Origin of the sequence: Sandaracinus amylolyticus (assembly GCF_000737325.1) — a bacterium.
GTDB classification, from domain to species: Bacteria; Myxococcota_A; Polyangia; order Polyangiales; family Sandaracinaceae; genus Sandaracinus; species Sandaracinus amylolyticus.
Genome location: NZ_CP011125.1, coordinates 3,678,224 through 3,732,428, shown reverse-complemented (window position 1 = coordinate 3,732,428; position 54,205 = coordinate 3,678,224). Strand labels below are relative to the sequence as shown.

Below are 54,205 nucleotides of genomic sequence, written 5' to 3'. Positions count from 1 at the left end.
AGCGCGCGCGGCGACGAGCAACTCGGCCTCGCGCCCGAGCTTCATCGGGCTCGCGGCCATCCGCGCGACGTCGCCGCTCGCGAGGAAGACGCCCACGCCCCGCGGGTGCGGGACGTAGACGTCCATCGGGGAGCCGATCGGCGCCTTCATCGGCCGAGCGCGTCCCCGAGCGCCTCGCGGATCGCGGCGCGCTCCTGATGCGAGAGGGCGCCGCCGGCGACGAGGCGCTGGAGCGCGCGGGTGCTCGCGACCGAGAGGGCACGGGGCGCCGGCTGCGCGTCGGGGAGGGCGGCGCGCGCGGCCGCGAACCGCGCAGCGATCTCCGCGCTCACCGGCGCGGGCAGCGCCGCGGCGCGCATGCGCTCGAGCGCGCGCTCGGTGGCGGCCTTCTCGTCGAGGCCCTCCTCGAGCGCCGCCTTGATCTCCTCGATGAGCGGAGGCAGCAGCGCGGTTCCGAGACCGATCGCGATGTCGACGGGCGAGCTCATCGGGCACCTCCACCGCTCGCGAGCGCGAGCGCATCGAGATCGCTGGGTAGGTTCGCGCCGAGCGCGGTCGCGAGCTCGAGCGCGCGCGACCACTGCGCCGACGCGTGCGCCTTCGCGCGCGAGAGCACGACCGCGACGAGCTCCTGGTCTTCCGCCAGGTGCGCGACCTCGACGGCCTCGCGGTAGTCGGCGATCGCCATCACGGCCGCGTCGAGCGCGACGCCTGCGTCGCGGTGCTGGCGTTCCGCCTGCTCGAGGCACGCAGCGCGCTCGACCTCGGGTCGCGCCTGGCACCGAGCGATCGCTTCGTCGACGGCGCGCAGCAGCTCGACGCGCGCCGCGCTCGCGGCGTGCGTGGCGATCGTCGCGCTGGTCGCGTGGATGCGCACCGCGCTCGCGCCGCAGCCGCTCACGAGCAGCGCGAGACCGACTACGCCGAGGAACGCGACCGCGACGAGCGATGCGATCGACGAGCCGCCCGCGCGACGAGACGGCCGATCACCCGGCGGCCGATCGCGACGATCGAGTGCAGTCGGGGTCTGCGGGTTCGTCGGGTCCTCGTCGTCGTACCCCGGCTGTTCCCAGCGCCGAGCACTCGACAGCCCAGGCCCGTCTGCGGTCTCGCGCTTCCACTGCACGAGCAGCGCGACGAACGAGCCGCCGACGAGGGAGATCACGCCCGCGATGTGGCGCGGGTCGGCGCGCGCGAGCGAATCCCAGAAGTGCGGCGGCGCCCAGATCACGATCGCCGCGCACGATGCGATCAGCACCGCGAGCACGGCCCACGCGCCGGGCGTCACCCGCTGCAGGTCCAACAGTCTCTTCGTCATGGCTCTCTCACCTCTCCTCGCGCAGCGCCGCGCGCGGCATCTCGATCACCTCTGCCCCAATGCCCGGCGACGGTTCGCGCACGAGCGAGATCGCCCGCTGCTCCGCGCCGCCTCCCGCCGAGATCGCGGCGTGCGTCTCGCGCAGCTCCCGCGCGAGCGACTGCGCGCGAGCCTCGAACGGCGTGAGCCGCTCGACCTCGCCGGCGAGCCGCGCGATCTGGCCCTTGGCCGCCGCGAGCTCGCCGCGCAGCGCCGTGATCTCGCCGCGCGCCTCGTCGAGCCACGTCGCGAGTTGCCGGATGGTGCGCTGCGACGTCGAGGCGTACGAGCGCAGCAGCGCCAGCACGCCCATCACCACGCCCGCCCACGAGCCCCACTCCCGCGCGACCCCCAACACGTCGTCCATCACGCGCCCTCCGCGTCGTCGTCTTCGAACCCCGCGACGCGTGCGAGGATCCGCACGAGCCCGCCGTCGATGTGCTCCACGGGCCATTGCGCCCGGACCTGCTGCGCGAGCGTCGTCGCGTCGGCGCGCAGATCGACGAGGCTCGCCCAGGTGCGCGTCCACGACAGCGCGTCGGCCGCGACCATGTCGGCGAGGTGCTGCAGCACGAACGGGTGCCCTGTCAGCACGAACAGCGCGCGCGGGAGCGATGCGTGCGCGACCAGCAACCACGCGTGAAAGAACACGTCGCGGTGCTCGCGCAGCGCGCCGCCGATCACCGACGAGCCCTCGCGCCCGAGCGGCCACACGCTCGCGAGCGTGATCGCGCCGATGCGATCGGCGCGCTCGAGGTACCACGACGTCGGCACGAGCACCGTGGGAACCTCGGCGACGGCGTCGTCGCGCCGCACGTACGCGATCAGCGTCCCGCGGCGCGGCATCAGAGCCCCACCATGTATCGGGCGATACGCCCGTTGAGGTTGCCGCCCACGCTCGTGCGGCCGATGTCGAGCGTCCCGCTCGGCCACGCCTCGCCGGTGCCGGTGTTGAGGCCGTTCCCGGTCGTCGCGCCCGCGACGGTCAGCGTTCCGGCGGAGGGCCGCAGCGCCACCGTGACCGCCTGTCCGCGCGAGAACGTGATGTTGGCGCCGGTGATCCGGGCGACGTTGTTGACGACCATGATCGGGCGGAGGTTGCCCGCGCTGATCTGAAACAGGAGGTACGTCGTGGAGCCGATCGCCGCGAGCGCGATGTTCGACGACGTAGCGACGATCTCCGAGCTGGAGCCGTCGGGGCGGACCGTCATCTCGAAGCCGTCGGTCAGGAAGCTCGCCGGGTACTCGCCCACGGCGTACGTGAGCCGATCCGCGACGCGCGTGGTGAACGACGTTCCTGGGTTCGCGATGTACGACGACGGAAACCCGAAGGTCGTCGTCGAGTTGCCCTCAGCCTGAAAGCAGGCGACCTCGACGGTACGCGCGAGCCCGTCTGAGCCCGTGGCCAGCCCAGTCGTCGGTGCGGACGCGCCGGCGCCGACGCTCACGTCCCAACTGATGCGCGTCCACGTCGTCCCGATCACGAAGTCGGGCGAGTAGACGTAGGTCGCGGCCTTCGTGCGCATGACGAGGCGGACTGTCTGGGTTCCGCTCTGCGCGCGTACCCAGCAGCTCAGGTGCGCGAGCACGTTGTCGGCGGGCACGCTGCCCCACGCGTAGATGACCCGCGAGTCGGTGCTCGCCGTGAACGCGTAGGTCGCTGCGGTCATCGGCCCGAGCGGGCCATCGACGGCGGCGAAGGTCGGGGTCGCGAGGTTGCTCGCGAGCCCGCTCACGCTGACCGGCGTCGAGCCGCGCACGACGTTTGAGCGCGAGCCCTCCATGCTGAGCATGTCGCCGGCGCCGTCGCCCCGATTCTCGATCGCGCGCACGCCCGATGCGACCTGCACGAGCGAGTCGCCGTCGCTCTGCACGTACTTCACGCCCGCGCGCGTGACCGTTCCGCCCGAGAACAGATCGAGCACGACGCCGTCGATGGAGGCGCGCCGGCGCGCGTTCATCGCGCCCGCGCCCATGCGCAGCAGGTGCGCGGCGTTCACGGGGCGTCCTCGAGCGAGCCCGTGACGAGCAGGTAGTTGTTCGCGAGCCAGTGAGCCACGAGGAGGCAGCCCTCGGCGCGCGAGCTCGGCACGAAGTCGGGCTCTGCCGCGACGGTGACGCCGGTGTCGCCGACGACCGAGACCTTCCCGGTGCCCGCCTGCAGGAGAGCGACGGTGGTGCCGGGCTCCGCGACGAGCGCCGTGATCGTCACGGCGCCTGCGGCCGAGCAGATGATCGTTCGCCCGTGATCGCTGGTGCCGACGGATCGCGACGTGCCGATCTCCGTGGTCGGCGCGATCGGCGCGATGGCCTGCTCGATCGCCTCCTGCACGTTGGTGGCGGGGATCGTCAGCCCGGTCGGGTCGAAGGAGATCGCGGCGGCGCCGGCGGCCGGGTGCACGTGGTTCGAGTGCGCCCACTTCCCCGAATTGCCGGGCGTCGCGACGCCGTTGTCTTCGGGGTTCTGCGTGTGCTCGAAGTCGAGCGCCTCGAGGCGGGCGAACGCCGTCGCCGGCATGCCGCCCACCGTCGCGGGCGACGTCGCCGGGCCCGCGTACGCGACCGTCGCCGATCCCGAGAGGTAGTCGTGCTGCAGCGGCGACGCGAGATGGCGCACGGCCCCGACGCGGCGGATGACGATGACGTCCTCCTCGTTCGAACCGCCGTCGTCGAAGTGCAGGTAGTACGGGCCGCTCGTCGCCGGGTCTGCGGGCTCGCCGGCGGGCGCGCTCAGAAAGAACTTGGCCTCGAACGAGCCCGCGAGGTTGTTCCCCGAGAGCCCGACCGCGGCACCGGGCGCGTCCGCGGGGACGAGCTCGAGCGCGGTCCCGCGCATCACAGCGCGCAGGTTCGCGACCGTGATCTTCTTCGTCTCGTCGGCCGCGATGTCCTCGAGCGCGAGAACGTCGACGTCGGCCGGCGTGGTGAGCTCCGCGAGCTCGGTGAATCGCTTCGCCATGACGCGCGCTCTCCTCAGTCGTTGCGGATCGTCGGCGACGCGACTTCGACCATCGCGCCGTAGAAAAAATCGCGGTTCGTGTCGCCATCGACGCCCGCGTAGAGGCGCAGGTACCAGGTCGCGTAGGTGCTCACCGCGACGCCGGAGGGCGCGAGGTCGACTTGCAGCCACTGCAGGTTCGTCGTGCCGTCGTCCTCGTCGGTCGTGCCCACGTGCGTCGTCGTGATCGCCGGCGCCGCGAACGAGGCGCCGAACGAGACGCCGAACACCGCGGCCTGCACGCCGTTCCCGGCGCCGCCGCGCGCGGCGAGCGTGGCGCCCGGTCGAACGAGCGCACGCACGCGGATCAGCGTCCCGCCGCGCACAAGTCGCGGGGTGAGATCGAGGAACAGCTCGGCGAACGACGCGTTCGATCGCCACGCGCCGTCGAAGTTGTCCGGCGGTGCTCCGAGGAGACGCGCTCGCCATCGTGGCGCGCCGTCCGTCTCCATGCCCGGCTGCGCCGCCTGCGCGCCGATGTACCGGATGTGCTGGGTCGCCGCGGGAAGCTGAACGCCCTGGTCGGTGCAGTAGTCGCGCAGGAACCGCGTCCGGTTCGCGAGTCCCTGCGCGAGCGTCTCGATGTACGTGAGGTCGGCGGGATCGGCATCCGCCGGGATCACGATCGGATCCGTGAACGTCGACGTGTCGGTGATGTTCTGCGGCATCGCTCAACCCTCGATGGTGAGAAGCACGGGCGTCGGGCCGCCCCACGTCGCGCCGGAGGCGCCCCATGCGGCCCAGCTCGGGACCGGTTGCGCGTAGTTCCAGAGACGCGCGGCGCCGTAGAGCAGGACGACCGTCGTTCGCTCGACGTGTGCGGCGCTCCACTCGCGCGGAACCGCGACGATCTCCTCGGCGTTCTCGTCGCTGACGGTGCCGCCGACGATCAGCGACCCAGACAGCGCGACAAGCTCCTCGCCGTCGTGCGTAACGAGCCCCTCGCCGTCGTGCGTGACGAGCTCGTCCTCGACGAGCGCGTCGTCGACGTAGAGGAAGATCCAGATCCGCGCCCAGTGATCCGAGCCGTCCGCGTTCCACGTGATCGCGTCGCGCGTGATCGCGCCGTCCTCGTCCATCCAACGGCGGGTGCCCGAGTGATAGACGACGTCCATGCGGACGCGGAGCGAGTCGAGGAAGTACGCGCGCATCTGCTCGAGCAGCGCGTACGGGCCCCCGCGCGTGCGATGCGCGTCCCACCACGTGAGCAGTCGCGCGGCGTACCTGGCCGCGGGCTCACGCGGACCGCGCCGGATGCGTCGCTCTCGGCCGGTGAGCGCGAGCGCGCCCTCGTCGATGGGGCGCGGCGGCGCGCCGGGGAAACGCAGCTTTACGCCGTGCACGGCGCGCTCGACGAGGTGATCGAGCGCGTCGGCCATGCCCTCCGTCACGCGCGCGCCGTGCGTGCGTCGGAGCCACGGCGGCGTGAGGCGACGGACCGCGCCCACTGCGGAGAGGCGTGCCATCAGAGCGTGCCCTCGGCGACCTGGTGGATCGTCGGCGTTCGCGTGCCGACGGTCGGCGCTTGGTTGCTCGCGAGGTCAGTGTCGCCCGCGGGCACGGTCACGGCGCGACGCAGGATGAAGCCGTCGGCGTCATCGATCGCGCGCAGTGCGCCGTCGATCGCTGCTTCGACAGCGGTCTTGTACAGGCGACCCGTCGACTCGCCCGGCAGCAACGACCCGCCGATGGGCTGCGACGCCATGAACGTCGCGAGCGCATCATCGACGCGATCTTCGATCTCGGCGTTCGAGAGCCCCGACGTGTCCCTCACCCACACTTCGTAGGTCACGGGAACAATCAGGGGCGTCGCGCTCACGGTCGTCGCGGTGATCGCGAGAGGCGTGACCTGACGCTGAATCGCGTCATCGACCGCGCCCAGAGCCGTGCTCGTGTCGCCGACACTGCCCGGCATACTCCCGCTCGCGCTCGCGACGTAGACGGTCACACCACCGATGCCGTCCGCCACGGTACGCACCCGCGTGACCCCCGCGGTCGTACCGTCGTCCTTCGTCGCGCTCTTCGCGACATAGACGTAGGCGTCCCGAGGGCCGTTCGGCGACAACGTTCCGGTTTTCGCGCGGCACCGTTCACGCAGCGCCTCGTCGTCCTCGGGGTCCGTCCCGATCAGCGCGGCAGCGTTCGTGACCGTGAGCCCAGGATGAGCGGTCCCGAAGCCGTCGATTTCTCCTGCGAGCGACGTGCTGTCGGAACCGAGCTCGAGCGCCTCGACGTCGACGGCCACGCCGGTCTGGCCCGCGTTGATCGAGACCGCCGCGACGTTCCGATAGCCCTTGCCCGTCGTCGTGTTGATGACGATCAGGTCCCCGGGGTCGAGCGCGTAGATGCCGCCGCCCGTGTTGTCGATCGTGACGGTGCCGGCCGCGAACGTGCCCGCGCTCCGCTCGACGCCATAGACGTACTGCGCGACGAGCGTCAGCCAGTCGCCCTCCGCGAGCTCCAGGAAGCCGCTCTTAGCGATCGCGGCCGTGAGCTGCGACATCCCCGACACGACGATCGCGAGCCCCGCGATGATCGTTCGCGTCGGCGCGCCGGACTTCCACGTCGTCGGGCTGCCACCTCGCGCGGCGATCGCGGCGTAGATGAACTCGCGCACCTCGGCGGGCGTGAGCGGTCTCGTGAGCTCGTCGAGCGTCATCGCAGCTCCTCGATCAGCACGCCCGCGCTCGTCACGGCGAGCGTCAGGGAGAACGGGCCAGCGTTCGCGTCGACCGGCTGAATCTGCAGCGCGACGCGGAGCTCGGAACCGTCTGCGCTCGGCGTCACGACGACGCGCACGCGCGCGATGCGATCGTCCTTCGCGACCTCTGTGCGCACCCGATCGGCGAGCGTGTTGATGTCCGCCGCCGTCGTGCCGCGGTTCAGGTACGAGCGGAGGTCGAGCCCATAGTCCGGATCGTCGACCAACGAGCCGCGCGGCGTGTCGAGACGGCGCGCCGCAGCTTCCGCGATCGCGCGCGTCGAGAACGGATCGACGCTCTCCATCGTCGGCGTGAGGTCCGACGCGCACGAGAGGTCGGCGCCGTAGCCGAAGGGCGCAGCGGGCGTCGGCAGTTCTCGCTCGAGCAACGCGAGCTCGGCCGCGATCGCGTCTCGCACGAGGTCGCTCACTCGATCACCACCTTCGTCGAGCCAACGTCCGCCGCGGGCGTCGGAGGACCCGGCGGGATCGCGCCGGACGCGCGCCCCGGCCAGACCGCCCTAACCGCCGTCTGCAGCGCCGCGCCGCCGTCGTTCGCGACGGGAAGGGGCGTGCAGAACGCGTCGAGCGCCGCGGCGATGCTGTCGAACAGCTCGTTCGACTTCGACGCGAGCGACGGCGCGTCGTCGGCGTCGTGGCTGCCGATCACCACCGCGCTCGACGCGCTCAGCACGAGGCGCTGCGGGACGTAGCCGGGCGCGGTGCGGCCGCCGAAGTGCGCCACGATCGGCAAGCGCCGGTCGCCCTCGACGAACTCGACGAGCACCTCGGCGCCGAGCGCGGGCTTCGAGTGCGCGCCCGCGATCCCGGGCCACATGTCGACCGCGAGCAGGTCGGGCAGACCGGCATCGCGGCGCACCGCCTGCAGCTCGAGGCGCTCGCCGTCCGGGTCCTCGGCCGTGCCGATCACGCGCACGACGCGGTAGCGCCAGAGCCCGAAGAGCTTCTCGTCGCGCACGAGCCGCACGATCCCGCGCAGCGCGCCGGCGATGCGCCCGCGCGCGCCGTCGACGCCGCCGCACCACGCGCGCACGCGCACCGAGATGGGCGCGACCTCGAGCACGAGCTCGCGCACCGTCTGAGGCTCGTCGAGGCCCTGCGAGAGCACCGAGCCGATCACCACGGCGCGCGGATCGTCGACCGCGAGCACCACGACGCGATCGCCGGGCACGTGCTCGAGCACCTGGTACGCGGCGGGGTCCGCCGCCACGCTCGCGCGCGAGGTCACGCGGGTGACGCCGTCGTAGCCCACCCACCACGGCACGCCGCCGATCACGTCCTCGAGGGCGCGCGAAGCAGGGCCCGCCTGGCGCACGTAGTCGACGCCGATGCGCTCGGCCGCGGGCGCGAAGTCGCCGAGCGTCTCGCCGGCCTCGCGAGCCGCGTCCTCGACGACCGTGCGCGCGCGGACCTGCGCATCGTTGTGGTAGCTGCGGGCGCGGAGGAGCGATCCCCACGCGCCAGCACCAGCAACGACGCGCATGCGCCGCTGAAGACCGTGCGTGCCCGAGTGCCCAGGATCGACGGTGCCCTCGAGCGAGAGCTCGCCGATGCCGATCGTCACGGCGCCCGAGAGGTCGGGATCGCCTTCGAGCGTGACGTCGGCCCACCACGGACCGACGCCGGGCACGTGCACCGCGATCGCGATCGCGGGGTGACCGTTGACGTGCGCGAACGCCGTCATGTGCCCGCGAGCCCCGCCGGATTCGAGAGCTCCGCGATTGTGCGGCTGTTCAGCTCGATCTGGCTCTCGATGTTGTCGCCCTGGCGATCACGCGCGCCCTGCGTCTGCTCGAGCGCGACGATCGGCGCGCGATACTCGATGCAGCGGATCTCGATCGCCCACTTGCCGGGATCGGTCTGCACCGGCTGCAGCGCGTTCTCGATCACGACCGCGGTGATCCCGAGGTCCGCGAGGATCGGGTGCTCGATGTCGAGCGGCGGCGCGGTGAGCCGCGGGAAGATCGACGAGCTCTGCCGACGCGGGTCGGATTCGATCTCCGGGCGCGCGACGAGATCCTTCCAGGTGTGCCAGTCGTCCCAGTCCTGCTCGGTGACGAGCTCGATCAGCACCTTGAAGCGCGCGAGCTTCACGCCGCGGAAGCGCAGGCGAGCGAAGCTCACGCCGAAGCCACGTCGCTCGTCGAAGTCGCGCGGCGTGTCGGCGCCCTCGATCGTCGCGATGCCCGGCGAGCGTCGGCCCGCGAGCACGATGTAGTCGATCGGCTCGGTGAGCGGGCGGAACGTCACCGGGCACCCCCGAGCTCGATGTTCGCGCCCTCGAGCAGGCGCACGACCTCGTCGACGAAGTTCTGCGCGAGTTCGCGCGGCTGGTCGGTGTGCCCGGCGGTGATGTGCACATCACCGATCGAGATCGAGATCGACGAGCCTCCACGCGCCGCCGCGCGGGGCGCTTCGGCCGAGACCATACTCTCGACCGCACCGCTCGCGGCCGACGTGCCCGCCTCGACGCCCTCCGCGAGGCCGCGCGGGATCTGCACGCCGAGCTGCGCGAACACGCGCGAGGGCGAGCTAATCTGCAGCGCCGAGCGCAGCGCCGCCGTCGCGTCGCTTGCCACGCCGCGGAGCGTCGCGACCACGAGCGAGCGGCCCTTCTGGATGCCGCTCACGAGGCCCGTCATGAGCTGCTCGCCGTACGTGACGCCCGCGTACGCGAGCGCGCCGAGCGCAGCGACCGCCGCGAGGATCGGTGCCGTCATCACCAGGACGCCCGCCGCGACCACGCCCAGCACCGTCGCGAAACCGGCGAGCGCGATCGTCGCCGTCACCACGGCCGCGACGAAGCTCGTCACGAGCAGCGCGCCCGCGCGCAGCGCGAGCGACTGCATGTCGAGCCCGCCGAGCACGTCGCGCCCGCCGAACGCGCGCACGAACGCGTTCCGCGCGCGCAGGAAGAGGATGGTGAGCTCCTGCGCGCGCAGGATCATCCCCTGAAAGACCCGGCGCACGACGGGGCCGCCGTTCGCGGCAGCGTCGATCAGCGGCTGGAAGACGACCTCGGCGATCTGTCGGAGCGCGCGCCCGCTCGCCGTCGACTGCGAGAAGAGCGACGTCGCCATGCGCAGCGCGCGCAGGAGGCCCTCGATCTTCAGCCCGTCGAAGATGCGCGAGACGTTCTGTCGGAGTCGCAGCATCTGCCGGTCGAAGCCGAGCGCCTGCGCCGCAGCGACGCCGCCGAAGCGGGCCCGGAAGTCGTCCGCGACGGCCCGCACCGAGCGGCCCATCCGCGCAGCTCCGACCGCGAGTCCAGCGAATCGGCGTGCGAGCCGCTCGCCGCCCGCCGACCCCGCGATCGCCATGCCGTCGAGCGCTTCCTCGAGCGCGCCGCCGCGCAGACCCATCCGGTAGAGCTGCTCGGCGTAGCCGCCGACCTCGCTCCGCCCGAGCGCGCTCGAGTCGCTCACCCGATCGATCGCGGCCTGCAGCTCGGTCGCCGAACCGGCGGCGAGCCCGTACGCGCTGCGGAGGCGCACCAGCCCCTCGAGGCGCAGCGTCTCCGATCGTCGCGCCTCGGCCTGCGCGAGCCCGTAACGCAGCAGCGCGGCCGTCGCCGCGCCCACAGCGCCGACGAGCGCAGTCGACGCCACCACGATGGTGAGGAAGCCTGCGGCGAGCCCGAGCACGCCGGCGAGTAGCGGCCCACCCGCGACGAGCGCGCGCAGCGCTCCGACGCGGCTCACCAGCCCACCGAGCGGTCCTGGCGTCGCTTGCGCCGCCTCGAGCAGCTTCCCGAGCCCGCCGCTCGCGCTGCCCGCTTTCGCGCCGAGCGCGTCGAGCGATCCCCCGAGCTCGAGGTACCGCGCCTGCGCCTGCGCGAGCGACTGGCGCTGCGCGGCGATGCGGTCGCGCAGCTCGCGCGCGACGGTGCTGTTCGCGAGCGAGCTCCCGCGGAGGCGTGCCATCGCCTGCTGCATCTGTCGAAGCGAGCGCGTGTCCTCGTCGATCTTCCGCCGAAGCGCCGAGAGCGCAGCATCGGCGTCGCGGGCGGGATCGCTGATCCCGTCCTGTAGCTCGAGCGCGAATCTCGCGGTTTCGGTCTCGGTCGCCATCGGCTCACTTCGTCGTGGTCAGGGCCTTCCGGATCGCTTCGAGCTCGCGCAGTCCCTCTGCGAGCAGCGTTGCGCCGACGAGAGCGCGCACGTGCGCGGCGTCTCGGTCGTCGTCGGTCTCGGGCTCGTCCTCGTGGCCGAGGGCTGCGAGGAGGCACTCGCCGGCGATCCCGAGATCGCCGCGCGCCTTCCCCCGCAGCTCTAGGATTTTCCGGCGAGCTCCTCCTGCCGCCCGGCGGCGAGGTCGACGACCTGCGTCGCCGCGATCGTCGGGATCGCCGGGTACTCCTCGACGATCTGCTCGAACGCCGCGCGACTCGGATGCACGAGGCACGTGAGCACGAGCCGCTCTGCCTCGTCCGGACCGATGTCCTTCGCGCCGATGAACTTGCGGTAGTGCATGTGGTTCGGGCGCTTCACGATCACCACGCCGAGCGGCGTCTTGATCGTGGCGATCTTGTCGCGGCCGAACTTCTCCTCGGCCGCGGCGATCGCCTTCGCGTCCGCGACCTCCCGCTCTGCCGCCTCGACGCGCGCGCGCTTCGCATCGAGCGACGCGCGCTCCTCGCGCGCGCGATCGACCTCTTCCATCTCGGCGCGCGCCTTCGCGAGGCGTGCGTCGAGGTCGTCGTGTGCAGTGCTCACGCGCCGGCCTCCGTCGTGTCGTAGAGAGCGATCCCGTTGCGCTTGATGCGCATCGGCTGGAACGAAAGCTTCTCGGAGAGCGCGTCGGGGCCCTCCTCGTGGCTCGACTCGTTCTTCGTCAGCTTCGCGTCGAGCGCCTCGACGGTGATGACGGCGTCGTCGGGCTCGACGTACTGCAGAATGATCGCGACGGGGACGTTCGCGATCCCGCGACGCCCCGCGAGCTTGTTGAGGTCCTCGCGGATCGCCTTCGCGGTGCTCGTGAAGCAGTCGAGCACGAAGGGCTCGGGCACGTACTTGCCGCGCGTCGAACCGCGCGGCGCGTGGTGCTTCCCCATCCCGTACGAGAGCGACGTCTCGACGCCGTCCGCGTACTCGATCGACTTGATGCCGGAGTAGGGCTGCCCCGCGATCTTGAGCTTCACGCTCGACCACGAGATCTGCACTCCGTTGATGCGAACCGTGTCGCCCATCGTCGTCTCCTCTCACGCGCGCGGCGCGCGGTTCAGCCGACCGCCTGCACCTGCAGCGCGGGGTTCTCGAAGCCGATCTGCTCTTCGATGAACTCGACGTAGGCGAGCGGGACGATCCGATCGGTGACCGTCAGCGTCTTCGTCGAAAGCAGGTTGTCGGTGCGCGAGAGCACCATCGACCAGCCGCTCGCCTTCGGCGCGCCGGAGAGCACACCGGCGAGGGCGGCGTTGCCGCCCGCCTCGATCTCCTGCGCCTCCTCCTCGAGGATGAAGCCCGTGGTGCGGTCGACCTGGATCGGCTGGTTCAGCCGGCGCTGCAGGTACGCGCGCGTCGCGCGTCGCGCGAGGTTCATCACGCGTCGCTTCGGCATGATGTCGAAGTCGGAGCCCTCGGCCGAGAAGATGCGCGGGCGGTTCACGTACACGCCCGCGATGCCCTCCCACGTGCGCAGCACCGTGAACCGCGCATCGTCGAGGCCGGGGTTGATCGACTCGTCGTGCTCGTCGGGGTTGCCGTTTTCGTCGCGGATCGAGCAGCCGGTGATCGGCCCGAGGTTGATGTCGGCGATGTTGATGTGGTGCGGCACGTTCGCCTCGCGGCTCGCCACCACGAACGACACCGGGCGCCGGTAGGTGCGGCGCGAGACGCTCGACACGAGCTTGCACGCGCCCGCGCAGAGCTCTCCGACCTTCGTCGCCTTCGACGCGAACGCCGTCGACTGCGCGGTGAGGTACTGCGCTTCCGTTTCGCCTGCGTTCGGCATGCGCACCGACGCGATCCAGGCGCGGTACTTGCCCGAGCTCGCGAGCGACGAGAACGCGGTTTCGACGGTGTCGAAGAGGGTCGCGTCGAGCGGAGTCGCGATGTGCAGGAGCTCCCACGGAAGCGCGCTCACGCGGAGCGCGTCGATCGCTGCGCCGAGCTCGGTTCCGTTCGGCGCCGGCGCCGTGGTGCGGCACGACCACGTGTCGCCCGCGACGAGCGTGCCCGCCGCGAGATCGAAGCTCACGCCCGTTCCCGGGATCGCGAGGGCGGTCGCGGTGCCGAGCGCGGTGACCGCACCCCACGTGCGCCCGCCGTCGAGGCTCGTCCGGTACGTGATGCCGGTCGTACCGCGCGTGCCGCCGGTCACGATCTCGACGACGATCTCGTAGTCGTCGACGGGCGCGTTCCCCGTCGTCTCGGTGATCACGCTCGTGCCCGCGACGTCGTCGTCGTCGATCGTCCCGACGTCGCCCGAGGTCGTCTGCCCGGTGCGCACGACGATCACGCGGTTGCCCGTGGTCTCGATGTGACGCGCCGCGGCCTCGACGAGCGGGCCGGAGCCGAAGTCGGCGACGAGCGCGCTCACGCTGCCGTACGCCGCCGGCGTCGCGACGGGGCCCGTCGACGAAACGCCGAGCACGGCGAGCATGTCGCCGGACGACGGCGGAAGAATCCCGAGCGCGCCATCGAGCTCGGTCTGCCTGACTGCGGGCTGGCTCATCTCGTCGTTCTCCTCACGTCGCCGAGACCGTGTCGGTCTCGCCCTCGTCGTCGTTGGGTTCGAGGTGCGTCGTCACGAGCGCTTCGGTGTCGACCGGCGCCGTCTCGAACGGCGCATCGGGCACCATCGCCTCGATCGAGAGCACCACGCGGATCGCTGCGCCGTGTCGGCGCGTCGACCGCTCGTTCATCCATCGCTGCACGCGGATCTCGAACATCCCGCGCGCCGCGAGGTACACGGCGCGCAACCACGCGTCGTAGAGCAGTCGCGTCGCGCGGTACTGCGCGCGTTCGTTCTCCGGCGAGGTCGGGTCGCTCGCCTCGACGTAGACGGTGACGAGCTCGTGGAGCGTTGCGAGCGCGCGCGGATTCGCGCCCGGGTTTCGTGCCGCGTCGTACGCGCCGAGGTCGCCCGACGCGTCGTCGCCGGGCACCCACGTGATGCGCGGCGCGGCGTCGCGCTTGGGAGGCTCGCGCCATCCGAACGACTGACCCGGCGGCGTGCCCGGCGGGTCTTCTGCCGCGGCGTCCGCAGCGAAGCGTGCGACGACCGAGTCGTAGAGGTACTCGAGCGCGAGCGTGTCGCTCACGGCGCACCTCGCATCGTCTTTCGGAACTCGTCGACGACGGCTCCGCGCACCGCGCGCGCCATCGAGTCGGACATCGTGGTGAGCGGGAGGATCTGACGGCGCACGCCGCCGCGAACCCAGCCGTGATGGTGGCGCGCGTAGACACCTTCGATCGTCGCGACGATGACGTTCCCCGCGACGCGAACCGACAGCGCCGTCGCGGCGTTGCGAAGCGGCTGGCGTCCGTCCTGCGTCGGCTGCCACGGCTTGCCGTCGGGCGACTGGCCACGCGCGATCTGCGCGCGCAGTTCACCCTCGACCGCGCGCGCGACCTTGGGCGCGGCCTCGCGAGGGAGCGACGGCAGCTTGCGCACGCGCTCGATCATCGAGTCGAGGGCAGCGAGACCGTCAGCCACGGCTCGTCCCTCCGCGGTTGCGATCTTCCTCGCGACCGACGCGCGCCTGCTGATCGCGCCACACGTACGGCGACGCTTCGCTGTAGGAGCGCGGGCCGCCGCGCGTGATGCCGTGCTCGTTCGTCGCGCTGCGCAGCGGGAGCTCGAAGAGGCCGGTCTCGGCGTTCGCCGCCTCGAGCACCTCCTGCTCCGCCTTCTCGGCGTCCTTCTGGATCTCGACGAACTGCTCGTCGGTCGCGTCGACGCCGCGTCGCAGATACGCGCTCAGCGTGACGATTCGCGCGAGCCAGTCGCGGATCGCCTCGGGCGGGTTCGACTCGTCGAAGGGCACCGCGTAGCGCTTCGCGAGACGCGAATCGATCCACCGGCTCTTCGCCGCGAGCTTCGCGGAGAGCCAGCCCGGGGCGATCACCTCGAGCTCGTCGACGCTGGTCGACGGCATCATCGTGAGCGCCTTGAATCCGTTCGTGTCGAGGTAGGGCATGGGGATGACGGAGCGATGCCGTGCGTGCGCTGCGCGCCGCGCTCGACGTGTCGCCGGCCCCTTCCCGGCTACGTCGATCGCAGCGCGCAGCACACGACCGTTGTGGTCGTGCGCTGCGGTCTCAGTGCGTGCGCGCGCTCAGGTCGCGCGGCACTTGAACAACTGGTAGGGGTGGCCCGGGCCGACGGTGTTCCGCCCCTCGGTGGTCCACTGCAGTTCGCGCATGCGCGCGAGCTCCGCGTCGGTGAGCGGGCCGTGGTACACGACCTGGAACGGCTCGCGATCGACGTAGACGAACGCGCCGAGCTCGTCCGACGTGATCTCCTCGCACGCGAGGTAGTAGTCGGTGTCCGAGCCGCCGAAGTTCGCGCCGAACTCCTCCGCCTGGATCGGCTGCCCGAGCGCCATGTACTGGATCACGGCCTCGACATCGCCGGCGAGAGCACCGGTCGCGGCCGACTGCACGATCAGCTTCGCGTTCGTGAGCTGGACCGCGCGCGCCATCAGCGCCGGCGGCACGATGATCGCGGAGACGCGCAGCTTCCGCGGGTTCTTGCCGTTCGGCATCTTGATCGAGCCGATGTACGCGATCGCCTTCTGGAGGTTGGCGAGCGCGACCTCGACGGTCACCGACGCGTCGATCGGGAGCGCGCCAGGATAGACACCCGCGGCCGCGCCCGTGAAGAGGTTCGCGTACGTGCCGTACTCCGACGCGAACGGGTTCACCGGGTGCGCGTTGTGGAAGAACGCGAGGCCGTCGTACGTGACGGGGTTCGCCTTGATCGCGTTCGCCACGACCTCCTGCGGCCAGTAGGCCGCGAGCGCGCCGACCTGCTTCGACCAGTGCGTCGCGAGCTGCACGCCGTTGCCGTCGTGGTCCTCGAGCTGCTCCTTCTTGAGCTTGAGGCCGGCGACCGCGTTCTCGTTCTCGAACTCGGTGGTCGTGCCGACGATGTCCTCGAACACCATCTGGCCGCCGCCCTTGATGGTGCGCTCGATCTTCGCGGTCTCGAGGAGCCACGCGATGCGCTCCTTCTTCGACTTGGAGTCGATGCGCTTCGCGATCTTGTTCCACCAGAGGTTGCGCGTGAGACGCGCGAACTCGTTGGTGGTGATGGTCCGCATGTTCGACTCGAGGTCGAACAGGAAAGCCGGGGTGAGGGCGCTCATTGGTCCGTGTTCCCTTCTTCGTCGTCAGGCCCGCGGAGCGCTCAGCCCGCCATCTCGACGAGCACGCCGTTGGCCGCGCTCACCGCCCACACGCGACCCGCCTTCGAGCGGCCGGTCGACAGGATCGACGCCGCACCGGCGGGCGTCAGGTAGCAGTCGGAGAAGATGTCGCCGACGGCGACGGGGTTCGTCCCGTCGTTCGGGAGCCAGAAGAGGCGCTTCGGCGTGAAGAACCGCACGCGCACCTTCCGCGTCCCGTTGCCCGTGAACGACTCCTCGAAGAGGCCGATCGGGATCAGGTCGGTGTCCGTTCTCGACGGGCAGACCTCGGCCGAGGCGCTCAGGTCGGCGCACGCGACGTTGCCCTTCTCCGCGACCGTGCCGCTGGTCAGCACGAACTCGCCGTGCGACCAGAACTCTTCGCGCACCATCCGCTCGGCCATCTCACGCCCCCTTCACCGGCACCGCAGCGCCGAGCACGAGCTTGTTGCCCTTCGACACGACGCCGGGCTTCGTCTCGAGAAGCCCCATCGCCGCGTCGAGTTGCGCCTTCGCCTCGGGCGCGAGGCGCGGCGCGCCGCCGTCGCCCTGACCCTCGCCACGCGTCGGCTGCACCGTCGCGGCCGCCGCCGCGGGGTTCTTCACGGTGCCGCGCGGGAGCTTCGTCACCATCTCGCGCACCGTCGCCATCGGCGCGTTCGCGAGCGCGGCGACGAGCTCGGGCGCGAAGTCGGGGCGCGACGCGATGAGCTTCTCGCGCTCCGCGGCCTCCTCCTTCGCCGCGATCTCGGCGCGGAGCTTGTGCACCTCGGCGAGCGCCGAGAGCGCGTCGGGCGTGCTGGCCGCGGCCGGTGCGTTCGCGCCCGGAGCGCGCGCCCCCTCGTCGTCCTTCTTGGGATCGGGCGGCGGAGGCGCGGCGGCCTCCTCGTCGTCCTTGTCGTCGATCGCGGCGAGCGCCTTGCGCGCCTTCGCCTTGGCCTTCTCGTCGCCGTCGCCGTCGACGATGGCCTTCAGCGCGGCGCGAGCCTTCTCCTCTTCGTTCATGTCGTCTTCCCCGTTGGCTTCGCCGGCCGAGGCCGGACGCTGTCCGCTCGCGATCGACGCGAGCAGGTCCTCGAACGTCGAGACCTCGTCGGCGAGGCCCAGCGCGACCGCAGCGCGGCCGGTGAACTGCGCGCCCTCGAGCGCCGCGAGCGATCCCTCGTCGACGCCACGCGTCTCCATCACCCACGCGAAGAACACCTTCGCGAGCGACTCGACGGTCTCGCGCGTCGCGCGCAGCGCGGCTTCCGAGAACGGCGTCGTCGGATCGCCGTCCGCCTTCCGCGCGCCCGACGAGACCATCGTCACGCGCAGGCCCTGGTTCGCCTGCGCCTGCGTCGCATCGACGAGCGGAACGCGCACGCCGATCGACCCGACCATGCCCGCCTCGGGCACGACGATCTTCTCGGCCGCGCACGCGAGCGCGTACGCCGCCGAGCACGCCGAGCCGTCGACGTACGCGTAGACGCGCACGCCAGCGGACTGGGCCATCGCGCGGATCTCACGCGCGGTCGAGAAGCAGCCCGCGACCAGCCCGCCGGGCGAGTCGATCCGCAGCACGAGCGCACGCGGCTTCGCGGCGAGCTCCTGCGCGACGAGCGCCTTGATGTCGTCGTACGACTCGCAGAGCGGGTCGCGGTGGTGCATGAGCGGGCCGCGGATCGGCACGATCGACACTTCGTCGCGTCGCTCTGCGGTTACGGGCTCGCGCCCGAGCATCATCAGCATGCCGAACGCGCTCGGCTCGAGCGCGAGCGGCCCGTGCGGTTCGTAGCGGCGTTCGATCACGCGCCACCCCGCACGAGCTCGAGCTTCGGCTTCGACGCGTTGGCGAGCGCGGCCGCGATCTCGTCAGCGGTCGCGGCGGTGGTGCGCAGACCGAACTGCGTGCACATCGCCTCGACGTCGATCTTCTTGCCGTGCTTCGCGAGCGCCTCGTCGAGGCCTTTCATCGCGTTCGCGACGGAGACGAGCGCGGTCGCCTCCGAGTTGCGGTCCTTTGCGGGCGTCACGTCCCACTCGACGACGGGGCTGCGGTCGAGCGCGTCCTCGCCCCATCGCGCATGCACGAACGGCGGGATGCCCTGCGTGTTGATCGTGTACGCGAGCCCGTCGGACGTTTCCTTGATCAGGTCCGCGCGGATCGACTTGTGGATGTCGCTGTTCTGGAAGCCCGCGCCACCGTCGGTCGTGACCGTCTGGCCGGCGATCGCGACCGTCATTTCCTCGTCGGCGTCGTCGATCGTCTTGTCGAACGACTCGTGGCCGCGACCGTTGCTCTCGAGGAGCTTCGCGTCGTAGCCGGGACGCATCCCGAACACGGTGTTGATGCCCCAGGCCATGACCTGCTGCACCCACTCGTCGAGTTGCGAATCCGTCGCGCCGGCGGGCGCGGTCGCGACGCGCGCGGGGTTGGCGAGCTTCGCCTCCCAATTCGCCTTGTGCTCGCGCGCGTGGCTCTTCCGGATGTACGCGTTCCCGATCGCGCGCCACAGCCCGTTCTGCCACGGGGCCTCGCGCCCGCCCGGGGTGTGCAGAATCCACCGCCCGTCGCCCGGCGTGATCGGGATCAGCCCGATGATGGAGCGGAAGTACCAGCGCGCCTCGTTCCACCGGTAGACGAGGAACTCGGGATCGCGCCGCACCATGACGGGGTAGTCGCGGCCCTGGACCTCGCAGAGCTCGGCGACGCCGACACCGAGCAGCACGCCGTCGGCGGCGAGCAGCGCGAGCTCGGTCGCAGGGAACATCTCGTCGAAGACGCTGCGCGCGTGCTCGTGCCCGACCTCGAGCGCCGCGATCATCTCCGCGTCGCCACGGAACCGCTTCGGCAGACGCACAAGGCCACCGGTGCGCGTCGAGAGGACGCCAGCGAACTTGCCGTCGCTGCGCGCGTCGCGCATGAGGCGCGCTGCCTGTCCGAGCCACCCCGAGTCGGCCGCATGTACCGCAGCCTCGAGGTCGTCGAGGTACCAACGCGTCTGGCTCGCGGGCATCGGCGCGAGCTGGCCGCCGTGCACCTCGCGAGCGCGCTTCACCTCGCGCGAGTCGAGCGACGGCGTGTTCGCGGGCGGCGGCGCGTACGCCGAGACCCCGAGCAGTGCCGCGATGCGATCGCGCAGTCCCACGAGCGCGAAGATGCGGGTGCATCAACGCGCGCGCGCGCAAACTCGGGATCGGTGGACACCGAGACCAGTGGACACCTCACGAGCCCAGGAATCCGCGGGAATCCCGTAGTTCTGCTCGAGCAGGGCGCGCGCGGCGGTGGACGGCAACGTCGCGCCAGACGCCCATCTAGACACGGTCGATGGCCACACGCAGCACCGCGCAGCGATGTAGATCCCGCGCGTGCGTTGCAGGATCGCGAGCAGCGCGCGACGACCCTCTGTCATCGCTTCCAGGCCGAACGCGCGGCGTACGGGTCCATGCCCGAACGCCGCGTCGACGCGGGCTCCTGCGGCGGCGGCGGCGGCGGGATGTCGTCCTTCAACGATCGCGCTTCCCAAACCGAGAGCGCGAGCGCGTCGAATCGATCCGGCGAGCGCCCGAGCATCTTCTTGATCTCGTCCTTGTGCGTGACCTTGAGGCGGCCGCTCGCGTGGTGAACCCACGAGTGCGCGTTGAGCTCGGCGGCGAGCTTCGTGTCCTCCACGATCGCGCCGCCCTCCTTGAACCACGCGAGAAGGTTCGCCGCGAGCTCGTCGCGCATGCGATCGTAGACGTCAGGCTGACGATGCGCGCGATCGGAAGCGCGCACCGCGATCAGCTCGAAAGCGTGAGGGTTCCGCTCTGCGTACGCGCGCAGCGTCCCGAACACGCTCGACCCGATCGGCCCCTCGCGATCGATCACGACGACCGGCGTCTCGCGGCGGATGCCGTGGTCCGAGATCACCGCGAGCAGCGCGGCGAGATGCCCGTCATCGTCGAGCCCGCGCATCGGCCGCAGTTCGAGCAGCTTCGCGCCGCGGCGCGGAGCGAAGACCGTCTCGTCGCCCTCGCCAGACGGGCCGGCGACGTCGAGCCCGATCTGCAGCCGACCGGCGACGGGCTTCTGGCCTCCGCCGCCGCACTCCTCGCACGCGACGCGACCCGCTTTCCCGGTCCCCTCGCAGGCCTCGCAGACCGCGCGCCATCGCGCCTCGGCTTCGGCGATCGCGTGGACGGAGAAGATCTTTCCTTCCTCCGCGATCGCGTGCTCGCCCTTCACGTGGATCAGGAAGAGCGCCGACTCGCGGCCCCACTCGACCTCGCGCTCGCGGATGTACTCGCGCGTCGCCAGCCCGGGGATCACCTCACGCCCGGCGACGACGTTCGGCGACTCCTCGCTCGAGATCGTGATCGTGAAGTATCCCGTCGACTTCGGGTTCGTCGGGTCGAGCTTCTTCTTGTTGAACGCGTCGAAGAACTCGCCGCTATTCTTCGTCGGGTTGCCCGTGAGCAGCACCTTGCCGCCGCCCGCGCGGTTGCCCTCGATCGCGTCGTAGATCGCTTGCGGGATACCGCTGGCCTCGTCGAGACAGAAGAGCAGCCGAGAGCCCGCGATGCCCTGCACTGCCTCGGCCTCGCGCGCCGTGAAGCCGACGATCTCGCGGAAGTCGTCGCTCTTCAGACCGGTGCGCGCAAGCATCCCGATGTCGCCGCCGATCTTCGCCGAGTGCGGGCACGGCGCGGGGATCCGGAAGCCGTTCGGGTCTTCCGCCTTGCAGTCGACGCAGCGGCCCGCGCGAGCGCGCATCATCGACAGCTCGCGCCAGAGGATCTGGTCGACCTGACGCGCCGTCGTCGACGACATGATCGCGCGCGCGTCCGGCCACGAGCAGTACCACCAGAGCGCGATGCCGCCGACGGTGTGCGACTTCGAGACGCGACGGCCGCTCTTCACCGCGACGCGGTCGTAGTCGCGCACCGCGTTCAGCACGTCGACCTGACGCGACCACGGATCGACGCCGAGGATCTCGCGGAAGAAGCCGACCGGATCGCGCTGGTACTTCGGCGACGGGAACCGGATCTGGTGATCGCGCTCGAGCTGCTCGAGCAGCGCGGCGCGCAGGTCCGACGCGAGCGTGACCCGCTCGAGCGGGTCCTCGCCGCTTCGGCGCCGGACCTCGCGCGCGATGGACGTCGTCACCCGGCCTCGTCGAGCTCCCCGAGCTCGTCGGCGAGCTGCCGCATCTTCTCGGGGCTGTCGCTCAGCACGCGCGCGATGATCGAGCGCACGCGGTGCCACTGCTTCGACCGCAGCACCATCTCGCGCTCGGCGGCGGCGGCGGCCTTCTTGAGGTCGGCGCGGCGATCGAGGTTCTTCCCGATCTCCGCGGACACGCGCACCTGCTCGCTCGGCACGTTCGTCCGGGTGCGGAGCGCGTAGAGGAACTCGAGCTCAGCCTCGACGGCCGCGAGCTCGGGATCGTCCCTGTCGGCTCGCGCGTCGCGCGCATCGACGAGCGACGCCGCTCGGGACGGCACGTGCGCCTCGATCGCGATCGCCCCGGGTGCTCGCTCCCACGCGGCGGGATCGATCCCGTAGAGCTCTTGGAGCTTCCTCCGCGCGTCGGGGCTTGGACGCTTCTCGCCGCGGCGCCACTGCGACACCGCCGATCGCACCGCGCCCGTCGCCGCGGCGACGTCGGACAGAGAGCCCGGCACGGCGAGCAGCAGCCGCTGACCCTCGCTCTTCGGGGTGTTCACCGGCCCGGCCGAGGCGTCCACCGGGTGTCCACCGGTGGACACGACGGAGCCGTCGCCGGCCGGGCTGTCCACCGGCGGCTGCTGCCCCTCGTTTCCGGGCCGATTTCCCTTGGTCTTCCGCTCGGTCATCAGGTGTCCACCGCCCCCGCTCGCGCCGCTCTCCGGTTTTTTTCCTCGGCTCCCTTGGGTGTTCAGCCCCCTAGGACTGTTGGACAGGGGGGGCCTGCACAGGCTCGACGCGCACGACGAGATCGGCCTCGCCGTCCATCGGGGCGGCGAACCTCCGGCCGGTCACGCGCCACGTGCCGCCGAGCATCTCGAGCACGTCGCCTGCGACGGGCGCAGCCGGGAGGATCACGCGGACGTCGGATGCACCGACGCGTCGCAGCACGACGATCACGAGCGCTGCCTCGAGCGTGCGCGGAGGTCCTCGCCCTTCACGTCGATGAAGGCGCCGATCTCGTCGATGCGGCTCAGCGTGCGGACGTCGAGGCGGGCCCGGACCTCGTCCTCGGCGAGGTTGCCGATCACGAGGGTGCGTCGGCCCTGGCGTTCGTCGATCGTCTCGCAGAGCGCCTCGCGCGCGCCTGCCTCGGTCTTCTCGAGACCGATCTCGTCGATCACGAGGAGCGGCGCGCGGCAGAGCTCGACGAAGTACTTCCGCTCCTCACCGAACTGCGCGCTCGCGAGGCCGACGAGACGCTTGGCCTTCACGTACCGCGAGCCCTCGGTGCTCGCGATCGCGTCGGATGCGGCGACGGTCTTCCCCACGCCGGTGGTCCCGCACAGCACGACGAGCGAACGAGCGCCGCGCTTGGCGAGCCACATGCGGACCCACTTCAACGCGGCGACGTCGTCGAGCGCGCCGTGGATCACGCGGTGCCGCATCCCGTCGGTGAGCGGGACGCTGGTCTCCGAGGCCTCGTCGAGACGGCGCTCGCGTGCGGCCAGGTCCTCGACGCGCTCACGCGCCGCGGCCTGCGCCTGCTCACGACGAGCGCGAGCTGCGAGGTCGTCGTCGTGCGCGGGTGCGTTCGCGAGCACCGCGTGCCAGTCGATGCGCTCCGGTTCACCCACCGGTCACCCCCATGCGTCGCGCAGCCTCTGCGTCGTCCATCGTCCGGAACTTCTCGGGCGCGCTCGGCGGCCGCGGGCCGATCGGCGTCACCGAGCCGGGTGCGGTCGCGGCTCGCTTCTGGAGCCACTCCGCGAAGTACTCGGGCGAGCGAGTGTTGCGCTCCGCGACGTACTCGCGAGCGAGACGGATCGCGGCATCGCGCAGGGGCTCGCCGGACTTCGAGAGCGCCTGCACCCCGACGATCGCCGAGCGCCAGAACCGCACATCGCGGCTCGGATTCGCGACGTAGCGCCCGTGCGCCTCGCCGACCGCCGACGCGTAGGCGGCCTCGACGATGCCGGCCGGGGTCGGGCCGCGCTCGGGCTCGACCGGATCACCAACCACGTCGCGATCGAGATCATGGTCGGGTCGGGACGGGTCGGGACGGGTCGGGACGTGGTGACTCACCGGTTTGTCGTCGGTGACAGGCGGCTTGGTCACCGGTGACGCCCCCGGTGACTCTCCGGTGGACGCGCTCGGTTGGTCACCACGCTTGCGCGCACGCGAGTCGCGCTTGTTGCGCGCCTTCCGGTCGCGCTCTGCGAGCACGTCCTCGCGGCTCGGCTGGTGCTCGGTCCACTGGTGGAACTGGAACCCCTCGGGCACCACGACCCACAGGCCGACGCGCACGAGCTCGGCCGCGGCCGCGTCGGGGCTCTTCAGCCCGAAGCGCCGGATGCGCCCCGCGGGCACGAAGCCGTCGGTGAGCTGCTTCGCGCACCAGCACCCTGCCAGCGTCCAGAGCGCGAGCGCCACCTCGGCGTGCTTCCCCTCGAGGAGCGCGTCGACCTTCGGATGATCGGTGAAGCCGTCGTCGACCTTGAACCAGGTCACGCCGCGTCCTCCGCGCTCTCGGCGATCAGAGCGCGAGCAACCACGCCGGCTGCTCGCTGCGCGGTCTCGCCGTGCGCACGAAGGCGCGTCACGCGGCGCTCGACGTCGCGCAGGAGCTCGTCGAGGCGCTGCGAGAAGGGGCTCAGCTCCTCGGCCTCGCGCCGCCGCTCCTCGCGCGCGGCGATCACGCGCCTCGAGGCCGTCACGTGCCCTCCGCCGGCGCCTGGTTACCCCACACGGCCCAGCGCTCGCCGTCGATCGCTACGCGCGGCACGCGCGCGAAGAACTCGATGCGCGGGCCCTTCGACACGCTCTCCATGAGCTCGTAGGAGCGCGGCGGCTTGCGCGAGTGGATGCGCTTGCCGTGCTCGTCGCGCGGGTGCGGCGCGTGGAAGAGAGAGCGGACGTCGCGCCGGCCGGTCCACACCTCGGGCGACTGCCCGGAGCCGCGCACCGCGAAGATCATCCCCTCGTGGCAGCCGCGCCCGTACTGCCCGATCCCGATGCGCAGGTGCGCGTCGAGCTCGTCGGGCGAGAGCTCGTCTTCGTCGACCTCCGCGTCCGTCTTCGCCCAGATGAACGTGCGCACCGGGCGGAAGCCGAGATCGCGCACGAGCCCGAGCGCGTCCTCGATGAAGTTGTCGGTGTACCAGCACCAGAGATGCGCGTTCGCCGCGGGCGTGAAGACACCCGAGCCGCGGATCGCGCGGAGGATCGACGGCGTGTCGGCGAGCTGGTAGTGCCGATCGGCGCCGCGCTTGATCTTGCCGCCGCCGCGCTCCGCCCAGGGCGGGTCCATGAGGATGCAGCGCCACGCGGTCTCGTTCGTGCCGAACAGGTCCGTCACGTCGCACCGCCGATCGGCGCGATGCGCGCGAGGAGGTGGTCGAGGACGCCGTCCACGTCGCCGAGCGCGTGCACGTAGCGCGACACCCACTTCGCGCTCTCGGAGGCGCGCAAGAAGATCCGGCACGCGCAGCGATGCGGGAGCACGAGCATCTCAAGGCCGGCGTCACCGAGGCGTGCGGCGACGCGCTCCGCGACGTCTCGCGCGTCGAGCGGAGGGTGATCCCACCGCGCGCGCACCGACGCGCAGGCGCGCTCGATCGCGTCCTGCCCGATCACGCTGCACCTCGCACGCAGCGCATCTCGCGCGCGACGTCGACGAGCGCGCGCTCGACGCCGACAGGAGATGGCCAGAAGAGCCCCGACAGCAGACCGACCACGCAGACCTCCATCAGCGAGAGACGCGCTTCAGCGGCACGCGCGCGATCACCGCGCCGCGATGCAGGCGACCGCAGCGAGGGCAGCGCCCGTTCGCGATCGCGTGTCGGCACTGGGCCGCGCCGCAGGCGTTGCAGCGCTCGACGCCGCAGCCCGCGCAGTCCTCGCCGCGCGGGCATTCCACCTCACCGCAACCGGCGACTTCGCGCGGCGCGATCGCGCGCACATGCGTGGCGCCCAGCGGGCGCGCGCTGCGCTCGTCGATCGACGCGCCGCCGCTCTGCGACGAGGGCACCATCGATCAGGCTGCGGGCTCGACGGTGTTGACTTCCCCGCGAGGCTGGTCAGCACCGGCTGGCGTGGACGATTCGTCGCCGGAGATCCCGAGCAACTGCGCCGCGGTGACCTCGCCGTCGGTGGCGGCCTCGATGCGCTTCGCGGTGTCGGGCGTGGGGACGACCGCACCGCGTGCGATGTCGTGGATCGTCGCCCAGCGGATCGGGCGCCCGGTCTTCTCCTCGATGCGCCGCTGCAGCTCGCGTTTCGCAGCCGCACCACCGCGCTTTTCGAGCCACTCCGCGAGGGCGTTCATACGGTGCTCTAACTACGCTCGACCGTACTGCAACGCAACGATATTCGTACGGAGGACCGTAATCACAGCAGATTGCGGTGCGGCGTAATGACGATCAGCATCGCGACGATGACCACGCCGAGCGACCGTCAGTCGCAGCCCCCCTCCCCCGACGAGGGCGACGTTCCGCGGGCGCGAAAGAAATTCGCGGCCGCGCTACGTCGACGGATCGTCGAGGACTTCAATGTCCCGGAGCGAGAGGCAGCGCGTTGGCTCGCGAAGAAGATGGGCGTGCGTTGGCAGACCGCGCAGTTCTGGCTCGAGGGCCAGAGCTTCCCCCTCGGCATCAACCTGACGAAGTTGGGTGAGGCGGTGGGGATGACGTTTGCCGAGCTCGTCGGCCCGATGGCGGACGATCAGGAGCCGCAGTGGCCGTCGTGGCGCGAGTTCCTCGCGACGCCGGAAGGGCAGTCGACGACGGACCCTGAGCGCTGGGCGCTCCGCCTGTTCCCGTGGACGCAGCCCCCGACCGTCGGCGACTACCGCAGCTTGCTCGCCGTCGTCCGCCAGAACGCCGAACGAGGCTGACGCACACACGCAGCAGGTAGCCCCGCGAAGCCCCCGGTAGCCCCTCGAGGCGCCGGGGGCTTCGTCGTTCCAGATCGCCAGAAAACCCCATTCGCGTCGCCCGATTACGGTCGATCGTGGAATGGCGATGACGAATTTTGCTCGACGGCTACGGTCGACCGTACTACGGTGCTCCGTACTCAACACGGAGGACCGACGATGCTCCCGACGCCCGCCGCTCCCGCTCCCTCGCCATCGCGAGGTCGCTCGTTCCCGGTTCGCCAGAAGCAGCTGCGCGAGCAGCTCTCGCTGCCCGGACACCTGCACGCGGCGGAGAACCACCCGGACCTGCCCGAGGCGCTGCGTCCGGTGCTGCGCGCGCTGCGCGTCGTCGTTGCAGACCGCACCGCGATCGACGCGCTGCCCGTCGGCGACGTGTCGACGCACGAGGCGCTCGCGACGATCGGGTGGAGTGCGCGCGAGAAGTCGCCGACGCTCTACAAGAACATCGTGCGCGACGAGCGCGGCGAGGTGGTCGCGCACCTCTCGGCGCACGAGACGTCGGCCCTGCTCGCTGCGGCGGGCGTGATCGAGGCGGCGTGATGGCGCGCGCATCGAAGAGCCCCGCCGTGCGCGACGCGGAGAAGCGCGTCGAGCGTCGTCGCGACGAGGTCGTCGCCGCTGCTCGCACCTACCGCGCGGCGCGCGTGGTGAAGGTCGCCGACACGCGCACCGTGCTCGCGGACCTGCTGATGTCCGTCGAGGACCTCGACAAGGCCGAGCGCGAGCTCGCCGACGCGCGCGCCGCGTCGCTCGAGCCGTCCGCGACGATCGAGCCCCAGCCGCCGACGAACGTCGCCGAGGCCGAGTGATGCACCGCACCACCGACCACGGCGCGTACTTCACCGCGCGCGATCGCTCGGCCGCGCTCCCGCCCGTCGGCCCGCACGCCGAGCTCGTGCGCGACCTCGAGGCGCGGCTCGCGATCGCCTCGTGCCCCGCGAAGCGCGCGTGCATCGCGCTCCTCCTCGGGAGCGCGCGCCGCGCGGTGCGCCTGCCCGCGCCGCCGCGCGTGCCGACGCTCGCGACGTACGCCGAGATCGCGCGGGCCGAGGGCCTCGTCGATCTCGGCGCCGAGCACGACCACCGGCCGCGCACCGAGAGCGCGACCGTGCGACCGGGGGTCGCGGCGTGATCGCGCTGGCATCGCGCGCGGAGCTCCGCCGCACGAACGTCGAGCACGCGCGCGTCGAGGCGCGCCGCGCGCGCGGGTACGCCGCTGCGGCTCGCACATGCATCCGAGCCGGCGACTTCGACATCGCGGTCTCTCTTCTGGCCGCCGCGTTCCGCGCACGTCGCGCGGCGCGCGCGCATCGCGCGATCGGAGCGCTGCGATGACCTGGCTCGACCCCACGCGACCGGAGCGCCCGTCGCACGCGACGTCGATCGTCGTGCTCGGCGTCGTCTGCGTCGCGATGCACGAGACGCACTGGTCCGGCATCGTCGCGCAGCTGCTCATCTGCGCGTGGCGCGTGCCGGCCGGATGGTGCGTGTCGGTCACCGACACGCGCGACCCGTCGATGATGCCGCTCGCAACGGGCAGCGGAGACACGCTCGCCGCCGCCGAGGCGATCGCCGAGAAGAAGCTGCGCGACCGGCGCGACCGCTACGTCGACGCGCTCGACGCGCTCTCACCGCCGAGGGCCGCGTGACGCCGCCGCGCAAGTGTACGGACTGCGGCGCCGAGCTCGGCGCGGTGCAGATCGAGATCGCCATGCGTCGCGAGGTCGTGACGCGCGTCTACGAGGGGCACGCGGCGGAGGTCGAGACGCGTCTCGACGCGGCTGCTGTGGTCTGCAGCGTCATCTGCGGAGCGTCGTTCCTCGCGATGCGCTCGCGAGCGCCGCAGACGAAAGCCGAGGCGGCGTGATGCTCGCCGGCACCTGCACGGGCGGCACCGTCGATCGCGGTCCGTTCCGCGATCCCGAGCGGTGCGAGGGCTGCCCCTCGTGCGCGCCCGAGGCGTTCCGCTCTACGGGCTCGACGTGGGTCGTGCTCGTGTGCGGGCACTCGGTCTTCGGACGCGCGCTCGATCTCATGTACTGCTCGTCGTGTTCGGCGATGCGCGCGGCGCAGAGCGTCGACCCGGCGCGTCGCGCCGAGCAGCTCGAGGCGCTCGCGGCCGAGTGCTTCGCGGACGCGCAGCGCGCGCGCCGCGAGATCGACGACGAGCTCGCGTACGCCGCGGGCGGCGGATACCCGCTCGCGCCCAAGGGGTGGATCGACGGGAAGCGCGACGACGCGGCGAGGGCGATGGAGCTCGCGCGCTCGGCGCAGACGAGGGCTCTCGAGGCGCGCGACCAGGCGCGCAGGAAGGCGGCGTGATGAACGGTCCGAAGGTCGACCTCCGGCGCCAATGGGCAGCCCCCGGTTCGCCCGAGCACGCCGCCTGGGACATCGCGCAGGTGGCCGAAGCCAACGAGCGTGAGGCGCGCGAGCGCGAAGACCGCGCGCGAGCGCGGCAGCTCTTCATCGACGCCGGCAAGCCGGTCCCGGCGTGGTGCGCGGAGCTCGAACCCGCCCCGCCCGTGCTCGACGCGAGCGCGGCGATCGAGGCCGACGACGAACTTCTCGACCGAGGCCGACCGTGAGCGCGGTCGACTACGCATCGATCGACGCGGTGAACTGGTCGACGCTCGTGCACCTCGCGACCTCCGCGAAGCTGCTCGAGTGGCGCCGCGATCACCCGCGCGAGGACACGCGCGCGCTCCGCATCGGGACGCTCATCCACTGCGCCGTGCTCGAGCCCGAGCTCTGGGCGACCCGCTTCATCGTCGAGCCCGACTTCGGAGACGGCCGCACGAAGGCAGCGAAGGAAGCCCGGGCCGCGTGGCGCGCGTCGATCGATGCCGACGCGGTGATCATCGACGCCGACGAGCACGCGCTCGTGTCGCGCTGCGCCGAGGCTGCGCTCGCGCATCCGGCCGTTCGCGATCTGCTCCGCGGAGGGCACGGCGAAGAGGTGCTCACGTGGCACGACGAGGCGACCGGCATCGCGTGCAAAGGGCGACTCGACTACGTCGCGCCCGCGTACGTCGTCGATCTGAAGAGCACGCGCGCCGAGACCCTCGATCAGCTCGCGCGCGAAGTCGCGGCGCGCCTCTACCACGGGCAGCTCGCGTTCTACCTCGACGGCGCCGTCGCTGCGCGCCGACTGCACCCGCTCTCGTCGCAGGTCTTCGTCGTCGCGATCCAGACGGTCGAGCCGTTCGACGTGATCCCCGCGCGCATCCAGGTCGCCGACCTCGAGCGCGGCCGCGCGCTCTACCGCTCGCTCCTGCGCCGCTACGCGGAGTGCCGTGCGGCCGACTGGTGGCCCGGGCTCGCGCCCGGCGTCGTCGACCTGCCCCTTCCTGCATGGACCCCCTCGGGCGAGCCCGAGCAGACCGGAGACGACTGGTGAGCGACACCCACGGAACGACGATCATGACCGCGCCGACGAGCGCGCCCGCCCGCGCGCACCCGCTCGTCGCTGCGGCGATGGCACACGGCACCGCGCTGGGCGACGTGACGACGCTACGCGAGCTCCTCGCGATGCAGCGCGAGTGGGAGGCGGGCGAGGCCCGCAAGGCGTACACGCGCGCGCTCACCGCGCTGAAGCGCGACTTGCCGACCGTGATCGAGAAGGACTCGGTCGTCGACTTCACGAACAACGCGGGCAAGCGCACGCACTACACGCACGCCTCGCTCGCTGGCGTGATGGACGCGATCACCGGTCCGCTCACGCAGCACGGGTTCTCGCTCGCGTGGGTTCCGACGACCGGCGAGAAGAACGTCGTGCGCGTGACGTGCCGCCTGACGCACGCCGAGGGGCACGCCGAAGAGTGCTCCCTCGAGGCGCCGTCGGACACCAGCGGGAGCAAGAGCCCCGCGCAGGCCGTCGCGTCGACCATCACGCTGCTGCAGCGCTACACGGCGCTCTCGCTCCTCGGCATCGCGACGAAGGACATGCAGGAGGAGACGGGCGAGCGCGCGAGCGCGAAGGGCGGCGACGAGGTCGACGTCGATCGCAACCTGAAGGCCGCGAAGTGGCTCGTGGTCGACTGCGGCATCGCGCGCGAGGACTACGAGCGCCACGTCGGTCGGCCGGTGAAGGAGTGGACCGCGCGCGACCTCGAGAGGCTGCGCCCGTGGGCCGGTGAGGTCGTGCGTCGCCGCGCGTCCGCTCCCGACTCGAGCGCCGGCGAGGTGCCCGCGCACGAAGAGCCGCCGGCCGGCTGAGGACTTCGCCCGCGCCGACGGTGAGAGGCGGCGGGTCAAGGCGCACGCCGAGCGATGGTGCTCGGCCTCTGCGCGCGGCGATCGATCGGCGGAGCCCCCGCTCCGACCACAGCTCGATCGTCGCGCGGAGGGACACGCGCATGAACGACAGGACCATTCGAGAGCTGCAGTCCGCGCTGCCCTGGACCGCGCACTACCACCGCGACTTCAGGTCGTCGCCGATGACGCACAAGGACTTCGCGCATGCACTGCTGCACGTGCACAAGGCGGGCGGGAAGCTCGCGGCGATCATCGATGAAGCCGAGCACGGCGGTTTCGACTGGGCCGACCCGGCGAAGCGGGCGGACGTCGAGAAGTACATCGCCGATTTCGTGATCTGCGCGCTGCGCATGGCGACCACGTGTCCCGACGGACAGATCGACCTGCAGCGCGCGGTCGAGCAGCGCCTCACGGCGAAGAACAATCAGCTCGCCGCGGTGGCCCCCGAGCTGCGCGCCGTCGAGCGACAGGGGCCGCGATGAAGCGATACCGCGTGAAGGTGTCCGTCCCGCTGCGGTCGGGCGCGACGTACGTCGACGAGCGGACGTTCGAGGGCTTCGAGCCCGACGACGCGAAGCGGCACGCGATCGAGATGGCCGCGCGCGACGAGAGCGCGCGCCGGTACATCGAAGAGGACGTGCGCGACGACGAGGACGAGATCGCGCGCGCGTGCCGCGTCGTGCTCTGCGAGGAGCTGCCGCGATGACGTCGATCGACCGTCGCGACGAGTACGCGTGCGATCGCTGCGGGCTCGTCTTCACGAAGTACGCGGAGGTCCCCGGCGAGGGCCTGCACATCCGCGGCGCGGAGCGCTGGGGCGTCGGACTCGGCGGCGGCGTCGGCGCCGTGAACAAGAACTACGACCTCTGCGGCGAGTGCGCGCGAGCACTCGACGCGTTCATGGGTTCGATCGGGCGGCGCGCCGACGCGACGACCCTGCCCGATCAGATGCTCGCGCGCGCGGAGCGCGCGGAGGCTCGCGTCGCGGAGCTCGAGCGTGCCGTCGATCTCGAGCGGCAGCTCGTGAAGAACGCCGAGCGCGGACGGCAGCGCGCCATCGACGAGCGCGACCGTGCGGAGCGGGAGCGCGACGCGCTGCGCCCGTCACCGCTGCGCTTGAACGTGCGCGAACACGCACGCCGTCGCGGTGAGCTCGGTGGGCCCGATGCGCAGGCGCTCGAGCACGCGATCACGATCACCGAGCGTGAGCGCGACGAGGCGCTGCGGCGCGCAGGCGCGGTGCACGACGCCCTCGCGGACGAGCCCCACTGGCACACGCACAGAGGGCCGGAGCACGCCTGCACGCTCGCCACGATCGCCGACCTCCGCGCACGGCTTACGCGGGTCGTGGAAGCGATCGCGCGCGTGGAGTCCGATCCGGACATCTCGTTCGGCGACGCAGTCGCTCTGCTCCAGGCCGCCCGCGAACGCAGGGCCACGACGCCGGCGACGTGCGGCGACTGCGAGCTCGCGCGGCGCGCGTCCTGCACCGAGGTGCGCGGGCGCGCGGACGCGCCCCCCGCGACGTGCCCGCTGCGCGCCGAAGCGGACGCGGCCGAAACGCGCTGCCCGACGCACGAGACCGACTCGGGCTTCTGCTCGTTCGACTGCCCGGACCGGGTGCCGTCGATCGACGACGACGAGCCGAGCGCGGGCGACGTGGTCGTGATCGACGGGGAGGGGCGCGATGCGTGAGCGACCGATCCTCTTCTCCGGCCCCCTTGTCCGCGCGCTGCTCGCGGGCACGAAGATGCAGACACGGCGTCTGGTGAAGCTGCGCGGCGCCGACTGCGTCGACGAACGCTTCGAGGCCGACGCCCGATCGCCCATGTGGCCGTTCTCGCCGCAGCACGACGAGTGGATCACGTGCCCCTACGGCGAGCCCGGCGATCGGCTGTGGGTGCGTGAGACGTGGTCGATCGCGACCGGCAACGGACGCCGTGTCGTCTACCGCGCCGACCTCGGCACCGGCCGCTGGCCGCCGAATGTGCTCGTCCCGAGCGACGACGCGAAGGTGTGGAAGCCGTCGATCCACATGAAGCGCGCCGACGCGCGCATCGTGCTCGAGGTCACCGAGATCCGCGTCGAGCGCCTGCAGGCGATCACCCAGGACGACGCGCGCGCGGAGGCCGTCGAGCCCACGACCGTGTCGCTCGAAGACGGGCCGATCGTCGTCGATGCGCGCGACAAGTTCTCGATGCTCTGGGACGAACTCAACGGCGAGCGCGCCTCGTGGGCGAGCAACCCGTGGGTGTGGGCGATCACGTTCCGGCGGGTGCAGCCGTGAGCCCGCGCGGTCACACGTCGCAGCTCCGGCTTGGCGCGTGGGTCGAGCGCGAGCTCGTCGTCGATCTCTTCGCGGGCGGCGGCGGCGCGAGCGAGGGGATCGCGCGCGCGCTCGGGCGGCACCCGGACATCGCGGTGAACCACGACCCCGCCGCGATCGCGATGCACGCGGCGAATCACCCGACGACGGTGCACTACTGCGAGAGCGTCTTCCGCGTCACGCCGCGCGAGGTCGTCGGCGGGCGCCCGGTCGGCCTGCTGTGGGCGTCGCCGGACTGCACGCACTTCTCGAAGTCGAAGGGCGGCAAGCCGCGGAAGAAGAAGATCCGCGGGCTCGCGTGGGTGGTCGTGCGCTGGGCGCGCGATGTCGCGCCGCGCGTGATCGCGCTGGAGAACGTCGAAGAGTTCGCGGACTGGGGCCCGCTTGGGCCCGACGATCGGCCCGACAAGGCGCGCGCCGGGCAGACCTTCCGCGCGTTCGTGCGCAAGCTCGAGCGCTACGGGTACCGCGTCGAGCACCGCATCCTCGTCGCCGCCGACTACGGCGCGCCGACGACGCGCAAGCGGCTCTTCCTGGTCGCGCGTCGCGACGGTCAGCCGATCACGTGGCCCGAGCCGACCCACGCGCGCTCGGGGCGCGGGCCGCGCGCGTGGCGCACCGCCGCCGAGGTGATCGACTGGTCGATTCCGTGCCCGTCGATCTTCGAGCGCGCGCGCCCGCTCGCCGACGCGACGCTGCGACGGATCGCGGCGGGCGTGCGTCGGTATGTGATCGACGCGGCGCGCCCGTTCATCGTGCCCGTCACGCATCCGCGCGACGCGCGCGTGCATTCGATCGACGAGCCGGTGCGCACGGTGACCGCGGCGAACCGCGGCGAGCTCGCGCTCATCGCGCCGACGCTCGTGCAGACCGGGTACGGCGAGCGCGACGGGCAGGCGCCGCGCGTGCCCGGGCTCGATAAGCCGCTCGGCACCGTCGTCGCGGGCGCCGCGAAGCACGCGCTCGTCGCGGCGTTCGTGACGAAGCACTACGGGGGCGTCGTCGGGCATGAGCTCGGGCGCGCGCTCGGGACCGTGACGACGCAGGACCACCACTCCCTCTCGGTCGCGCACCTCGAGAAGTTCTACGGCACCGCCGCGGGCGCGGACGTGCGCGAGCCGATGCCGACGATCACCGCGGGCGGGCAGCACATCGCCGCGGTGCGCACGCTGCTCGCGCGCTACGAGGCGGGCGCCGATCCACTGCTCTCGATCGACGGCGAGGCGTTCGCGATCGTCGACATCGGGATGCGCATGCTGGTGCCGCGCGAGCTCTTCCGCGCCCAGGGCTTCGGCGACCACTACATCATCGATCCCGTCGTCGATCGCCCGCTGCGCAACGGTGGCGTGCTGCGCCTGCCGATGACGAAGACCGAGCAGATCGCGAAGGCGGGCAACAGCGTGTGCCCGCCGCTTGCGGAGGCGATCGTGCGCGCGAACGTGCGCGGGCGCGTGGAGGTTGCGGCGTGAGCGCTGAACGCGAGGATCGCTGCGCGATTCGCGACGCGAAGCGGCACGCACGTCGCGCTCGCGCGCTCGACGAGCGCGTGCGCGCGATCCTGATGGGCAGCTCGTGGCGGCATGTGGACGCGATCGAGGTCGCGCTCGTACAGCGCGCCGTGTGGCTGCGCGTGGTGGTCGAACTCGTGCGATGGGGTCTCCGATGAGCGGTGTGGTGGTCATCGACGCGGACGAGCTCGAGCGGCGGATCGCAGCCGCGGTCGACGAGGGCGTGCGTCGCGCGCTCGAAGCGCGGGAGCCGGCGAACGGCGCGCCCGCCGAGTGGTTCGATCGCAAGGGCGCGGCGGAGCTGCTCGGCGTGCACGTCGACTCGCTGAGTCGCCTCGGCGTGCCCGTGCACTACGTCGGAGCGCGGCGCGTGCGGTACAACCGCGCGGAGCTCGAGCGCTGGATGCGTGAAGGGCGCCCGTCGAAGGGAGCGTGATCGCACGTGGGGCGACCTCGATCGAAACCGCTGCCGGCCGGCTTCTATCAGCGCGGCGCGATGATCTGGCACTCGTTCTACGACCAGCACGGCGAGCGCGTGCAGGAGGCGGCAGGGCGCACGCTCGAAGAAGCGAAGCGGCACCGCTCGCAGCGCCTGCACGAGGTCGCCGATGGGACGTTCGCGCGCGGCCTGCGCACGGGCGGCAGCGGAGTCGCGGCGTACGCGAAGACGTGGATCGCGCTTCGTCGCGAGGAGGGCGTGCGCACCGTCGATCGCGAGGAGCAGATCCTTCGCGATCACATCCTGCCGCACCTCGGATCGAAGCGCCTTGACGACGTGCGACCGCGCGACGTCGCTGCGTGGATCCGGAAGGTCTCGCCCACGCTCGCACCCAAGAGCGTGATCAACGCGCACGGCGTGCTCTCCGCGATGTTCGCGCGCGCGCGCTTCGACGAGCTCGTCGTCGACAACCCCGCGAAGGGCCTGCCCCGCGGCATCCTCCCGAAGAACGTCCGATCGCGGCGGGTCGGCGCGTGGACGCGCGACGAGGTCGCGATGCTCATCTCGCACCCGGGCATCCCGGAGGACCGGCGCGTCGCGTACGCGGTCTCCGCATTCACGGGCGCGCGTTGCGGCGAGGTCGCCGGGCTGCGCTGGCGCGACCTCGACACGAAGGCGCGCCCGCTCTGGCGCTGGCACCTCGAGAAGCAGTACGACGGGCAGCCGCTCAAGGGGCGAGGCGCGCAGGGTGGACCGCCGCGCGACATCCCGATCCACATCGAGCTCGAGCGCGTCCTCGAGGCGTGGCGCACTGACGGGTGGGCTCGCTTCATGCGGCGGCACGCGCAGCCCGCCGACTTCGTCTGCCCGCGCGAGAACGGGAAGGTGCACTCGAAACAGTCGCTCGGCGCGAAGGCGGTGCACCGTCACGCTGTGGTCGCGGGGCTCTCGAGCGAGGGGCGCGACTTCCACTCGTTCCGGCGAGCCCTGATCACGATCGCGCGCACCGACGGCGCCGTGGTCGATGTGCTCGAGCGCATCACCCACAACAGCGCGGGCGAGCAGATCGACGGCTACACCTACTTCGGGTGGGAGACGCTCTGCGCCGCGATCTCGTGCGTGCGGCTCGCGCCCGCGACCATCGCGCCGGTGATTCCTGTCGCACCCGCCCGAGGCCGATCGGAGCCGCCCCACCCTGTTACAGTCGCTGTTACACGAAGCAGCGAGCCCCCGGATTCGCCTAGGAATCCGGGGGCTCTTTCGTTGGAGGCGCCGGGAGTCGAACCCGGGTCCGAGAGCGCTCCGTGGTGGCTTCTACGTGTGTATCCCGCGTTTTGTATCGCGATCCGGCTCGCCCGTCGGGCTGGCTCTCCGTACCGCTATCGACCCTTTATTTTCGCCCTTCTCCCGAGTCGCGTGGAGAGAGCTAGTCAGTTCGGTGACGCCTCCACGAGAGCACTGACGGGCTCTTCGCTTCGACGGCTCTCAGTTCAGCTTATCAGGCCGCGAGAGCGTAGGTGCTATCGTTCGCACTTACAGATTCCCGGATGTTTTTGACGCCGTTTCCGAGTCCAGCGACACGCGACCAGCACTTCACTACCCCCGTCGAAACCGTGACACCCCCTGTGATTGGAAAACGGGGAACCGAAGGTCACTGAACATAGCGTTCGACATCCTCACCGCAACCCCTGGTCCCTCGCGCGTCAATCCTCCGGCGGCGCGAGCTCCTCGTGGGGCGAGCCACCCGCGCCGAGCGCGTCCTCCGGCCCGTGCCACAGGTCGGGCGTTCGCTGCTCCTCGGGCATGCTCGGCCGGTCCTCCGCGTGCTCACGCGCCTCGTCCATCCGCTGCTCCTGGCGCTCGCTCGTGAGCTCGTCCTGCGCGCCCTCGCTCAAGTAGCCGCTCTGCTCGCGCACCGGCGCCTCACACGCAGCGAGGCCCAGCGCCACGACGATCATCACTCCGCTCCACCGCATCGGCTCCTCCATCGCTGCCCGTCCGATCGAGCAAGCGCGGTGCCCGTGAACGCGGTTTTCCCTCGGCAACTCCGCGATGCGCCGCTACGCTCGCGCGCGGTGTCGATCCGTCCTGCAGTACAGCACGCGCTCGTCGCGCTCCCGTTCGTCGTCCTCGCCGCGTGTGGCGGCGAGAGCGAGCCCGCGGTGCCCGCACCGCCGCCGACCCCGCCGGTCGCGAGCGCGCCCGCGGCGCCGCCCGATCCCGAGCTCGAGCGCGGACGCACCGCGTACGCGCGCTACTGCGCGCTCTGCCACGGCGATCGCGCGCAGGGCTACGCGGCGGACCACGCGAACGCGATCGGCAACCCCGCGTTCCTCGCGATCGCCGACGACGCGTTCCTGCGCGCCGCGATCGTCGACGGACGCCCCGGCACGCCGATGTCCGCGTGGGGCCGCGCTCACGGCGGTCCGCTCGCGGACGGCGCCGTCGACGCGATCGTGCGCTATCTGCGCAGCCTCGCGACGCAGCCCGCGGTCGACGTCTCGCAGGTGCGCGTGAGCGGCTCGATCGAGCGCGGGGCAGCCGTGTACGCGCAGCGCTGCGTCGAGTGCCACGGCGCGCGCGGCGAGGGCAGCGAGACCGCGACGAGCATCTCGCATCCGAACTTCCACCGCGCCGCGAGCGACGGCTTCATCCGCCACACGATCGAGCATGGCCGCGAGGGCACGCCGATGCCGGGCTTCGGCGCGGAGCTTCCCTCGCAGACGATCGACGATCTCGTCGCGTACGTGCGCTCGCTCGAGCACATGCCCGATCGGCCGGTCGAGCCCGGCGGCGATCCGCCGCCCGGCCTCGCGGATCTGATCATCCATCCCGACGGCGCAGCGCCCGCGTTCACGATGCGCGAGAACCGCTTCGTGCCCGCCGACGCCGTCAAGGAAGCGCTCGAGCAGGGCCGGCGCATGGTGATCCTCGACGCGCGCGCGACGAGCGACTGGGCGAACGGCCACATCCCGGGCGCAGCGCCCTTCCCGTTCTACGACATCGAGCAGATGGCGCAGAACCTCCCGCGCGACGGCACGTGGATCCTCGCGTACTGCGCGTGCCCGCACGCCGCGTCGGGGCACGTCGTGGACGAGCTGCGCCAGCGCGGCTTCGAGCACACCGCGATCATCGACGAGGGCATCCACTACTGGATGGACCACGGCTATCCGATCGAGCGCGGCACGGCGCAGTGACGACGACGCCCCAGAGCGAGCGCGAGCTCCTGGCGCGAGCGCGCACGCTCGGGGGTCGAACGCTCGCGGAGATCGCACGCTCGCTCGCGACGATCCCAGGCGGCGATCCACGCCGGCACAAGGGCGCGGCAGGTGCGCTCGTCGAGCGTGCGCTCGGCGCGCCACGCACGACCACGGCGCGCAGCGCGCCCGACTTCGAGGCGCTCGGGATCGAGGTCAAGACGCTGCCGATCGACGCGCGCGGGATGCCCGCGGAGACGACGTTCGTCGCAGCGACGCCGCGCACGCCCGAGCCCGACTGGGAGCGCTCGTCGGTGCGCCGCAAGCTCGCGCGCGTGCTGTGGGTCCCGATCGCGATCGACGCGCCGTTCGCGGAGCGGCGGGTCGGCTCGGCGTTCCTGTGGTCGCCCGACGACGAGAGCGAGCGCGTGCTGCGCGAGGACTGGACCGAGCTGATGGAGCGGTTCGCGCTCGAGCCCGAGGGCATCTCCGCGCGACACGGGCGCGCGCTGCAGCTGCGCCCGAAGGCGCGCGACGCGTCGGTGCGCGTCCGCGCGGCGAGCCTCGACGGAGCCCCGCTCCTCGCCGCACCGCGCGCGTTCTATCTGCGCCGCACGTTCACCGCGCAGATCCTCGATCGCGCGGGCTTGCTGCGCACCACCGGCTGAACGAGATCACGACGATGCACCACGACGCCCTTCCGCTCCGTGCCAGCGCCGACGACAAGCGCGCGACCTACGCGCGCGTGCGCGCCTCGATCGAGTCGCTGATCGACGGCGAGGACGACTGGGTCGCCGCGATGGCGACGGTCGTGTGCGAGCTCCACCACGCGTTCGAGTCGTACGACTGGACCGGCTTCTATCGCGCGGTCTCGCCGGAGCTGCTCGTGATCGGCCCCTACCAGGGCGGGCACGGGTGTCTGCGCATCCCGTTCTCGCGCGGCGTGTGCGGCGCGGCGGCGCGCACCCGCGAGACGCAGCTCGTGCCCGACGTGCACGCGTTCCCCGATCACATCGCGTGCAGCTCGACGACGCTCTCCGAGATCGTCGTCCCGGTGCTCGCGCCGGACGGTCGCGTCCTCGCGGTGCTCGACGTGGACTCGAACGCGCCCGCTGCGTTCGACGAGCTCGATCGCGAGGCGCTCGAGTCGCTCTGCGCGATGCTCGGCGCGCGCTACTCGCAGGAGATGCGGCGGAACGTGTAGGGCGCGTTGATCTCGACGAACCCGTCGTTGTTCGTGGCGTCGAGCTCTTCGCGCGTCGCGTCCACGCGCCCGCTGAAGCTGTCCGGGTAGTAGATCGAGTCCTCCCACGGACAGTCCATGCGCGCGACCTCGTAGGAGCTCGATCCGAACGTGAACCGGTCGCCGTTCACCCGACCACGCGCGGGCATGCGCACCGTCACGTCGTAGCGTCCGGGCGCGCACGGCAGCGGACGTCGATCGCTCGGCAGCCCGCTCCAGATGCGCGACGTGATCGTGCCGCGCAGCTCGTCGCCCTCGCGCTGGATGCGCAGCGTCATCCGCCCCCAGTTGCGACGCGCCGGGCTGTACCGATGCGAGGTCCACACGCCCGCGACCGGATCGGGGCATCGCAGCGCGTCCTCCAGCAACGAGCGCGCGCCCGACGAAGGCCCGCCGAGCCCGACGCTGCCCAGGATCACCGCCGCCGCGCGATCATCACCCGCTGCGCGCCCGGTCTGCTCCTGCTCCGCTCCGTCGCGCGCGGCGATCGGCGGCTCCTCGGGAGTCGCGCGCTCGCCTCCGGATCCGCCCTCGCGCGCCACCTCCTCGGTCCTTCGCTCCGGCGTGATCGTGCGCCGGTCGCGTGCAGGCTCGCGGGGCGCGGTCGGCGCGGGATCCTCGGCGGTGAGCATCGTCTCGGGCGGAGGCTCGGCGGGCGCGGGCTCGCGCTCTTCCTCCGCGTCCTCGGCACGCGAGCCATCCCACCCGGCGATCGTGATCTCCAGCGTCTCCCCGCCGGCGCCGAGCCAACCGCCCTCGCCTCCCGCGAACAAGCTCCCGCCGCCGAGCCAGAAGCCGACCATCAACGCGACGTGCACGCACAGCGAGACGAGCAGCGCGATCCACGCCGGCAGCGGACGGATCTCGCGCGCCATCATCCCTCGCCCGAAGGACGACCGGTCATCGCGACGCCGCCGTCGACGAGGATCTCCTGCCCCGTCACGAACCCCGCGCGCACGAGATAGAGCACCGCGTCCGCGACGTCCTCGGCGCTGCCCAGCCGCTGCAACAACGTGCGCTCCGCGAGCACGCGCTTCTCGTCATCGTCCATCGACTCCGGCGGCAGCACGGTCCCCGGCGCGACGGCGTTCACGCGCACCTCGGGCGCGAGCTCGAGCGCGAGCGTGCGCATCAGCTGCTTCGCCGCGCCCTTGCTCACCACGTACGGCAGGAAGTTGCGGTACGGCGCGGTCGCGCTGGTGCACGTGATGATCACGATCGATCCGCGCGCCTCGCGTAGCGCCGGCGCGGCCTTCTGCGAGAGCAACATGGGCGCGCGGACGTTGAGCGCGATCGTCCGATCCCAGTCGTCGCTCGTGATCGCCCCGAGCTCGACGCGCTCGAAGATGGCGGCGCTCGCGATCAGATGATCGATCCGGCCGAAGCGCGCGATCACGTCGTCGATCAGCGACTCGCACGCGCGCGGATCGCCGAGATCGGCGCGGAACGTCTCGGCCTCACGCCCGCTGGCGCGCAGCTCGTCGCGCACCGCGATCGCGCCCTCCGCCGAGCCGTGGTGGTGCACGGCGACGCTCGCGCCCGCACGCCCGAGCGCCCTCGCGATCGCGGCCCCGACGCGACGTCCGCCGCCCGTGACGAGCGCCACGCGCCCTTCGAGATCCTCAGCTCGGCTCACCTGGCGGTTCCGTAACGGCATCCCTATACTCGCCGCGTATCAGCGGCAAGGAGCAGTGCCGCGCGTCGCTGGCAGCAACAGCGTAAGGAGCGTGGTCCGAACATGATCAACCTCACGGAGAAGGCGGCGGAGAAGGTCAGGGAGATCCGCGATGCCGAAGGGCTGGGCGAGCAGGGTCTGCGCGTCCGCGTCATCGGCGGTGGGTGCTCCGGCTTCAGCTACGACCTCTTCTTCGAGGACGAGACGACCGACCTCGACCAGACCTTCGAGTCGGCGGGCATCAAGCTCTACGTCGACATGATGTCCTTCCAGTACCTCGAGGGCGTCGAGATCGACTACGTCGAGGGCCTCCACGGTGCGGGCTTCAAGTTCGTGAACCCGAACGCGAAGAGCACCTGCGGCTGCGGCTCGAGCTTCAGCGCCTGATCTCGCGCTCTTCGCGATCCGAACGATCGCGCGATCCCCGAACGCCCGTCGCGACCTCGCGGCGGGCGTTTTCGTTTCCGTCCCGTCGAGAGAACACTACGAAACGTCATGCTTCGGGCCTTCCGCCGCCGCAGGATCCGCCCCAAGCTTGGGGCGAGGCAGCGATCGACACCCTTCGTGAACTTGTGTGAAGACGCCCCATCCGGGTTGACCGAGCTCTCAGGTGACGTTACGTAACGTTGACCAAACGGAGCACGGTCAATGGCGGCATACGAGCACGACGGCGCCCTCTCCCGTTACATCGAGAGGGTTCGAAGCATTCCCCCGCTCTCCCGAGAGGACGAGCACGACCTCGCGGTGCGCGCTGCCAAGGGTGACGCGGTCGCGATGGACAAGTTGGTCGAGGCGAACCTCCGGTTCGTGGTGGCCGTGGCGCTGCAGTACCGGCGCTATGGGCTCCGCCTCGCCGACCTGATCGCCGAGGGCAACCTCGGTCTGATGATCGCGGCGCAGAAGTTCGACGCCGAGCGCGGCACCCGGTTCGTCACCTACGCCGGGTACTGGATCCGCGCGCTGGTGCTGGACCTGGTGGTCCGCTCCTCGAGCATGGTGGGCGCGGGCTCGGGCCCGCTGCGCAGCAAGCTCTTCTTCCGCCTGCGCCGCGAGCGCGCGCGGGTGGCGAACCTGGCGAACGACCCGACGGAGCGCAACGAGATCCTCGCGGCGCGCTTCGAGACGACCCCGGAGAAGATGGAGGAGATGCTGCGCCGTCTCGACGCGCGCGACGTCTCGCTCGACACGACCATCTATCCGGACTCGGGCGTGACGATGCTCGACACCCTCGAGGGCAGCGAGCAGGACCAGGAGACGGCGCTCTCGGAGAGCGAGCGCGAGAGCGAGATCAAGGAGCGCCTCGCGAGCGCCCTCGGTCAGCTCGATCAGCGCGAGCGCTACATCGTCGAGCAGCGCTACATGGGCGAGAAGGAAGTCTCGCTGGCGGCGATCGGTCGCAAGCTGGGCGTGTCGCGCGAGCGTGCACGTCAGCTCGAGGCGCGCGCGAAGCAGAAGCTGAAGCAGCGCCTCGAGGGCCTCGAGCTCGACCTCGTGGCCTGATCGCGAACGAACGTCGAAGGGGTCCGAAGGGAGCGCGCAGGCCGGTCACGGTCTGCGCGCTTCCGCGTTTCGTCGCGCCCAACAGAGTGCTCGCCCCAAAGACCCCGCACGCGAGCGCGCGGACGGGAGGCAACGGAGCGGCGAGCCCATTCGTGACCAGGCGTGCTCGCGCCGGAGGCCCGCGCGGCGCTGCGGCGAGAAAGCGATGGTGGTCCGAACGCGCGCTGGGGCATCATCTCCAGCACCCGATGGCCGGTCACGATCGCAGTAAGCCCCGCCCCCGGGCTCGAGCGGGCCCAAGAAGGAGCGGTCCGACTCCACGATGGAGGTGCTGCTCGACGACGTCGAGGAGCAGCCGCAGCCCAAGCAGCAGCCTGCGCTGCGCGCGGGGACGGCACGGGTGGAGTCGCGGCCCGACGGCACGCTGCAGCGGCCCGAGGCGAGCGCGTCGGTCGAGAGCCTGCTGTCCGATCTCGACGCCGAGCTCGCGCACGCGGTGACGACGGGCGGACCGATCCCCGCGCCCGCGGCGAAGCCGAAGCCGGCGCGCGAAGGCACCGCCGCGTTCTCGGCCCCGCGCGTCCAGGCGCGGCCTCCGGCGGCCACGCCTGGCGCGGGCGTGCCGAAGAAGCCGTCCATCCCGCCGCCTGCCGCGACGACGAAGCAGACGCTGAGCGGCGGCATCGGCGCGCCGACGACCTCGCCGGGCCTCGGCACGCTGCGCCCGCCCTCGCCGGCGCTCGGTGTGCCGCGCCGACCGGCGTCGATCCCGCCTCCGATCGCGGCGCCTCGCGCCCGCTCGACGACGCCCGAGCGGCCGATCCCGGCGCCCCCGCGCCTCTCGTCGCCCGGGAGCGATCCCGCGGTCCCGACCGACGCGGCGAGCGACGACGCGCGGCGCACGATCGAGTCCTGGGAGCGCGAGCTCGCAGCGAGCACCGACCCGCTCCGACAAGCGCGAATTCATTACGAGATCGGGCGCATCGCCGAGGTGCAGCTGCAGGACCTGCGGCGTGCGGCGGCGCACTACCAGGAGGCGCTCTCGCGCGCGCCCGAGCACGTGCCGACGCTGCGCGGCGCGCGGCGCGTGATGATCGCGCGCAAGAACTTCCAGATGGCGCTGCCGCTCTTCGACGCGGAGGCGCGCATCACCAGCGATCCGCACGCGAAGGCGGCGCTGCTCTACGCGAAGGGGCGATTGCTCGAGGACGTGCTCGGGCAGCGCGGCGAGGCGCGTCGCGAGTACGCGATCGCCGGTGAGCTCGACCGCGGCGCGCCGGTGATCCTGAAAGCGCTCGAGCAGTGCGACGCGGACGCGGGCGCGTGGAGCGAGCTCGCGCGCACGTACGAGCGCATCGCGAACACGGTCGCCGGTGATCCGCGGCATCGCGCGGCGCTCATCGTCCAGCGCGCGCGACTGCTCGAGTCGCGACAGCGCGAGGTCGACGCGGCGATCGAGCTCTACGAGACCGCGCTGCGTCTCGATCCCGAGGTCGCGGGCGCGCTCGAGGCGCTCAAGCGGCTGCACCACGCGCAGCGGCGATGGCGCGATCTGATCGCGGTGCTCGAGCGCGAGGCCGAGCAGAGCGGCGATCGCGGCGTGCGCACGATGGCGCTCTATCGCATCGCGCGGCTGCACGCGGAGCGCCTCGGGAACCGCGACGAGGCGCTGACCGCGCTGGAGCGCGCGTCGCGCGAGTCGCCCGACGAGCCGCTCGTGCTCGAGGAGATGGCGCGGCTCTACGAGGCCGCGGAGAAGTGGGACCCGCTGGTGCGCGTGCTCGAGCAGCTCGTCGACACGACGCGCGAGGGCGCGGCGCGCGTGACGCTGCTCGCGCGCGTGGGACAGCTGCGCGAGGAGAAGCTCGGCGATGCGCCGGGCGCGCTCGTGGCGTACGAGGCGGCGCTCGCGATCGGTCCGACGCACCTGCCGACGCTGCAAGCGCTCGGGAAGCTCTACACGCGCAGCGGCGACTGGGAGCGCCTGGTGCGCATGCACCTCGGCGAGGCGGATCACGCGGACGAGCCGCGTCGTCGCGCCGCGGCGCACGCGCGGGTCGCCGAGATCCTCGAGGTGCACCTCGGTCAGCCCGATCAGGCGATCGAGCACCACGCGCGCGCGCTCTCGATGCAGCCGGGGTATCCGCCGTCGTTCAAGGCGCTCACGCGGTTGTTCGCGGAGGCGGGGCGCTGGCGCGAGCTCGTGGATCTCTATGCGCGCGCGGTGGACGAAGCGTCCGAGAAGGAGCGCGCGATCACGTACCTGCTCAAGGTGGGCGCGATCTACGAGGACGCGCTCCAGGAGCACGCGCAGGCGGCGCACGCGTACCGGCGCGTGCTGCAGCTCGATCCGAAGCATCTCGGGGCGATCCACGCCTTGCAGCGCGCGACCGAGCGCGCCGCGAGGTGGACCGAGCTCGTGGAGTCGCTCGAGCTCGAGGCCGAGCTCACGCGCGACCCCAAGCAGATCGTCGCGTTGCTGCATCGCGCGGGCGAGGTGCTCGACGATCTCGTCGGCGATCGCGAGGCCGCGGTGGTGCGGTTCCGGAAGGTGCTCGGGATCGATCCGACGTACGTGCCCGCGCTGACGAGCCTCGGGCGCATCTACCATCGCGCGGGGCGCTGGGAGGATCTGCTCGAGCTCTACAAGCGCGAGCTGGAGCTCACGCCGCGCGGCGCGGAAGCGGTCGCGCTGCTCGCGAAGATGGCGGAGCTCTGCGAGGAGCGCATCGGGCGCGACGACGAGGCGATCTCGCACTACCGCCGCGCGATCGAGATCGATCCGACGAACCGCACCGCGCTCCGCGCGCTCGCGCGGAAGCTGCGCGAGCGCGGCGCGTGGGACGAGCTGGTGCGCGTGCTCGAGATGGAGCTCAGCGGGCTCACCGATCCCGCGGCGCGCGCGCGCGCGGCGTATCGCGTCGGTGAGGTCTGGGAGGAGCGGCTCCAGCAGGTCGAGCGCGCGACCGCGGCGTACGAGCAGGCGCGCGATGCCGAGCCGAGCTACCGGCCGGCGATCGATGCGCTCGCGCGGCTCCGCGCCGAGCACGGCGCGTGGCGCAAGCTCGCGGACGAGCTCGAGCGCGAGGCCGCGAGCAGCCCGGACCCGAAGCTCGCGGTCGCCGCGCTGGTGCGCGCGGGCGAGATCTGGAGCGAGCACCTGAACGAGCCGCGCCGCGCGTGCGCCGCGTACGACAAGGTGCTGGAGCGCGAGCCGGGGCACCTCGGCGCGCTGCTCGCGATCGAGACGCTCTATCGCCGGCTCGCTTCGTTCGAGGGGCTCGCGCGCGTGTACGCCAGCGAAGCGCGCGTGCTCACCGACGCGAGCGCGCGCGTCGCCGCGCTGCACGAGCTCGCGCGCCTGCAGGAGATGCGTCTCGCCGCACCGACGGACGAAGTGCGCGCGACCTACCAGGCGATCCTCTCGCTCGCGCCCGACGATCCCCTCGCCATCGCGGCGCTCGAGCGCATCGCGATCGCGGGTGGCTCGCGGACCATGCTCGCCGACGTCGATCGTCGGCTCGCCGAGAGCGCGGACGATCCGATCGTCGCGGCCGCGTACCGCACGCGGCTCGCGGAGTCGCTCGAGGCGAGCGGTGACGCGCGCGCGCTCGAGGCCTATCGCGCAGCGCTCGAGGCGGATCCCGAGAACCTCGCCGCGGCGCGCGGTCTGTCGCGCATCGCCGAGCGCACCGACGATCCCGAGGCGCTCGCGGACGCGGCGCGCCGCGAGGCGCGTGTGGTGCAGGATCCGCAGCAGGCCGCGCGTCTGCTCGTGAAGGCGGCGCAGGTCGCCGAGGATCGCCTCGCCGACACGCGTCGCGCGGTGGAGGACTACGAGCGCGCGCTCGAGCTCTGGGCGGACGACGTCGATGCGGCCCAGCGTCTGCTCGAGATCCTGCTCGCGGCGGGACAGGGCGCGCGCGCCGCGGATCGTCTCGCGCGCGCCGCACAGACCGCGCGCTCGGTGGATCGTGCCGCGGAGCTCTGGCTCGAGGTCTCGCGCCTCCAGGCCGAGCTTCTCGACAACCTCGCAGGCGCGATCGGCTCGCTGAATCGCGTGCTCAAGAGCGCGCCGGCGCACGTGCCGACGCTGCGCCGCCTCGCCGAGCTCTACGAGCGCGACCAGCAGTGGACCGAGGCTGCGCAGCTCCTCGGACGCGTCGTGCAGCTCGCGCCCGATCGCGACGTGCTCAAGGACGCGCACCTGCGTCTGTCGGCGCTCTGGGACGGACGGCTCGGCGACTCGTCGCGCGCGCTGGTCTCGCTGCAGGCCGTGCTCGCGCTCGAGCCCGAGAACCGCGCGGCGCTCGCGCGGCTCGCGGCGATGCACGATCGCGAGGGCGATCTCGACAAGGCCGCCGATGCGGCGGGTCGTCTCGTCGAGGCCTCGCACGCGCCGCCGGAGCGCGCCGAGGCGCTGTGCACGCTGGCACGCATCGAGCTGCGCCGTGGTCGCGGCGAGTCCGCGACGAGCGCGCTCGTGCAGGCGGTCGTGCTCGAAGGTCCGGGCGGCGCCGCGGCGCGCGCGCTGAAGGACACGATCCGCGATCGCGATGGCTACGCGACGTACGCGCAAGCGCTGCGCGATCACGTGCAGCGCTGGAACGGGCGTCCGCCCGCACCGCGCCAGGCGTGGGTCGAGCTCGCGGGCGTGCTCGGCGACTCGCTCGGTCAGCACGCGGACAGCGCGGACGTCCTGCGCGTCGCGGCGCGCGCGCTGCCCGAGGACGTCGAGCTCGATCGCCAGCTCGCCGCGCGGCTCGCGCGCGTCGGTCGTCGGGACGAGGCGGTCGCGATCCTGCGCAGGCGCATCGACGAGCACGTCGGACGCGTCGAGTGCTGGCGCGATCTGCGTGGCCTCTGGAGCGCGACGCCCGAGCTCGCGATGCTCACCGTCGGCCCGCTCGCGCTGCTCGGCGGCGCGAGCAACGACGACGTCGAGCGACTGCGCGCGCGCGCCTCGCAGTCGGGTCGCGCGCGCCCCGGCACGCTCGGGCCCGAGACGCTGCCCGGCGTCTACGAGATGGACGCGAATTCGCCGGTGCTCACGGTGCTCTCGACGCTCCCCGAGGCGTTCTCGCGGCTCTATCCGCCGGACCTCGAAGGCTTCGGGCTGAGCACGCGCGATCGCATCACGACGCGCTCGGGGCACCCGCTGCGCGCGCTCACCGATCGCATCGCCGCGATCTTCCGCGTCGAGAACTACGAGCTCTACGTGCACCGCGTGCGCGCGCGCGGGCTCGCCGTCGAGCTCGGCGAGCCGGCGTCGATCCTCGTGCCCGCGAGCCTCACCGAGCTGCCCGAGGCCCAGCAGGTCTTCCTGCTCGCGCGGGCGTTCGCGAACGTGGCGATGCGCTTCCACATCACCGACAAGCTCACGCCGCGCGAGATCGAGGTGCTCGTCGCGTCCGCGGTGCGCGCGTTCGCGCCGGGCTTCGGCTCGGGGCTGACCAGCGAGGACATCCTCGACGACCAGATGCGCCGCATCCAGAAGGCGCTCTCGCGCCGCGCGCGACGCTCGCTCGAGGAAGCGACCCCGCGCTACGTGAACGGCCCGCCGGTCGAGTTCGCGGCGTGGGCGCGTCAGATCCAGCTCGGCTCGGCGCGCGCGGCGCTGCTCGTCAGCGACGATCTGCTCGGCGCGATCGAGGTGCTCCGCCGCACCGAGCGCGACCTCGCGCACGTCGAGCCGCGCGACATCGTGCGTGCGTCTCCGCTCGTCGGTGAGCTCGTTCGATGGTGGGCGTCCGACGCGGCCATCGACCTCCGTCGCCGCGCGGGTATGCTCGCGTAGCTGCTGCGGAGAAGCGGGAACATGGACAAGATTCGGACGCTGATCGACGAGACGACGCTCGCCGCGAAGGTGAAGGAGCTGGGCAGGAAGATCACCGAGCGCCATCGCGGCCACGAGGTCGTGCTGGTCCCGGTGCTCAAGGGCAGCTTCGTGTTCGCGGCGGATCTCGCGCGGCAGATCGATCTCCCGGTGACGATCGAGTTCCTCGGGTGCCGCAGCTACGAGGGCACCGAGAGCAGCGGCGTGGTGCAGATCACGTACGACCTCACGAAGCCCATCGAGGGCAAGCACGTGATCATCGTCGAGGACATCGTCGACACCGGGCTGACGATGACCTACCTGCTCGAGAACCTCGAGACGCGACGCCCCGCGAGCCTCGAGCTCTGCTCGCTGCTGCACAAGCCCGCGCGCACGCGCGTGCCCGTCGACATCCACTACCTCGGCTTCACGATCGACGACGTGTTCGTCGTCGGCTACGGGCTCGACTACGCGGAGCGCTTCCGCAACGTGCCCTTCATCGGCGTGCTCGAGCAGGGCGCGGCCGCGGCGTCGAAGGGCTGAGATGAGCAAGCGTCTCGAGATGCTCGAGATGGTGGCGAGCAAGAAGCCGGACGATCCGTTCGTCTGGTATGCGCGCGCGATGGAGCTGCGCTCGCTCGATCGGAAGGACGAGGCGCTCGCGGCGTTCGGCGACGTCGCGACGAAGTTCCCGACCTACGTGCCGACGTACTTGATGGGCGCGCAGGTCGCGGCCGAGCTCGGGCGCACCGACGAGGCGCGCGCGTTCGCGCAGCGCGGCATCGAGCAGGCGCGCGCCGGCGGCGACGGCCACGCGCTGTCCGAGCTCGACTCGTTCCTCGCCACGCTCTGATCCTCGTCACGCTCTGATTCGCTTCTCTTTTCGTCGCGGAGGCTTCGATGGTTGGCTTCGACGTGCGCACGCTCGCGTGCGCGATCGCGCTCGGTCTCGCGCTCGCGGCGTGTGGTGACGACGACGGTCCAGTCGACCTCGATGCCGGGCTCGACGCAGGCGCGGCGGACGCCGGCCGCGACGCGTCGTGGCCCGACGGCGGTCCGCCCGATCCCGTGACGTTCCCCGAGATCGGCCCGCTCGCCGGGGACGAAGGTGAAGGATCCTTCAGGTTCGGCGTCGCGACCGCGGCCACGCAGATCGAGGACATGAACCCGTCGACCGACTGGTACGCGTTCACCGCGCCGACGTCGGAAGGCGGGCTCGGCCGAGGCACGTTCGTCGGGGACGCAGTGCGCGGCTACACGAACGCCGTCGCCGACGTCGCGCTGCTCGAGCAGATCCACGTCGACTCGTATCGCTTCAGCGTCGAGTGGGCGCGCGTCGAGCCGCAGCGCGATCAGGTCGACGAGGACGCGCTCGCGCACTACTCGGCGCTGCTCGACGCGCTCGTCACCGCGGGCATCCGCCCGATGATCACGGTGCACCACTTCTCGAACCCGACGTGGGTCGACGATCCACGCCGCGATCCCGACGACTGCACCGGCGCGTTCCCGAACGACGAGTGGCTCTGCGGCTTCGGCCATCCGACCGGCGGCGCGCAGATCGTCGAGGAGATCGGCGAGCACGCGTGTCGTCTCGCGGAGGAGTACGGCGATCGCGTCGACGAGTGGGGCTCGATCAACGAGCCGGTGAACTATCTCTTCGCGTCGTATGGCGCGGGCGGGCAGTTCCCTCCGGCGCGCAGCTACGTCCTGAGCGACTTCCCGTACTTCATGAACATCGTGCGCGACGCGATCCGCGCGCACGTCGCGATCTACGACGCGATCAAGCGCTGCGACACCGTCGACGCCGACGGTGACGGCGCGAACGCGAGCATCGGCATCCCGCTCTCGGTCGCGTACTGGACGCCGGCGCGCGGCGGCCAGCCGAGCGATCTGGAGGCGGACGTCGCGGCGACCGAGCGGATGACCTACGTCTATCACTACCTGCTCGTCGACTCGCTGCGGAACGGCACGTTCGATCCCGACCTCGACGGCACCGGCGACGAAGCGCAGCCCACGTGGGCCGGCAAGCTCGATTGGCTCGGCGTGCAGTACTACTTCCGCGCCGGCGTGACCGCGCAGCCCGCCGCGCTGCGTCCTCTCGGCCTCACGCCGTGCTTCGCGGCGCTCGACTTCGGGGCCTGCCTCGATCCGATCGACGACACGCACTGGATCCCCGCGATGCGCTACGAGTACTGGGAGCCGGGGCTCGGCGAGATCCTGCTCGCGATGGGCGAGCGCTGGCCCGACCTGCCGCTGGTCGTGACCGAGGCGGGCATCTCGACCGAGGTCGGTAGACGTCGCGCCGAGAACGTCGTGCGCACGCTCGAGCAGATCGCGCGGGCTCGCGCCGCGGGCGTCGACGTGCGCGGCTACTACCACTGGTCGCTGATGGACAACTTCGAGTGGGCCGAGGGCTACGAGCCGCGCTTCGGCCTGTTCCGCGTCGATCGCACCGGTGACTATCCGCGCACGATCACCGAGGGCGGCACGGTCTACGGTGAGATCGCGGAGTCGCGCGAGCTCACGATGCAGCAGCGTCTCGAGTACGGCGGGCTCGGCCCGATGACGCCCGAGCCGGCGCACGCGCCGTAGCGCTTCGCCGCGATCCTGTGACGAAAACGTCCAGGACCTGGCGATCGCCGGCCAGTGCAATACGATCCCAGGAATGGACAAGGCTCCGCTCGCCGGTCGAGCCGACGGAACGCTGGTGGAGGCCTCTGCCACGAGCGCGAGCGCGATCCGGATCGAGCCCGCGACGCGCCCTTCGTCGATCCCGCCGCCGCCCGCCGAAGGCGGTAGCGCGCCCGATCTCGTCCGCGGGACGACCGACCTCTTCATCAACCGCGAGCTCAGCTGGCTCGAGTTCAACCAGCGCGTGCTCGACGAAGCGCGCGACCGCTCGGTGCCGCTGCTCGAGCGCCTGAAGTTCGTCTCGATCTGCGCGAGCAACCTCGACGAGTTCTTCATGGTGCGCGTCGCGGGCCTCGTCGGTCAGCGCCGCGATCGCGTGCACGTCGTCGCGAGCGACGGCATGTCGCCCGCGGAGCAGCTCGCCGCGATCGCGAAGCGCGTCGGGCGCATGCGCGGCGAGATGAGCGAGCTGCTGCTCGAGGATCTCCTGCCCGAGCTCGCGGGGCGCGGCGTGCGCCTCCTCGCGGCGCGCGACGTCGGCATCGATGGCCGCGCGCAGCTGCGCCAGTACTTCCGCGATCAGGTCCTGCCGGTCCTCACGCCGCTCGCGATCGATCCCGGCCACCCGTTCCCGCACCTGCGGAACAAGAGCCTCAACCTGATCGCGATGCTCTCGGGCTCGCACCGCCAGGCGGTCGCGCCCGCGTTCGCGATGGTGCAGGTGCCCGGCGTGCTCCCGCGCCTCGTGCGCGTGACCTCGGCGGACGAGGGCACGAAGGCCGCGTACGTGCTGCTCGACGATCTGATCGCGCTGCACATCGGCGATCTGTTCCCCGGCTTCCGCTGCCTCGGCGCATGGCCCTTCCGCGTCGTGCGCAACTTCGATCTCTCGATCGACGAGGAGGAAGCGGAGGACCTGCTCGAGAGCGTGAAGCAGGAGGTCCGCCGTCGTGATCGCGGCAACGCGGTGAGCGTGCTGATCGACGGGCGCGCGCACCAGGCCGCGCAGGACATGCTGCGCGAGGCGCTGCGCGTCGACACCGAGTACGTCTTCACGGTCGACGGTCCGCTGAACCTGCCCGACCTCGTCCAGCTCGGCGAGTCGCTCGACTCCGATCACGAGCTGCGCGATCCCGCGTTCACGCCGCAGCTCGTGCCGCCCTTCCGCCACGAAGAGGAGCCGATCTTCGCGGTGATCGCGAAGCGCGACGTGCTCCTGCACCACCCGTACGAGTCGTTCGATCCGGTCGTGCACTTCATCGAAGAGGCCGCGACCGATCCGGACGTGCTCGCGATCAAGCAGACGCTGTATCGCACCAGCGGTGACTCGCCCATCGTGAAGGCGCTCATGCGCGCCGCGGATCACGGCAAGCAGGTGACCGCGCTCGTCGAGATCAAGGCGCGCTTCGACGAAGAGAACAACATCCAGTGGGCGCGCAAGCTCGAGGAAGCGGGCGTGCACGTCGTCTACGGCCTGCTCGGGCTCAAGACGCACGCGAAGGCCGCGCTCGTGGTGCGCCGCGAGAACGGCGAGCTCAAGCGCTACGTCCACCTCGGCACCGGCAACTACAACCCGAGCACGGCGCGGCTCTACACCGATCTCTCGTTCTTCACGGCGCGTCCCGACATCGGCGAGGACGCGAGCTCGCTGTTCAACCTGCTCACGTCGTGCACCGCGCCCGCGACGTGGCGGAAGCTGATCGTCGCGCCGCTCGGCCTGCACGAGCGCGTGCTCGGTCTCATCGAGCGCGAGGCGGCGGCCGCGCGCGCGGGACGTCCGGCGCGCATCGTCGCGAAGATGAACTCGCTCGTCGATCCCGACGTGATCCTGGCGCTCTACCGCGCGTCGCAGGCGGGCGTGCGGATCGACCTGATGGTGCGCGGCATCTGCTGTCTGCGCCCCGGTCTCCCCGGCGTGAGCGACAACATCCGCGTGTCGTCGATCGTGGATCGCTTCCTCGAGCACGCGCGCATCTTCGTGTTCGAGGCCGACGGTGCGCAGGAGGTCTACTGCGCGAGCGCCGACTGGATGCAGCGCAACTTCCATCGCCGCGTCGAGGTGATGTTCCCGGTCGAAGATCCCGTGCTCAAGGCACGCATCGTCGAAGAGGTCCTCGGCACCGAGATGCGCGACAACGTGAAGCGTCGCTCTCTGCGCGCCGACGGGCACTGGGATCGCGCGCAGCCCGACGCCGGCGAGGACGCGGTGCGCGCGCAGCGTGTCTTCCTCCATCGTGCACGCGATGCCGCGGCGCGCGCCGACGCGAAGGTGCGCCACGAGCGTCCGTTCATCGTGCGCCCGGTGCGCAACCGCCCGACGAAGACGCCGGACGGGCTCGACGTCGAGCCGGCACCGCCGCGCGACTCGGTGCCGGAGGGGCTGCTCAGCGTCCCGCCGCCCGCGCCGGGCTCGCGCGAGAACGGGTGAACGTGGAGCTCACCCGGCCGGGTGCAGCGACGCGATCAGCGACTCGAACGCGCTCGACGCGTCCTGCACGGCGGCTTCGGGCCCGGTGAGCTTGAAGAACACCATGCCGTCGGGCCCCTCGGCGATCGCGCCGAGCAGTCGGTAGCCCGGCTGCGCCGCGCCACCACCGCCGCCCATGCCGCGCATGCCCGCGAACGCGCCCGCGACCTGCACGCGCGTGACGCGGATGCCGTTCACCTCGGCGCGCTCGATCACCGCGACCTCGCGGCTCGGACGCCCGTCGGGCTGCTCGAACTGGTCGACCCAGCGCGCGACGTTCTCGTCGACGCCGCCGCCCTGATCGCGGCCGAAGTGGAAGACCGTGAGCTCCGCGCCCTCGTGATCGCGCACCGCGTACTCGGCCGCGCGCATCGGCGAGCTCGGACGGCGCGAGATCAGCGGCTCCTCGGCGCGCCACGCGAGGCCACCGGCGGCGTCCTCGAACTCCGGCTGCGCGGGCGCTTCGGCGCTCGGCGTCTCCGCGCGCTGCGCCGGTGCCTCGTGGGGAACGGGCGTTCCACCGCCCTGCGGCCCGCAGGTGCACCCTGCGAGCAGCGCGATGATCGCGAGCATCGATCGCATGCGCGTCACTCCTCGACCGTCATCTCGGCGAGACCGCCGCCGAGGTTGTGGTGGCTGCGTGACACGAAG

At 71.8% G+C, this 54,205-nt stretch carries 65 protein-coding genes, 1 other RNA gene and 1 pseudogene (2 of these 67 cut by a window edge); 27 read left to right on the top strand and 40 right to left on the bottom strand.

What is annotated here, in order from left to right; genetic code table 11:
* The 34 genes from DB32_RS15830 to DB32_RS15665 all read right to left on the bottom strand — a co-directional run.
* Positions 1-150 carry the 5' end (the start) of a hypothetical protein gene (locus tag DB32_RS15830; RefSeq protein WP_053233303.1) on the bottom strand. Its footprint begins 657 nt before the window's first position, so 150 of the gene's 807 nt are visible here — the first part of the coding sequence; its start codon is at positions 148-150; the stop codon falls past the left edge of the window.
* On the bottom strand, positions 147-488 hold the full coding sequence (locus DB32_RS15825) for a hypothetical protein (RefSeq protein ID WP_053233302.1): 342 nt from the start codon (positions 486-488) through the stop codon (positions 147-149). The genes DB32_RS15830 and DB32_RS15825 overlap by 4 nt, the downstream gene beginning before the upstream one ends.
* Positions 485-1,318, bottom strand: coding sequence for a hypothetical protein (locus tag DB32_RS15820; protein ID WP_157069078.1), 834 nt, complete (start codon positions 1,316-1,318; stop codon positions 485-487). Before DB32_RS15820 ends, DB32_RS15825 begins: the two co-directional genes overlap by 4 nt.
* Before the next feature lie 7 nt (positions 1,319-1,325).
* Complete coding sequence (locus DB32_RS15815; RefSeq protein WP_053233300.1) at positions 1,326-1,724, bottom strand: hypothetical protein; 399 nt, start codon at positions 1,722-1,724, stop codon at positions 1,326-1,328.
* Positions 1,724-2,203, bottom strand: a complete 480-nt coding sequence (locus tag DB32_RS15810; RefSeq protein ID WP_053233299.1) for a hypothetical protein — start codon at positions 2,201-2,203, stop codon at positions 1,724-1,726. The genes DB32_RS15815 and DB32_RS15810 overlap by 1 nt, the downstream gene beginning before the upstream one ends.
* On the bottom strand, positions 2,203-3,357 hold the full coding sequence (locus DB32_RS15805; protein ID WP_053233298.1) for a hypothetical protein: 1,155 nt from the start codon (positions 3,355-3,357) through the stop codon (positions 2,203-2,205). The genes DB32_RS15810 and DB32_RS15805 overlap by 1 nt, the downstream gene beginning before the upstream one ends.
* Positions 3,354-4,316: a hypothetical protein gene (locus tag DB32_RS15800; RefSeq protein WP_053233297.1), complete on the bottom strand. Its 963-nt coding sequence runs from the start codon at positions 4,314-4,316 to the stop codon at positions 3,354-3,356. Before DB32_RS15800 ends, DB32_RS15805 begins: the two co-directional genes overlap by 4 nt.
* Before the next feature lie 14 nt (positions 4,317-4,330).
* Complete coding sequence (locus DB32_RS15795) at positions 4,331-5,023, bottom strand: hypothetical protein (protein ID WP_053233296.1); 693 nt, start codon at positions 5,021-5,023, stop codon at positions 4,331-4,333.
* A gap of 3 nt (positions 5,024-5,026) precedes the next feature.
* Positions 5,027-5,821, bottom strand: coding sequence for a hypothetical protein (locus tag DB32_RS15790; protein ID WP_157069077.1), 795 nt, complete (start codon positions 5,819-5,821; stop codon positions 5,027-5,029).
* A complete protein-coding gene (locus tag DB32_RS15785; RefSeq protein WP_053233294.1) occupies positions 5,821-7,014 on the bottom strand; it encodes a baseplate J/gp47 family protein in 1,194 nt (397 codons plus the stop codon). The genes DB32_RS15790 and DB32_RS15785 overlap by 1 nt, the downstream gene beginning before the upstream one ends.
* Entirely contained in the window at positions 7,011-7,487 is a 477-nt protein-coding gene (locus tag DB32_RS15780; protein ID WP_053233293.1) for a GPW/gp25 family protein, read from the bottom strand. The genes DB32_RS15785 and DB32_RS15780 overlap by 4 nt, the downstream gene beginning before the upstream one ends.
* Positions 7,484-8,761 (bottom strand): hypothetical protein, encoded by a 1,278-nt coding sequence (locus DB32_RS15775; RefSeq protein WP_053233292.1) that lies wholly within the window; start codon positions 8,759-8,761, stop codon positions 7,484-7,486. The genes DB32_RS15780 and DB32_RS15775 overlap by 4 nt, the downstream gene beginning before the upstream one ends.
* Positions 8,758-9,327, bottom strand: coding sequence for a hypothetical protein (locus DB32_RS15770; protein WP_053233291.1), 570 nt, complete (start codon positions 9,325-9,327; stop codon positions 8,758-8,760). Before DB32_RS15770 ends, DB32_RS15775 begins: the two co-directional genes overlap by 4 nt.
* Positions 9,324-11,000, bottom strand: coding sequence for a coiled-coil domain-containing protein (locus tag DB32_RS15765; RefSeq protein ID WP_157069076.1), 1,677 nt, complete (start codon positions 10,998-11,000; stop codon positions 9,324-9,326). Before DB32_RS15765 ends, DB32_RS15770 begins: the two co-directional genes overlap by 4 nt.
* 348 nt (positions 11,001-11,348) lie before the next feature.
* Positions 11,349-11,792 carry a hypothetical protein gene (locus DB32_RS15760; RefSeq protein WP_053233289.1) on the bottom strand — a complete coding sequence of 148 codons (444 nt, stop codon included), beginning with the start codon at positions 11,790-11,792 and terminating at the stop codon, positions 11,349-11,351.
* Positions 11,789-12,265, bottom strand: coding sequence for a hypothetical protein (locus DB32_RS15755; RefSeq protein ID WP_053233288.1), 477 nt, complete (start codon positions 12,263-12,265; stop codon positions 11,789-11,791). Before DB32_RS15755 ends, DB32_RS15760 begins: the two co-directional genes overlap by 4 nt.
* 32 nt (positions 12,266-12,297) lie before the next feature.
* Complete coding sequence (locus tag DB32_RS15750) at positions 12,298-13,752, bottom strand: DUF2586 family protein (protein WP_157069075.1); 1,455 nt, start codon at positions 13,750-13,752, stop codon at positions 12,298-12,300.
* Between the two features lie 13 nt (positions 13,753-13,765).
* Entirely contained in the window at positions 13,766-14,341 is a 576-nt protein-coding gene (locus DB32_RS15745) for a hypothetical protein (protein ID WP_053233286.1), read from the bottom strand.
* Entirely contained in the window at positions 14,338-14,736 is a 399-nt protein-coding gene (locus DB32_RS15740) for a phage virion morphogenesis protein (RefSeq protein WP_053233285.1), read from the bottom strand. Before DB32_RS15740 ends, DB32_RS15745 begins: the two co-directional genes overlap by 4 nt.
* Entirely contained in the window at positions 14,729-15,220 is a 492-nt protein-coding gene (locus DB32_RS15735; RefSeq protein WP_053233284.1) for a phage protein Gp36 family protein, read from the bottom strand. The genes DB32_RS15740 and DB32_RS15735 overlap by 8 nt, the downstream gene beginning before the upstream one ends.
* Before the next feature lie 138 nt (positions 15,221-15,358).
* Positions 15,359-16,390 carry a Mu-like prophage major head subunit gpT family protein gene (locus tag DB32_RS15730; RefSeq protein ID WP_053233283.1) on the bottom strand — a complete coding sequence of 344 codons (1,032 nt, stop codon included), beginning with the start codon at positions 16,388-16,390 and terminating at the stop codon, positions 15,359-15,361.
* 41 nt (positions 16,391-16,431) lie between these two features.
* On the bottom strand, positions 16,432-16,833 hold the full coding sequence (locus DB32_RS15725; RefSeq protein WP_053233282.1) for a hypothetical protein: 402 nt from the start codon (positions 16,831-16,833) through the stop codon (positions 16,432-16,434).
* A 1-nt stretch (position 16,834) separates the two neighbouring features.
* On the bottom strand, positions 16,835-18,220 hold the full coding sequence (locus DB32_RS15720) for a S49 family peptidase (protein ID WP_053233281.1): 1,386 nt from the start codon (positions 18,218-18,220) through the stop codon (positions 16,835-16,837).
* On the bottom strand, positions 18,217-19,560 hold the full coding sequence (locus tag DB32_RS15715; protein ID WP_053233280.1) for a phage portal protein family protein: 1,344 nt from the start codon (positions 19,558-19,560) through the stop codon (positions 18,217-18,219). Before DB32_RS15715 ends, DB32_RS15720 begins: the two co-directional genes overlap by 4 nt.
* Positions 19,561-19,820: 260 nt before the next feature.
* Complete coding sequence (locus DB32_RS15710) at positions 19,821-21,560, bottom strand: hypothetical protein (protein WP_053233279.1); 1,740 nt, start codon at positions 21,558-21,560, stop codon at positions 19,821-19,823.
* Positions 21,557-22,249, bottom strand: a complete 693-nt coding sequence (locus DB32_RS15705) for a helix-turn-helix domain-containing protein (RefSeq protein WP_157069074.1) — start codon at positions 22,247-22,249, stop codon at positions 21,557-21,559. The genes DB32_RS15710 and DB32_RS15705 overlap by 4 nt, the downstream gene beginning before the upstream one ends.
* Before the next feature lie 70 nt (positions 22,250-22,319).
* Positions 22,320-22,520: a hypothetical protein gene (locus DB32_RS15700; protein WP_053233277.1), complete on the bottom strand. Its 201-nt coding sequence runs from the start codon at positions 22,518-22,520 to the stop codon at positions 22,320-22,322.
* Positions 22,517-23,197 carry an ATP-binding protein gene (locus tag DB32_RS15695; protein WP_053233276.1) on the bottom strand — a complete coding sequence of 227 codons (681 nt, stop codon included), beginning with the start codon at positions 23,195-23,197 and terminating at the stop codon, positions 22,517-22,519. The genes DB32_RS15700 and DB32_RS15695 overlap by 4 nt, the downstream gene beginning before the upstream one ends.
* Positions 23,190-24,071 carry a hypothetical protein gene (locus DB32_RS15690; RefSeq protein ID WP_053233275.1) on the bottom strand — a complete coding sequence of 294 codons (882 nt, stop codon included), beginning with the start codon at positions 24,069-24,071 and terminating at the stop codon, positions 23,190-23,192. The genes DB32_RS15695 and DB32_RS15690 overlap by 8 nt, the downstream gene beginning before the upstream one ends.
* Positions 24,068-24,277 (bottom strand): hypothetical protein, encoded by a 210-nt coding sequence (locus tag DB32_RS15685; protein ID WP_157069073.1) that lies wholly within the window; start codon positions 24,275-24,277, stop codon positions 24,068-24,070. The genes DB32_RS15690 and DB32_RS15685 overlap by 4 nt, the downstream gene beginning before the upstream one ends.
* Entirely contained in the window at positions 24,274-24,918 is a 645-nt protein-coding gene (locus DB32_RS15680) for an MT-A70 family methyltransferase (protein WP_053233273.1), read from the bottom strand. The genes DB32_RS15685 and DB32_RS15680 overlap by 4 nt, the downstream gene beginning before the upstream one ends.
* The gene (locus DB32_RS15675) at positions 24,915-25,196 is read right to left on the bottom strand and encodes a hypothetical protein (RefSeq protein ID WP_053233272.1); all 282 of its coding nucleotides are present in this window, start codon (positions 25,194-25,196) and stop codon (positions 24,915-24,917) included. The genes DB32_RS15680 and DB32_RS15675 overlap by 4 nt, the downstream gene beginning before the upstream one ends.
* Positions 25,197-25,308: 112 nt before the next feature.
* Entirely contained in the window at positions 25,309-25,593 is a 285-nt protein-coding gene (locus DB32_RS15670; protein ID WP_053233271.1) for a hypothetical protein, read from the bottom strand.
* Between the two features lie 3 nt (positions 25,594-25,596).
* On the bottom strand, positions 25,597-25,887 hold the full coding sequence (locus tag DB32_RS15665; protein WP_053233270.1) for a hypothetical protein: 291 nt from the start codon (positions 25,885-25,887) through the stop codon (positions 25,597-25,599).
* Positions 25,888-25,974: 87 nt separating this feature from the next.
* On the opposite strand from DB32_RS15665, the gene DB32_RS15660 reads away from it, so the two are divergent.
* From DB32_RS15660 to DB32_RS50265, 17 genes and pseudogenes are all read left to right on the top strand, one after another.
* Positions 25,975-26,454 carry a hypothetical protein gene (locus tag DB32_RS15660; RefSeq protein WP_169791459.1) on the top strand — a complete coding sequence of 160 codons (480 nt, stop codon included), beginning with the start codon at positions 25,975-25,977 and terminating at the stop codon, positions 26,452-26,454.
* 198 nt (positions 26,455-26,652) lie between these two features.
* On the top strand, positions 26,653-27,036 hold the full coding sequence (locus tag DB32_RS15655) for a hypothetical protein (protein WP_053233268.1): 384 nt from the start codon (positions 26,653-26,655) through the stop codon (positions 27,034-27,036).
* Positions 27,036-27,305, top strand: coding sequence for a hypothetical protein (locus DB32_RS15650; protein WP_053233267.1), 270 nt, complete (start codon positions 27,036-27,038; stop codon positions 27,303-27,305). Before DB32_RS15655 ends, DB32_RS15650 begins: the two co-directional genes overlap by 1 nt.
* Positions 27,305-27,628 (top strand): hypothetical protein, encoded by a 324-nt coding sequence (locus DB32_RS15645; protein WP_157069071.1) that lies wholly within the window; start codon positions 27,305-27,307, stop codon positions 27,626-27,628. Before DB32_RS15650 ends, DB32_RS15645 begins: the two co-directional genes overlap by 1 nt.
* 199 nt (positions 27,629-27,827) lie before the next feature.
* On the top strand, positions 27,828-28,145 hold the full coding sequence (locus DB32_RS15635) for a hypothetical protein (RefSeq protein WP_053233264.1): 318 nt from the start codon (positions 27,828-27,830) through the stop codon (positions 28,143-28,145).
* Entirely contained in the window at positions 28,142-28,363 is a 222-nt protein-coding gene (locus DB32_RS15630; RefSeq protein ID WP_053233263.1) for a hypothetical protein, read from the top strand. The genes DB32_RS15635 and DB32_RS15630 overlap by 4 nt, the downstream gene beginning before the upstream one ends.
* Positions 28,363-28,818 carry a hypothetical protein gene (locus DB32_RS15625; RefSeq protein ID WP_157069070.1) on the top strand — a complete coding sequence of 152 codons (456 nt, stop codon included), beginning with the start codon at positions 28,363-28,365 and terminating at the stop codon, positions 28,816-28,818. Before DB32_RS15630 ends, DB32_RS15625 begins: the two co-directional genes overlap by 1 nt.
* A complete protein-coding gene (locus DB32_RS15620; RefSeq protein ID WP_053233261.1) occupies positions 28,818-29,084 on the top strand; it encodes a hypothetical protein in 267 nt (88 codons plus the stop codon). Before DB32_RS15625 ends, DB32_RS15620 begins: the two co-directional genes overlap by 1 nt.
* Positions 29,081-29,896: a PD-(D/E)XK nuclease-like domain-containing protein gene (locus DB32_RS15615; protein WP_053233260.1), complete on the top strand. Its 816-nt coding sequence runs from the start codon at positions 29,081-29,083 to the stop codon at positions 29,894-29,896. The genes DB32_RS15620 and DB32_RS15615 overlap by 4 nt, the downstream gene beginning before the upstream one ends.
* On the top strand, positions 29,893-30,714 hold the full coding sequence (locus DB32_RS15610) for an ERF family protein (RefSeq protein ID WP_053233259.1): 822 nt from the start codon (positions 29,893-29,895) through the stop codon (positions 30,712-30,714). The genes DB32_RS15615 and DB32_RS15610 overlap by 4 nt, the downstream gene beginning before the upstream one ends.
* 140 nt (positions 30,715-30,854) lie before the next feature.
* A complete protein-coding gene (locus tag DB32_RS15605; RefSeq protein WP_053233258.1) occupies positions 30,855-31,235 on the top strand; it encodes a nucleoside triphosphate pyrophosphohydrolase family protein in 381 nt (126 codons plus the stop codon).
* The gene (locus DB32_RS15600; RefSeq protein ID WP_053233257.1) at positions 31,232-31,459 is read left to right on the top strand and encodes a hypothetical protein; all 228 of its coding nucleotides are present in this window, start codon (positions 31,232-31,234) and stop codon (positions 31,457-31,459) included. The genes DB32_RS15605 and DB32_RS15600 overlap by 4 nt, the downstream gene beginning before the upstream one ends.
* Positions 31,456-32,448, top strand: a complete 993-nt coding sequence (locus DB32_RS15595) for a hypothetical protein (RefSeq protein WP_053233256.1) — start codon at positions 31,456-31,458, stop codon at positions 32,446-32,448. Before DB32_RS15600 ends, DB32_RS15595 begins: the two co-directional genes overlap by 4 nt.
* Positions 32,441-33,040 (top strand): hypothetical protein, encoded by a 600-nt coding sequence (locus DB32_RS15590; RefSeq protein WP_053233255.1) that lies wholly within the window; start codon positions 32,441-32,443, stop codon positions 33,038-33,040. Before DB32_RS15595 ends, DB32_RS15590 begins: the two co-directional genes overlap by 8 nt.
* A complete protein-coding gene (locus DB32_RS15585) occupies positions 33,037-34,548 on the top strand; it encodes a DNA cytosine methyltransferase (protein WP_053238826.1) in 1,512 nt (503 codons plus the stop codon). Before DB32_RS15590 ends, DB32_RS15585 begins: the two co-directional genes overlap by 4 nt.
* 193 nt (positions 34,549-34,741) lie before the next feature.
* Entirely contained in the window at positions 34,742-35,023 is a 282-nt protein-coding gene (locus DB32_RS15575) for a MerR family transcriptional regulator (RefSeq protein WP_053233253.1), read from the top strand.
* Positions 35,024-35,083: 60 nt separating this feature from the next.
* Positions 35,084-35,497, top strand: a pseudogene (locus DB32_RS50265) (tyrosine-type recombinase/integrase); the annotation flags it as partial.
* Positions 35,498-36,287: 790 nt separating this feature from the next.
* Here DB32_RS50265 and ssrA read toward each other — a convergent pair.
* Both ssrA and DB32_RS46740 read right to left on the bottom strand, forming a co-directional pair.
* Positions 36,288-36,650: a transfer-messenger RNA gene (gene ssrA / locus DB32_RS44300) on the bottom strand.
* Between the two features lie 79 nt (positions 36,651-36,729).
* Positions 36,730-37,002, bottom strand: coding sequence for a hypothetical protein (locus DB32_RS46740; protein ID WP_157069069.1), 273 nt, complete (start codon positions 37,000-37,002; stop codon positions 36,730-36,732).
* A gap of 99 nt (positions 37,003-37,101) precedes the next feature.
* Here DB32_RS46740 and DB32_RS15560 point away from each other — a divergent pair, with 99 nt between their 5' ends.
* From DB32_RS15560 to DB32_RS15550, 3 genes are read left to right on the top strand one after another with little or no spacing between them, the layout of a single operon-like run.
* On the top strand, positions 37,102-38,223 hold the full coding sequence (locus tag DB32_RS15560) for a c-type cytochrome (RefSeq protein WP_053233250.1): 1,122 nt from the start codon (positions 37,102-37,104) through the stop codon (positions 38,221-38,223).
* Positions 38,220-38,891: a DNA mismatch repair protein MutH gene (locus DB32_RS15555; RefSeq protein WP_053233249.1), complete on the top strand. Its 672-nt coding sequence runs from the start codon at positions 38,220-38,222 to the stop codon at positions 38,889-38,891. Before DB32_RS15560 ends, DB32_RS15555 begins: the two co-directional genes overlap by 4 nt.
* Positions 38,892-38,905: 14 nt before the next feature.
* Positions 38,906-39,427 (top strand): GAF domain-containing protein, encoded by a 522-nt coding sequence (locus DB32_RS15550; RefSeq protein ID WP_053233248.1) that lies wholly within the window; start codon positions 38,906-38,908, stop codon positions 39,425-39,427.
* Here the strand turns inward: DB32_RS15550 and DB32_RS15545 are convergent.
* Together DB32_RS15545 and DB32_RS15540 are read right to left on the bottom strand one after the other, a co-directional pair.
* Positions 39,397-40,341, bottom strand: a complete 945-nt coding sequence (locus tag DB32_RS15545) for a hypothetical protein (RefSeq protein ID WP_053233247.1) — start codon at positions 40,339-40,341, stop codon at positions 39,397-39,399. The two genes, DB32_RS15550 and DB32_RS15545, sit on opposite strands and share 31 nt — an antisense overlap.
* Entirely contained in the window at positions 40,341-41,102 is a 762-nt protein-coding gene (locus DB32_RS15540; RefSeq protein WP_240481207.1) for an SDR family oxidoreductase, read from the bottom strand. Before DB32_RS15540 ends, DB32_RS15545 begins: the two co-directional genes overlap by 1 nt.
* Before the next feature lie 102 nt (positions 41,103-41,204).
* On the opposite strand from DB32_RS15540, the gene erpA reads away from it, so the two are divergent.
* The 7 genes from erpA (at position 41,205) to ppk1 (ending at position 53,515) form a co-directional block, all read left to right on the top strand.
* Positions 41,205-41,528 carry an iron-sulfur cluster insertion protein ErpA gene (gene erpA, locus DB32_RS15535; protein ID WP_053233245.1) on the top strand — a complete coding sequence of 108 codons (324 nt, stop codon included), beginning with the start codon at positions 41,205-41,207 and terminating at the stop codon, positions 41,526-41,528.
* Between the two features lie 261 nt (positions 41,529-41,789).
* A complete protein-coding gene (locus DB32_RS15530) occupies positions 41,790-42,641 on the top strand; it encodes a sigma-70 family RNA polymerase sigma factor (protein WP_053233244.1) in 852 nt (283 codons plus the stop codon).
* A gap of 322 nt (positions 42,642-42,963) precedes the next feature.
* Positions 42,964-48,438, top strand: coding sequence for a tetratricopeptide repeat protein (locus DB32_RS15525; protein ID WP_053233243.1), 5,475 nt, complete (start codon positions 42,964-42,966; stop codon positions 48,436-48,438).
* A gap of 21 nt (positions 48,439-48,459) precedes the next feature.
* On the top strand, positions 48,460-48,999 hold the full coding sequence (gene hpt, locus DB32_RS15520) for a hypoxanthine phosphoribosyltransferase (RefSeq protein WP_053233242.1): 540 nt from the start codon (positions 48,460-48,462) through the stop codon (positions 48,997-48,999).
* A 1-nt stretch (position 49,000) separates the two neighbouring features.
* On the top strand, positions 49,001-49,309 hold the full coding sequence (locus DB32_RS15515) for a tetratricopeptide repeat protein (RefSeq protein WP_053233241.1): 309 nt from the start codon (positions 49,001-49,003) through the stop codon (positions 49,307-49,309).
* 47 nt (positions 49,310-49,356) lie between these two features.
* On the top strand, positions 49,357-51,048 hold the full coding sequence (locus DB32_RS15510; RefSeq protein WP_053233240.1) for a family 1 glycosylhydrolase: 1,692 nt from the start codon (positions 49,357-49,359) through the stop codon (positions 51,046-51,048).
* Positions 51,049-51,121: 73 nt separating this feature from the next.
* Positions 51,122-53,515 (top strand): polyphosphate kinase 1, encoded by a 2,394-nt coding sequence (ppk1, locus tag DB32_RS15505; protein ID WP_075097527.1) that lies wholly within the window; start codon positions 51,122-51,124, stop codon positions 53,513-53,515.
* A 9-nt stretch (positions 53,516-53,524) separates the two neighbouring features.
* Here ppk1 and DB32_RS15500 read toward each other — a convergent pair whose 3' ends face one another.
* Positions 53,525-54,136 (bottom strand): hypothetical protein, encoded by a 612-nt coding sequence (locus tag DB32_RS15500; RefSeq protein ID WP_157069067.1) that lies wholly within the window; start codon positions 54,134-54,136, stop codon positions 53,525-53,527.
* Between the two features lie 5 nt (positions 54,137-54,141).
* Positions 54,142-54,205: the 3' end of a hypothetical protein gene (locus DB32_RS15495; RefSeq protein ID WP_053233239.1), read on the bottom strand. The gene runs 959 nt beyond the window's last position; only the last 64 of its 1,023 coding nucleotides appear in the window; its start codon lies beyond the right edge, outside the window; the stop codon is at positions 54,142-54,144.

Coding starts and splice junctions, on each gene's coding strand:
- DB32_RS15590 (WP_053233255.1), top strand. CDS start 32,441: ATGCGTGAGCGACCGATCCTCTTCTCCGGCCCCCTTGTCCGCGCGCTG.
- DB32_RS15790 (WP_157069077.1), bottom strand. CDS start 5,821: ATGGCACGCCTCTCCGCAGTGGGCGCGGTCCGTCGCCTCACGCCGCCG.
- DB32_RS15705 (WP_157069074.1), bottom strand. CDS start 22,249: ATGACCGAGCGGAAGACCAAGGGAAATCGGCCCGGAAACGAGGGGCAG.
- DB32_RS15600 (WP_053233257.1), top strand. CDS start 31,232: ATGAAGCGATACCGCGTGAAGGTGTCCGTCCCGCTGCGGTCGGGCGCG.
- DB32_RS15660 (WP_169791459.1), top strand. CDS start 25,975: ATGACGATCAGCATCGCGACGATGACCACGCCGAGCGACCGTCAGTCG.
- DB32_RS15550 (WP_053233248.1), top strand. CDS start 38,906: ATGCACCACGACGCCCTTCCGCTCCGTGCCAGCGCCGACGACAAGCGC.
- DB32_RS15645 (WP_157069071.1), top strand. CDS start 27,305: ATGCACCGCACCACCGACCACGGCGCGTACTTCACCGCGCGCGATCGC.
- DB32_RS15795 (WP_053233296.1), bottom strand. CDS start 5,023: ATGCCGCAGAACATCACCGACACGTCGACGTTCACGGATCCGATCGTG.
- DB32_RS15655 (WP_053233268.1), top strand. CDS start 26,653: ATGCTCCCGACGCCCGCCGCTCCCGCTCCCTCGCCATCGCGAGGTCGC.
- DB32_RS15530 (WP_053233244.1), top strand. CDS start 41,790: ATGGCGGCATACGAGCACGACGGCGCCCTCTCCCGTTACATCGAGAGG.
- DB32_RS15725 (WP_053233282.1), bottom strand. CDS start 16,833: ATGGCCGAGCGGATGGTGCGCGAAGAGTTCTGGTCGCACGGCGAGTTC.
- DB32_RS15625 (WP_157069070.1), top strand. CDS start 28,363: ATGCTCGCCGGCACCTGCACGGGCGGCACCGTCGATCGCGGTCCGTTC.
- DB32_RS15575 (WP_053233253.1), top strand. CDS start 34,742: ATGAGCGGTGTGGTGGTCATCGACGCGGACGAGCTCGAGCGGCGGATC.
- DB32_RS15605 (WP_053233258.1), top strand. CDS start 30,855: ATGAACGACAGGACCATTCGAGAGCTGCAGTCCGCGCTGCCCTGGACC.
- DB32_RS15825 (WP_053233302.1), bottom strand. CDS start 488: ATGAGCTCGCCCGTCGACATCGCGATCGGTCTCGGAACCGCGCTGCTG.
- DB32_RS15620 (WP_053233261.1), top strand. CDS start 28,818: ATGAACGGTCCGAAGGTCGACCTCCGGCGCCAATGGGCAGCCCCCGGT.
- DB32_RS15500 (WP_157069067.1), bottom strand. CDS start 54,136: ATGCGATCGATGCTCGCGATCATCGCGCTGCTCGCAGGGTGCACCTGC.
- DB32_RS15635 (WP_053233264.1), top strand. CDS start 27,828: ATGACCTGGCTCGACCCCACGCGACCGGAGCGCCCGTCGCACGCGACG.
- DB32_RS15785 (WP_053233294.1), bottom strand. CDS start 7,014: ATGACGCTCGACGAGCTCACGAGACCGCTCACGCCCGCCGAGGTGCGC.
- DB32_RS15815 (WP_053233300.1), bottom strand. CDS start 1,724: ATGGACGACGTGTTGGGGGTCGCGCGGGAGTGGGGCTCGTGGGCGGGC.
- ppk1 (WP_075097527.1), top strand. CDS start 51,122: ATGGACAAGGCTCCGCTCGCCGGTCGAGCCGACGGAACGCTGGTGGAG.
- DB32_RS15755 (WP_053233288.1), bottom strand. CDS start 12,265: ATGGGCGACACGGTTCGCATCAACGGAGTGCAGATCTCGTGGTCGAGC.
- DB32_RS15510 (WP_053233240.1), top strand. CDS start 49,357: ATGGTTGGCTTCGACGTGCGCACGCTCGCGTGCGCGATCGCGCTCGGT.
- DB32_RS15750 (WP_157069075.1), bottom strand. CDS start 13,752: ATGAGCCAGCCCGCAGTCAGGCAGACCGAGCTCGATGGCGCGCTCGGG.
- DB32_RS15670 (WP_053233271.1), bottom strand. CDS start 25,593: ATGGTGCCCTCGTCGCAGAGCGGCGGCGCGTCGATCGACGAGCGCAGC.
- DB32_RS15735 (WP_053233284.1), bottom strand. CDS start 15,220: ATGCCCTACCTCGACACGAACGGATTCAAGGCGCTCACGATGATGCCG.
- erpA (WP_053233245.1), top strand. CDS start 41,205: ATGATCAACCTCACGGAGAAGGCGGCGGAGAAGGTCAGGGAGATCCGC.
- DB32_RS15765 (WP_157069076.1), bottom strand. CDS start 11,000: ATGGCACGCCTCCGCGGGAGCTCGCTCGCGAACAGCACCGTCGCGCGC.
- DB32_RS15820 (WP_157069078.1), bottom strand. CDS start 1,318: ATGACGAAGAGACTGTTGGACCTGCAGCGGGTGACGCCCGGCGCGTGG.
- DB32_RS15650 (WP_053233267.1), top strand. CDS start 27,036: ATGGCGCGCGCATCGAAGAGCCCCGCCGTGCGCGACGCGGAGAAGCGC.
- DB32_RS15665 (WP_053233270.1), bottom strand. CDS start 25,887: ATGAACGCCCTCGCGGAGTGGCTCGAAAAGCGCGGTGGTGCGGCTGCG.
- DB32_RS15810 (WP_053233299.1), bottom strand. CDS start 2,203: ATGCCGCGCCGCGGGACGCTGATCGCGTACGTGCGGCGCGACGACGCC.
- DB32_RS15595 (WP_053233256.1), top strand. CDS start 31,456: ATGACGTCGATCGACCGTCGCGACGAGTACGCGTGCGATCGCTGCGGG.
- DB32_RS15545 (WP_053233247.1), bottom strand. CDS start 40,341: ATGGCGCGCGAGATCCGTCCGCTGCCGGCGTGGATCGCGCTGCTCGTC.
- DB32_RS15800 (WP_053233297.1), bottom strand. CDS start 4,316: ATGGCGAAGCGATTCACCGAGCTCGCGGAGCTCACCACGCCGGCCGAC.
- DB32_RS15515 (WP_053233241.1), top strand. CDS start 49,001: ATGAGCAAGCGTCTCGAGATGCTCGAGATGGTGGCGAGCAAGAAGCCG.
- DB32_RS15525 (WP_053233243.1), top strand. CDS start 42,964: ATGGAGGTGCTGCTCGACGACGTCGAGGAGCAGCCGCAGCCCAAGCAG.
- hpt (WP_053233242.1), top strand. CDS start 48,460: ATGGACAAGATTCGGACGCTGATCGACGAGACGACGCTCGCCGCGAAG.
- DB32_RS15775 (WP_053233292.1), bottom strand. CDS start 8,761: ATGACGGCGTTCGCGCACGTCAACGGTCACCCCGCGATCGCGATCGCG.
- DB32_RS46740 (WP_157069069.1), bottom strand. CDS start 37,002: ATGCGGTGGAGCGGAGTGATGATCGTCGTGGCGCTGGGCCTCGCTGCG.
- DB32_RS15730 (WP_053233283.1), bottom strand. CDS start 16,390: ATGAGCGCCCTCACCCCGGCTTTCCTGTTCGACCTCGAGTCGAACATG.